Genomic DNA, 55,437 nt, shown 5'->3' with positions numbered 1-55,437 from the left:
GCTCCCGCCCGGCAGTCCACCCTGCAACTGTCGAAGGACGACCTGGGCCTGCCCCTGGCCGAAACCGTCACGGCCGGCCAGCGCCAGCGCCGCCAACGCGACAGATCGATGGCACGTCGCCTGGCCTTCGACCTGCTGCAGCGCGAACAGCGCGGGACGGACGAATACCTGCCGACGCCGTCGCTGCCAGTCAGTTGGCTGGACAAGGACCTCGCCCGCTACTGCCACAACCTCGCCGAACTCAAGGGCCTGATGCTGAACGGCGACATCGACTGGGTCACCTTGGAAACCGAGGGCTGGCGGCGCCTGGCCCAGGTACGCAACCTGGAACTGGTGCGCGGCCTCTTCCGCCGGCCGCTGGAGCTATGGTTGCTGCTCGACCGCGCGCTCTTTCTCGAAGAACGCGGCTATCAGGTACGCCTGGGCACCTTCTGCGAGCACCAACTGACGCCACGCAACCTGATGCTGCTCGCCGAGCGAGCCTAACAGTCCATCCACAGAAGCTGTGGATAAGTCTGTGAGCGCTTTCTGAAGAAACAGCTGTGAAGCCCGGCCGCCCAGGGCAGCACATCAATTGGCCGCTTCTTGATCAACAGCATAAATCCAAATAAAAACAGCCACTTATGGAAAAACAGGACAAGCCGCACAGAATGCGTGCAGCGCGCCCTAACCCCGGCTTCTTTTTGTGCATAAACATAGATCGGCTGATGCCGCAACCAGAGAAATCAAGGGGCAAAAGCCCACTGAAGACGGCCCTGAAAAGCTGCCAGTCGATCCTTAAGAAGATTAAGCTTCGACTCGGTTTACAGGACCAAGGCAATGGCTATAATGGCAGCCCTTTCGCCGGTATAGCTCAGCTGGTAGAGCAACTGACTTGTAATCAGTAGGTCCCGGGTTCGACTCCTGGTGCCGGCACCATCCAAATCAAAGGCCTGCAGCGATGCAGGCCTTTGTTTTTTCCGCGTCAATGTTTCAGCGGTTGCGCTCGCCTTGGCGCTATATAGTCGACCTTCCTCCCTCTCCCGCCTTCCGGTAATACCGGCGCCCGAACACTCGGACACCGCACCACATTACCGACGCCAAGACGATCGAGGCGGCGCTGACTAAAGTGCCATCTGCCGAGTTCGCCACACACTGCCAGAGCCGCTCATCCGCCAGAGCCTGACCGATCTGGGCAGTGTAATCGTTGTCGTGGATCTGGCAGCAGTGCGCCCACCAGCCTTCGGGGAACAGGGTGCAGTAGTCCATCATTGCCTTCCCGCACACCGGGTGTTGATCCAGCTCGGCGCCCCTGCCGCAACAACTGCGCTCCCGTTCACAGCCCCCACCTCACCCACAAATCTGCATACGGCGCAGTCCTGGACCCTTTTCACAATGCCGCCTCCAGCGCGCGAACATAATTCAGCGACCACTTCTTCCGAAGCTCTGCTCGCTGCCTGTCAGTACCGCGCGTGAATGCGCCGGGCCGCCAGTTGTGCAGGTAGTAGCGCCAGGCGCCCTCGACGTCCCCCACCTCGGGTAGCGGCGCCGGGTCGGTCCAGTACAGAAGCCGAGCCAGCGCGCAATCGAGTACGTCATGCGTCGACGGCAGGGCGTCGTAGATACCCTGCACGGTCGCCGGCACACCAAGCGTTCGGCATACCTCGAGCACATGCGGCCGGCTCTGCGGATGCTGTACTACGCCGGCCACACCGCCGTCGCGCTCAAACTGGAAAATACCGCGGGCCGGGCCGCACTTCCCGGGCCGAGCCGGGAGTTGGCACTGCTTACCGTTCGGAGCCTCCTGCAGGTGGGTAGCCAGCAGCTGAACTTCAGCCGCCGGCTTGGACATGCGCGCCGGCAGCAGCAAGAGCGCCTCGGCCAACGGCCCGAAGCGGAGTTCTCTCAATGTCATCATGTGCTCCAAATGAAAAAGCCCGCACGGGGCGGGCTTAGTCATTACTTGGATGGTCATATCGCAGGGCTCACGCACACCAGGTGGATACACCACCAGCAGTTACTCAGGCCGTTACCGGCCACCCTTCCTCAAGCATGGACGGCTCGAAGGTGCCGGCAGCTAGTGTGCCGAGCAGCTCATCTTCACGATCGAAGCAACCCTGGACATGCGCCCTGACCGCCGACGCCACCGCAATGACCTGGCTAGCTGAGAGATCAATGAAGCCGGACTGGCTCTTCCAACGCAACACATAGTCCGAATCCAGCATCGCCTCGATGGCCGCACCCGCGATCAGCGTTTTGCTGCGGTCATCGGTGGTGACGTGCAAACCGCCGACTTCGATGCCGGCCACTTCCACATCGTATCGCCGGGATGCAATCTGGCCAGGCCAGAAATCGGCCGACGGCGGGTTTACCACCCAACCGCGCACCGCGCGTCCCGCCTCCAGACGTACGTCCCCCTCGCTCAGCATTTCGCCAGGCTGCAGCGCCGGAAGCTCATCTTCGACCAAGGGGACAATCCCAAGCTCATCGACATGATGTGCTTCGATCGGGGTAGGGAACATGGTATTCGGGAACCGGGCACGAATAGCCGGCTCGTCAAGCGCCTGCATGGTCTCGACAAAAATGAACTGATTCATGGTTTTCTCTCAAAGAGTGGATGCTAGAACTTTTCGAATCGGACGAACTGTTGAAACTCTGTCGTTGAACTGAACATATACGTTGCCGTTATTCATATTCTCATGACCAAAATAGATAGAGGCGTAATAGCGTGTATCCTGTCCTCCAAAGTGCTCACCACCTGTTGAAGTTCCATAGATCGTAGTAGGCGCACTGCCAAACGCTTGAGCCCCGCCCTTTCTGAACAACTCAATGAAAGTCTGAGGAACTACTTGATCAGCGACAGGGATAGCTATCGTCGAGACCGTACGATATGTGTAGCAAAACGGCACCGGATTGAGACTCTCGAAAATCGCACCGAGCTCATGAAAAGCAGCAAAGTACCAATCACTAAAGCCCCCCCCCCGGTATGCCATACAGTAGGCGCTTGCATATCCAGTGGTAGTACCTGCAACAAGACGATTCGCCCATCCGTCGGTCATGCTACTCAGGCCAGCACTTTGATATTGGTGACGAAACAGGCCGCGCTCAGCACTCACTGGTGCGACGATAAGCGCATAGACAGTCGCTCCGCCGTCGTAAGAAACATAAGCGCCGATATAACCACCTTGGATTTCCGTACCGATTTCTTTCCGGCCCTCAGCTGACATGATGAGAAGTTTACTAAGCCGACTCATGTGCCCGCCCCTTCCCTGCCAAGCCATACTCCAGCTCCGCCATAGGTCAGTACGTATTCCCGATATTTATTGGCGGCAGGCAAGGTCACAGGTATCGACTTCAGCCAGAGAATACTACCCCACCAGTTGAGAGCGTACGCTGTAGCGCCCTGGCTGACACTTACGACAATCGAACGAGTTTCATTCGAAGCCAACTCCGGGAGGTTGACTGGGTTTAGCGTCGTGTTTCCTGCCAAGATAATATGAAATGTAGAGGCTTGAGACACATCGATGTCTACAGTACCGGTCGCGGCCTGGATAGTAGAGAGTCTTTCCTCCGCGTCCCAGACTCTTATTGCATTGCGTGCAGACTTCGCGGTGGTGCCCAAGCCAAGCTGGTTGCCGGAATGGTACACAGAAACCCACTGATCATAGACAGGACCACTGCGCACCTGCCGAGTGAACTCGGAGTTGACGACAGCAATGCCGTTCATTGGCCATGCCACCTGACGCATAGCAGCATTGCCAAAACGCATCACCAGCAACGCCCCCGGCTCGCCCGCAGTCGGAGCACCAACTGCGTTCGCACCGTATCCGTACACACCTGTGGCCAGAGACAGATCGTTCAGGTTATCAATCAGATTAGTGGAGCTGAGCTGCAGCGCCCCCAGCCCGAAGTCACCGACCTTCATCACTCTGCCGGCAGTGGTGTCGATCGCACTAGTCGTCACGTTGCGAGTGGCGGCCGTACCCAGTGGGCCAACCACTCCTTCAACGTATTGCGCAGCATCCTCGGCCCTCGTAGCCGCTGCCTCTGCAGCAGTCTTCGCCGTCCCGGCAGCGGTAGCCGAATTGGTGGCGCTGGTCGCTGCTGCAGAGGCGGTGGCGGCAGCTGTAGTAGCGGCAGCTCCTGCGGCACTGGCGGTGCCGGCGTCGTTCGCCGCACTTGCCGCGTGCGTCGCTACGGTACCGGCCTGGCCATCGACCCAGGCGGCAGTGTTATTGATCTGCTCGCGCAACCAAGGGAAGGCCCCCAGGAACAGATCCGCCTTCAGTGCGAAATCCACAGGCGCGTCGCTGCGCACTGGTGGTTCGGGCAGTTCGTTAATTATTGGTGCAGCCATGTCAGGTTAACCCCTCTACTGTGATGGTCACGCCCGATGCGGACGGACCTGCAATTGCGATGCTGAAGTCCTTGAAGAAGCCATACACGATGGTCGCCTCCATGCTCTCGTCGCCGATCCAGACAACCGGCCGAGCACGGATCGACGCCAACAGGCGCTGCACGCGCGAAACCTGAGCGGTCTCGATTAGCACGTCGTACTCGGCACGCTTGGCAAACGAGCGCTCGAGAATCGAGGCATTGCCGTACTGATCCAATTCCTTGCGGCTGTAGTCGGTAATACCCACGCTCGTGCCGTAAACCGCTTCCCCGATCTCCTCCTGCGTACCAATCGAGAGCGAGCCGATTTTCGCTATATCCGAACTGCTCACTGTCATGGCCAGGGTGGCCTGCGGGTACGACGGGAGGTCGGTCAGGGTGATGTCGGAAATCAGGCCGATCGGCTGGAAGAAATACTCGTACCAGTTGCCCACCCCGGCATCGGCCAGCGGAACGCTACGGTGATACACGTGGCCCTCGACTGGATCGGTCATGTCCACTTCGAGCGTCCGACCGGTGAGGTTCAGCGCAGCCAGCGCAGAGGTAGCCCGACCAGGTTGCAGAATTACGGCCACGCTGCCTTCACGGCTGGTGACCGTGCCGACCTTGTCGTCGAACATCCGCCAGCGATTGACCGCACCAGTGTCCAGCCACTTGGCGGGGTTGGCCTCCGTAACCGTCTCCGCTCCGGGCCGGACGCCCGCCGGCACTGCTGCCAGGGCCTCCCATACATGCAGACCATGCACCACCTGCGCACCCTTGGCGTAAGTCGCACCGGGCACCCAGGCTGGCGCATCATCGATGGGTACGTTGGAGACCAGCATGTTCTCAGCGATATCCAACGGTTTGATGATCGTCATCATGCTGTGCGTTCTCCAGGCATACCGTCCCCATCCCAGCGCTCAAGCGTCTCCACCCGGCGCGCCGTCTGTTGTGTGTGTTTGGCGATTGAGCGCAGGGCATCCGACATCCCAGCGAAGTCCGAACGCAGGGCACGAACTTCCTCGGTAGCGCCACTCGAAAGCATGGCTGCCGTCTGGGACGCGCTATAGATGCGGCTCGGTCCAGTGACCTCCAGCTCAGGGCCGTTTTCTCCAACCAGACGTAGGCCACCGGTATGCAGTCCGCCAGTGGCGAACGCCGGTACCCGGGCCCCTTCCAGGGCCTTGATGAACTCCGCATAGGTCGATTTGCCCGTCGTGAGCTGATCGACCCAGAAATGGATGCCACCGGCGTCCGGCGCGAAGCCGGCAATCGCCTTGTACATCCGGTCCACCATCTGCGCAGTGTTGTCGCCCGTCGCAGCCGGAGCTTTGTCGCCCATGAACTTCAGCGCGGCCGTGACGGAAGAACTCATGGCGTTCACCGCGTCCACCACGCTCATCACCGAGTTGTCGATTCCGTTCAGCGCATCCATCTGCCGCTGAGCCTCGTCCAGTTCGGTCTGCAGTGCCTGCATGGCCAGTTCGTATTCACGGTCCAGAGCAGCACGTGCCGCCGACTGGTAGCTGCCCGTGGAGCTTGCGGACGAGCGAGCAACCGACAGTTGGTCCTCCAAGCTCTTCAGTACGCGCTCTTCGTTGGTCAGCTGCTTGTCAGCCACGCCGCGTAGTTCGGCGACCATGTTGGCGGTGCGGCCTTGTTCCCGCTTGAAATCCTCCAGCGAAGCGAAGGTCTCGCCGTCCAGTTCTGACGCACGCTCCAGCGCCTCCTCCAGGCCCGAGAAATTGAGCACGGACTGGCCGGCTCTCACCCCTGCCAGGGCCTGCTCCAGAGTCGCCACCGCCTGAGCACGCAGCTGCTTGGTGGTTTCCTCCGACGTGTCTCGCAGGCGCTCCAGAGCGCTGTCCAACGCACCGACCAAGCTTTCTAGCGACTGCACCCGGTCGCCTGCCATGCTGGCCGACGACTGCAGGCTGTTCGCCCGAGCGGTCGCGCTGGCCTGCGCGGCCTGGGCATACGCCTGCGCCTGCGCATCCATCTCCTTGACCTTGGCCTGATACTCGGCCGTGAGCCTCCGCTGCTCGGCACTGATCGAGCGCTGCACCACGCCGAAAGCCGCCTCTGCCTCCGCCTGGTTGGCCGCCAGCGTTGCCTCGCGCTGCTGCTGTGCAGCCTGAAGGCTGGCGGCGGCGGTTTGCTCGACAAGATCAAAGTAAGCGGCGGTCTGACCAGCGAGTTGCATCAGGGTCATGAACATCTGCCGGCCGGCTTCAGTAGTCAGGTCCGCGTTATTGACCATCTCCCGGAATCCGTCCCTGGAATTCGGCAACTCAAGATCAAGCGCCTGGAACTGCTTCTTCGTGGCCTCGATCAGCGCATCGTTCTTCTCCGCCTCTGTGAAGAACTTGTCGTAGTAGGTCGCGGTGAGCGAGCCGAAGGCCGCCAGCTTGTCGGCGACGGTCGCATTCTCCAGGCCAGCCATGACCGTGGACAGCTCAAGCAGCGAATCGGCAGCGCGCAGGCCGGCATCGGTCAGCCCGAACGCCTTCAGTTTCAACGTCTCAAGCGTGGTATTGACGCCTTCGAAGCGTTGGAACAGGCCACCGATGGCAGTATTGACATCCTCGGCCGTCTTCAGGCCTCCGGTCAGCTCCTTCAGATACTCAGGCAACTGGCTGATGCCGATGGCCTTGGACATGACCTCGCCCATGACAGCGTTGAAGAACTGCTCCATGCCGAGTGCGATGTTGCCGCCCTTGGCGTACTGGCCGTGGAATGTCAGCATCTGGTCGCCGATTGTGGCGTAGAAGTCCGAGGCCAGCTTGCCGCTGGTTCTGCGCAGACGGACCCTGGCATCGGTCAGGATCTGGTCATCGATATCGAACTTTTCAAACAAGCCACCCAAAACGCGAGAAAATGTCTCATTCAAGCCATGCAAGGCAGAATCAACATCATCACCGAATTGAGCAGAGCCCTGATAATGGTTAGCAGCAGTGCCTAAACCAGTATATTCCCCGTCAGTGAACTGACCTACTGCAGAACCGACTGTGCGTTTGAATTGTTCCTTCTTGCCGAAGATGGCACCGTTGAGCGTCGTCCAAATGGCTTGGTGCAATGAAGACCCGGTAATTGTTGCAGCAAGTCTGCCGCCGACCAGCGGTTCAAAAATTGAATCTAGTGTTGCATAGAGTTTGTTAGCTGCTGCTGGATACGCTGTCCAGATATCACCAATAGCGTTGCCTCTAGTGCTGTCTCGCATCGCATCGGCATCAAGTCTGACGCCAGCGCTGTATAACTTGCCAGACATCAGCGCCCCAATGTAGGCCCACGTGGATGGGTTAGTAATATTGGCCATCATGGAACTCATCATTCCAGATAAAAAGCCAGTACCTACCCCACTTGCTGCAGCTGTCCCTGCGCCCGTAGCAGCCGCCTCAACTCCAGCACCAACACCTGCTTGAACTCCAACATCAACAGCAACTCCGGCGCCTGCCTGAACGGCTGATTGCGTTACGGATTGTCCAACTGCCTGACCGAACATGCTGGCAACTTTGGAATAGACACTTTGCAACATCGTAGAGTAGTAATTAATTCCACCCTTAAATGCGCCGGTGAGGCCATCCTTCATAAATCCAGCAACTATCTCCGAGCCAACGCCCGTAAGCGTGTCGTAGATCGAATAGATGTTCTTACCGATGTCGATGATGTTGCCAAAGCCGCTGCCAGAACCGCCGCTACCATTGCCAATGGTCTCGCCACCCCCGAACAGCGACCCCCACACGTCGGAGATTCCGCCCTTCGTGTTGGTGCCCAGCACCTGGTTGGCGAAGCTGATGATGATCGGCTTGGTAATCGCCTCATGAGCCATCTCTGCAAGCGTTTGCTTGAAGCCCTCCTTCAGCTTTTCCCACAGCTCTTCCGAGTTTTCGAAAGTACCTTTCCAGGCGTCGGCAAATACCTGGTCCACGTCGGCGACGACCTTGTTGGTGAACTGCCCCCAGAGTGTGGCCGAACGGCGATTTTCCTCATATTCAGCGTCCAGCTGTTCCAAAGCGGCACGATACTCATCAATACGCTCTGGATGCTTTTCCATCGCCAGCTTGAGTGCATCCTGCTCCTCACGGTACTTCCGTGCCGCAGCCGCCGCCGGATCAAGACGATCCATAACACCACGTACGGCATCGTCGACTTTCTTGATTGCTTCGGCGGTTTTCTTTTCCTCTTCGGCTCGCCGCGCGACTTCGGGAGCGGCATACGCCTCATTGAGCGTCTTGATACCGTTCCCTAACTCGGCCACATCCATAAGACTTTGGGAGTGAGCCGAATACAGAGTCTCGATATCCGTCGCCAAATCAGCCAGCCGCTTTTTCTCGGGCAGAGCCTTGGCCATGACGGCATCAATCGCCGCCTGCTGCTCTTTAAAGGCATCTGTACTTTCTTTTGTTGCTGCAGTCGCAGTGCTTTGCGCTTGCGCCTGGACCTTGAATTGAGCCAGCCGGTCCGAGGTCTCTTTCTCACGCGCCGCGCGCTCTTCCTCGTATTTCTTCCGGCGCGCCTCCGCAGCTGCCATCTGCTGCTCATAAGAGCCAACCGCTACATCGCGCTCCTGGATGATCGAGGCGATGCTGCCGTCGCGAACGCCATTGATGCGCGTCAGCTCGGCCTCAAGCCGAGCACCAACACCCTCCATGGTGTCGCCAGTGAAGACAGCCTTGACGCCATCCTTGAACGCCACGGCATAGGCGGAAGCCTTATCGAATCCGGCCAGCACTTCGACCGTCATCAGCTGAATGAAGGCCCGCACGTTTTCAGGGAGGTTCTTGAAGCCATCGGTGAGCGCGGCTATCTCGGACTCGCCCTGCGTGCCCATCTCCACGAACAAGGAGCTGAACAGCTCACCAACGGTCTTGAGCGTCACCTGGACATCGGCACCCCAGCCATCGAACTTGCCGGCCATTGCGCCGAGATAGCCCTCCAGTTCGCCGGAAGCGAGCATGGCATTCAGCTCGCCCAACGCCTCGATCGCCAGCACCACGGAGCCTCTCATCAGCTCGCCGGCACCAGCCTCGTTAATCAGCTGGAAAGTTTCGTCCCAGGTTTCCCCCAGGGTGGAAATGGTTTCATCCAGGGTCTGCATGCGCAGAGCCATGGCACTGGCGAACTGGTTTTCACCCAGCGCAATCAGGTACTGCTCGATCTCGGAGGCATTGTTACCGATGCGAGTGGTGACGCCCTGAAAAGTCAGGGCAACCTGATCGCCCTCCTTGGCGGCCTTGATACCAAATTCCTCCAAGCGCCCAAACTCACCTACCGAGGCATCGGCGACAGCCGCAATCATCTGATTGAGGTCTTTTCCCATCGCTGAAGCAGTATTGCCGTAGGAAAGCATCGCTTGTTCGGACGGAGTAAGACCGAGGTTCACCAGCTTGGTGAAACCTTCCACTGCCTGGCCCAGGTCATATGGCGTTTTACGGGCGAAATCCCGCAGCGCCTCGAGGGCAACAGATGCCTTCTCGCTGCTACCGACCGTAGAGATCAGGCCAGTATTCAGGCGATCGAACTCTCGCTGAACATCGATGGACTTGCTCAACGCGGCCAGCGCAGATATTTCTGCAGTGACAGGCGCAACCAGGCCACGCAGGCTGGAGACCGCTCCACGAACCGCCTGGCCGGCTGTTACGCTCATGCGATCGAACGCGCCGCCAACCTTGGCCAGGTTGCTGTCCATATTTTTGGTGCTGTTTGAGACCGCATCCTCCCCGCGCTTCAGCTCTTGCTGCAGCTTGGCCGTGGTGGCCTCGATCTCGATCAGAATGATCTGCACGTCACGGTCAGACATTCACTTATCTCCGGGCGAAAAAAAGCCGCCCTGTCGGCGGCCAACAAACCGCTGCAACCAAGTGCGCTGCAGCGACCAAGAATTAAAAATCAGGCGGGCAAGCGAAGCGTTCGCCATGAAACCAGCGAGCCGAATACCAACCCTGATCCGCCCCGAGAGAAGCAACCTGATCGGGGAGTGCGATGCGCTATACGCATCGCATGTATCGTTTCCTGCAAACGAGGCGCTGACGGTCAGAGGGGATCACTCCCCTCCCACCCCCGGCCTCGTCGCCGCCACCACCCGCAATCCCATCCGCAGATCGCGGGCCACGGCTTTCCGATCCGGCGCCTTCTGGCCACCACCGAACGGATTGGTCATGTTCGTCCATTCGACCAGCGCATCCACCGCGAGCAATAGCTCGGGGATGGTCGCGGACCAGGCTTCGGCCGGCGACCACCGCAACCAGCCGGTGGCCAGGCCGAACAGATGGTCGACGTAGCTGCCCTTCTTTACAGCGCTGCTGCCGGAAGGGCGTTTCCCTCCCCCGGCTCCTCGTCCTTGTAGCTGGGTTTCAGCAGGAAGCTAACGTAGGGGATCAACTGGAACGCAACGTCCTGGACGCCAGCCTGGAAGACCTGTTCCGCCAGCTCGTCGAGCTGCTCGGCCTTCAGCTCGGCGCCGGCCGCGACGATGCAGACCACGCCGTCGACGCTGCCCTTGCCGAGAGCCTGGAACGCCGGCACCAGGCCGCCGAGAACGGCCTCGATCTTGCGTACGGCGCCCAGAGTGGGCTTGAGGGTGAGTTCACGGTCGCCGACCTTGACCACAGTGGTGCCGCGCAGGGTATCGCTCATGTATTGATCCTCTTCTGAATAATGGAAAAGGGCCGGTTGCCCGGCCCGGGGTGAGCGGCAGCGCTTACGGTTCTACTTCGTAGATCTCGGAGTTGATGCCGATGTTGTAGTTGCGACGGATCACGTCGCTGTTCTGCAGGTTGGTCTTGCGGCTGGACATGACCTTGCCGGCCAGGTAGTCGACGGTGCCGTCCACGTACTCGATCTTGATCGGGTAGTCGAAGCGGCTGCGGTCGCGCTGGGCGACGGCCATGGCGACCTGACCGGCATCGCCGGCGTCCAGGCCGACGACGATGCTCATGACGCCGGCATCGAACGCGCCTTTCAGGTGGCGCACACGGCCATCCGAGAGACCGGTGAAGCTCACATCGGACGCTTCGTCGCCGTAGTCGCCAACGCTTTCGACTTCGCCGACTTCGACGTAGGTCAGGCCTTCCAGCAGGGTGATGGCATCGGCCTGCACGGCAGGCAGGTCGGAGGTGAGGCGCGCACCGATGGAGATGCGGGTGCCGGCTCCGGTATTGATAGACATAACGAGTCCTCCTAAGGACAGGATCAAGCCGCAGCGCGGCATTTTTGGGTGAATCATCTGAGTAACGCGGCCATGCGGCTCGCGGTTGCCTCCGCGCGGATGGCCCGCGCGGAAACGGCACGCTCGATGCCGAGAAGGCAGTGCTCACGCGGAGCGACAGCGACTCGTCATCGATGCGTCTTGGCTTCGACCTGATGCTCAGGCCGAGAAATGCGGCTGGAGCCCGTTATCGCCTCCAGCAACTCGTACAGCTCACGCCCGACAGGCAGGCGCTAGCCCGAACGGTGAAGGGCCTCAGCGTTGCGCCCGCCGGCGCTCGACGCCAGACCAGGGCGCGCGCTTCCAGTCCACCCGGAAGAACGAAGCAACGTTGCCCCGGGCTCGATACACCTGCACCATCACTACCAGCAGAATGGTCACCAGCATCGGCGACACCGGATCGACCTGACGGGCGTAGAGTGTGTACAGAGCAACCTGCAGCGAGTAGGCCCCCGTGCAGGCGGCCATGAGCCAGGCAGCCAGGGACTGCGCCAACTTGTACTGCTCGCCGTTGCGCTTCCAGCACACGATGCGCAGGCTGATCGCGCCGCAGATCGCGGCTGCCATCAGGGTCCAGAAATCGATCAGAGCGAATACGGCGTAGGCGCTAGCCATTGTTGCTGCCTCCCGAGTCGGGCCGGCCCAGCACGTGACGGGCGAAGCCGATGACGGTGCTGATCCAGCCGGGCATCTTTCCACCCTTCACCCACTCGGCCACGCTGATCAGAACCGTGACGATCAGGGCTGCCGCGAGAAGCGCAGGCAGCCCGCTGTACTGGGTGACGGCACGTCCCATCAGCTCGGCCGCGACGTAGTAGCCACCCACCCACGAGACGAACAGGTAACCCAGCCGGGCCCAGCCGGCCAGGTCGCTCGCCCAGATCACGAAGAACAGCGCGCCGGCCCAGGCTCCGATCACGGCGTTCAGGTCGACGCCCGGGATCAGCGAGGCCGCTCCGATTCCCAGCACGCTCGGTATCGCGGCCACTGCAACCGTGCTTGGCTCGGCCATGGAAAACCCTCGAAGAAGAAAATAGAGCAGCGCGAAGCGGCGCCGACATGCCGACGCTCGACTCGCTGTATCGCTGCCTGAAGAAAACGCCCCCGAGCACAGGGGCCGCGCGCTGGCGCAAATGCTGTCCAGCTCGGAGGCTGGAGTGCGTCGCCCGATAATCGAGCGACACGATGAAGCCTGTGCGAAAAGCTTTTCCATCCGCCAGAAACGACGAAACCCCAGCGTTTCCGCCAGGGCTTTCGTATCGTGCTGGTCGTTCAGACCAAGCCACGGTGCTATGAAAACAGGTACTTATCCGCGCGGAAAGCTTTTTCTCGTCACCGTGCCAATCTCTTCCGATCGGCCTTCCGGTAACGAAAAAGCCCCGGCGTTTCCACCAGGGCTTTCGTATCGTGCCGGTCATTCGGACCAAGCCACGGTGCCATGAAAACAGGTGCTTATCCGCGCGGAAAGCTTTTTCTCGTTACCGTGCCGAGCTTTTCAGATCGGCCATCCGGTGACGAAAAAGCCCCGGCGTTTCCACCAGGGCTTCCGTGTCGTGCCGGTCATTCAGACCAAGCCACGGTGCTATGAAAACAGGTACTTATCCGCGCGGAAAGCTTTTTTTCGTCATCGTGCCGATCTTTTCAGATCGCCCCTTCAGCAACGAAAAAGCCCCGGCGTTTCCACCAGGGCTTTCGTGTCGTGCCAGTCGTTCGGACCAAGCCACGGTGCTATGAAAACAGGTGCTTATCCGCGCGGAAAGCCTTTTCTATGCCGCCTTGCAGATTTTTTCCAGAGCGCCGTCCACCCACGCCACCCCGGCCCTGATCAGCTCCCGAGCCTTGGCCTCGCCGATTCCGTGATGACGGGCGATGCGCAGCGCCGGCCATTTCGCGCCGAAATACAGCCAGACGAACAGGCCCATCTGCTCGTCCCTGACCGAGAGCCTGGCGACCGCCGCATCGATGACCAGCGCAACATCGTCGACCAGCGTGTAGGCCTTGATACCGCCCCCGCAGTTGGTGTTGTCCCGCATCAGCACATAGCTCGGAGAGATGTACTTGGGCACACCCATGCCATCCATGCGCCACCAGCCCCACTGCTCCAACAGCCACTCCGTTTCCCCGAACGCCTTGTCAGTGTATGTACGTTTCTTCATGCTGCCCTCCGCTTTATTTCACGCACCAAGGCGCGATACCCGGCCTCGATTCCTGGATGCATTGCCCCACCCCGCTCAACCATCTCCCGCCTCCTTGTAGGCTTCCTCGTCCGCGCACAGCTGGCAGCAGCTCGGGCCACCACAGCGTCTGCCCGCGCCGATGCCCGACACATCCACCCCGGAGCCGCGTGCGCAGGTGTCCGGACGCGCCGCGTCACCAACGCGAAGCCCATGCGAACGTCGGTTCGGACGCAGCGCAACGGTTCCCGGCCGATTACTCATGATTCGTTCCTTGCAGCGTCCCGCGGATGTTCGCCAGCGCCGCGCGGCCGATCGACTCCGTGCGCCGGCCTACCTTTTCCGGCAGCGCCTTCGGAATCTCGGCCAGTTTTTCGCCCGCCATCACCTTGCGGCAGGCAATGGCGTAGTTGCGTGCGAAGAGACGCCGGCTGTGCTGGACCGGCATGTGGTTCAGGTCGTAGAAACCGGTCTCCTTGGCCGCATGGAAGACCGCCTCGTGACTCCATCTGGCGCGGTCGACCATCGCCGGGTGAGCGTTGGCGCAAGCCTCGCGATAGGCCTGGCCTTCGCTCGGCAGGCCGAAGGCTTCCGGCGTGCGGTTCTCGCACAGGGAACGAAACTCCGGCGCGCTCGGCGGCCACTTGCGCAACTGCTCGTCCTGGGATGTGGTCAGGGCGGCCAGGCCGGCGGCGATCTGCAGCCCGCTCAATCCGCCGAGTGCCGCGGCCCAGGCGTGGGACTGATCAGCCGACACGCCGAAACTCCCCGTCCAGCGCGTACCGTACAGCTCCGCCATCTTCAGCCAGAGCTTGTCCAGTAGCACCTGGCCGAGCTTCTCGCTCTGCGATGGCTTGCTTGACGCGGTCGACGGCCGAGACGGGTCCTGGTCGATGGGATTGCTGGCTGTTTGCATGGGTCACCTTCTCCGGGAACAGTCCCGTCCAGCCGTGGGCGATAGATTGGATAATGACGCGATCAGCGAATGGGTGGCCGGCCAGTTGCCTGGCCTGGTGTTCGCAGGTCTTGGCAGTGAGTGGTCTCTTGATCTCCGCGCGGTGCTGGCACCAGTCGGCCCAGGCTTGCGGCGAGACGTTGACCGGGCACAGGGCGAGCGGCTCGAATTTCGCGGCGGCCACCGCGCCTCCGAGGGCGGCAATCGGCTCTTGCTCTACGCTCTTGTTCTTCTCTGCATCTTCTCTAGGTAACGCCCCGCTAACGGTCGGATCGTTACCCTTGGCGTTAGCGGCCTTGTGATTCGCCACGCGCTTGGCCGTGAGAAGCCGGTTCTTCGCGGTCTTGCCATTGTGCCGTTCGAAACGCGGGAGGCTGATGACACCCGCCTCCTCGAACATCCAGCCGACCGCCTTCATGTACTCGCAGAATCCGGTAACGCCCGCCAGGCGATCGAGCAGCCGTTTGCTAACGCTCGGAGCGTTACCGTTCTCGGTCTGCTGATCGAACCAGCCCCAGACCCGCAGCAGTTTTCCAACGGCGGCGTCCGGGTCGATGTCGGCCAGGTCCGCGATCTGGCAGACCTCCGGCTTATCCAGGGTGGCGAGCTCGAACTTGATCCAGTCTCCAGCCATACCTATCTCTCTCGTGCCCGATCGGCACTCTGTGAAATCTCCCGCCCTTTCGAGCGGCTTGCCGGCCATGAGGTCGAGGCCCGCCACGCGCAATGCAGACTCAGGCAACGGCCTGGGGGAACACCGCATCCAGGTCGCACTCGGCGCCGAAGTGGTTCAGCGCGGCGACCAATTCGCGCGCCTCGCTGAGCCCCGGCGTGCGGCGACCGTTCTCGTAATGGGCGATGGCGCCTTGCGTCATGCCTACCCGTTCGGCCAGGGCCGCCTGAGTGACCCGGGCTTTCTTTCGGAACTGCTTCAGATTGCTCATGGCGCCTCTCCTTATTCATCGCCCGGATACATTACGTTTAGTAATTATTCCATGCAATAAAACATTACGCAACGTGCATTGCCGTAATAAATACAGGCTGTATTGTTTTGCTCATGAAAAACTGGAACGAACTGGCCAAGGCCAAGATGAAAACGCTGAAGATCACCCAGGAGAGCCTCGCCGAGAGGCTCGGGGTGACTCAGGGTGCGGTCGCTCACTGGTTGAGCGGACGGCGGGAGCCGGACCTGCAGACGCTGGGGCGGCTGCTGGAGGTGCTCGGGCTGCCCCCGCTGCAGATCGGCTCCGGCGATAGCGCCCGGGTCGAAGCGAACGCCGAGCTGATCGGCATGATGTCGGGCTGGGACAGCGCGACCCCGCTGGGCGACGATGAGGTGGCGATACCGTTGTACAAGGAAGTGGAGATGGCTGCAGGAGGCGGTGCGACCGAGGTGGTAGAGGTGCCTGGTCGGTTGTTGCGGTTCGCCAAGTCGACCCTGCGCGAAGCTGGTGTGCTGGAACAGAACGCCGCCTGCGCCACGGTCAGCGGGCGCAGCATGGAGCGCCTGATCATGGATGGCGCCACCATCGGCATTGACCGTGGCACCACCCATATCATCGATGGCGAGATCTATGCCTTCGACCAGGACGGCATGCTCCGGGTGAAATACCTGTACCGCATGCCCGGTGGCGGCCTGCGTATTCGCAGCGAGAACGACGACGAGTATCCGGACGAGATCCTGACCGCGGAGGAAGCCCAGTCCATCCGCATCCTGGGCTGGGTGTTCTGGTGGTCCACCGTCCGGCGCCGACGTGGATTGAGCCTGGCCAGGTAAGCCGGCACACATACAAGCCCAGCGCTGCCCCCATCATTCGTCCGACTGACACGAAGCCCTGCCCAAGCAGGGCTTTTTCATGGCTATGTCCCCGTTAGTTGTTGCGCACCTTGTGGGAGCGGATTTATGCGGCCAATCGGAATGCCGCCCAGCCGCTCCCACAAAAGCAGGATCAGTGCAGCAACACGTAACGGGGACATAGCCTTTTCCATTTCTCCTGCCCCCTCTTCCGACCCGGACTGACTCCGCTCACGACACCTCACCTCGCCGCCGCCATCCCCACGCTCAGACGAATCGACATAAAATTACGAAAAGTATTGACCATGTGAATTACATTTTGTAATCTTAAGCCAGTGACAGCACACAGCGTGCGCTCGAAAGCGAGGACAACCATGAACCACGCAATCAGCAATTACGGCTCGCTCGAGGCCGGCTACTACCGGCGCCAGACGGCCGACCACATCGCGGACCTGCGCCTGGAACGGGTCCGGTTCGCAGCTGAGCAGATCATGGATGCCTTCGATTGGCAGGACGTGCGCGATGCCCTGGAGCTGGCCTGGGAAAAGTCCCCTGAAGCCGCCGAGGCGCTTTGCGAAGCCATGTCTCACCTGGCCCACATGAACATCGGCAAGATCGAGGATCGGCAGCTCCGCGCCATCGCCGAAGCCTTCTCGAAGATCGGCCACGACTACGCCGACCACAGAGCCAGGAGAGAGGCGGCATGAGCCTCCGGAAGCACCAGGCGCGAGGTGAAGCCATGGAAAACCTGCGATTCATGACCCTGCGCTCGTTCGCCGAGGCCATGGCCCGGCTGGGGATACACACGGCCGGCGATCTGCTGGCAACGGGCAAGGCGCTCAGAGCAGTACGGCATGCCTGAACGTCCCGTTCGGATCTATCGAGTCGCGGCCGGCACAGCGAACGCCTGTCCTGGAAGGACCACCGCCGGCTCCAGTCGAGTTCAAGGGGAGTGCACGCAATGACCGACCGCTCACGAGCCAGCCGCCACAGCTATCTCTCTGGCGTTCTGTTCGTGGCCGGTCTCGCAATCCTTCTGAGCATCGTCGGCCCCAGCCTGGGCTGACCCACCATCAACCCGATAGCCGCGCGAGGGCGTGGCGAGGAGAAAGCAATGCCTGAGATACAAGACGGCGGCCCGGCGTTTCCCAACCCGCATGCCGAGGAACTGCAGGGCATGAGTCTGCGCGACTATTTTTCGGCAGGCGTCATGCAGGCGGTGATCACGTCCACGACGGTGGACCTGAAACCCGAGTACATCGCGAAGGTCAGTTACCTGGTGGCCGATGCCATGTTGGTGGCTCGCCAGAGCACACCCTAGCGATACCGGCCGGGAATCGCCCACAAGGCGCTTCCCGGTCCTTTCCCTTTCACCCGCTGCCGGACCGCTGGCGGCAAGGAGTTTTTCCATGCCATTCGAAATGGCCCTCGACCAGGGAGGCACCTTCATGGAGCCACGCCGCCCTGGGCACCCACCGACACGCAGGCCCGCCCCGGGCGGGGCCGGCATGAGCGTTCGAACCATCTGCCGCACCTGGCGCAAACCGGCCGACGAGTGCCGTTGCCTGCGCTGCATGCCGCCGGAGATGTGCCGGCCGGGCTGAGCGCATCACGACCAGCGTGACATACCGCGCGCACCTCTCCCCTGACATCTTCAAATAGAAGGCGCCGGGGATGCAGCGACGCTCCTATTGGGTAACATCGCAAGCCCGAAAAACTCCAGGAAGGAGTCACGCATGGCTGTCGCCCGCGAACCGATCCGCCGTGTGCTGCGCTGGGGCGTAGCGCTCTCTGCAATGCTTTCGTCCCATGGCGCCATGGCGAACGAGGAAGTTCTTCGGCTCCTCCAGAGAGAGGTCGCCGTCAAGACGACCTTGCTTGCGTCGGCAGAGAAGGAATGCAGGGCACGTGAGCAGGCCGCACTGCCAGCCAATCTGACTACCGAAAACCTGCAGGCTCTTGGATTGCCACGCCACGATCTGGGGTTGGCCGTGGGCTATCTGGTGCAGCGCAACCGGTACGCCTGCTCGCGCGCGGTTCTGGACGACTTGTTGCACGCCGCGCTGGCGCTGGAGCGGACACAGAAGGCGCTTGGGCAAAAGCCAGACCCGATCAGCAGCAACCTGGTGGAGTCGGTCTTTCCCGGGCCTGGTTACTATGAGATGGCCGTGGTATTCGACAAGCTGCCGGAAGAAGCCCGTATCACCCTGGAAGATCTGATCGGGCCTGAGCCTCTGGATATGCAAGCCGTCATGAAGCGACTTCCGCCAAGCTGATAGCGCATGCAGTACGTTCAGAAACCCGGGAGATCCCGGGTTTCTGCATTTCTAGCCTGCCGCTGGAGGTCTACCAGCGGGTACGCAGGGTCACGCCCAGGCTGCGGGGGTCGCCAGTCAGCACGCCGTAGTCGCCCGCGCCGAGCTGGGCGTAGACGGCGGTGATGTAGTCCTCGTCGAACAGGTTGCGCGCCCACAGCTCGGCCTCCCAGCGCCGGTCGGCGCGGCGCAGGCCCAGGAGCAGGTTGGTCAGCGCGTAGGACGGCTGGTAGCTGCCCTCGCCGCCTTCGAGGGTGCCGTAGTAGCCGCTACGAAAGCTGTAGTCGAGCGCGCCGAACAGCTCCAGGCCCTGTTCCAGCGGGTGCCGGTAGTCGACGCCGGCGGTGGCGCTCCACTCCGGCGCGTTGAACAGCCGTTCGCCCTTCAGGTCGCACGACCACTGGGCCACGGACGGGGAACAGGGCGCGTTGGGGAAGTCACGGTAGCGCGCATCGCTCCAGGCCACGCCCAGCCGCAGGTCGACGCGCTCGCTGGCGCGCAGCAGGCCGTCGAGCTCGATACCCCGCAGGCGCACCTTGCCGACGTTGATCAGGTTGTCGCGGATCGGCGGCGCGTACTCGTTGGCCGGCGCCCGGTTGGTCAGCGCCTGGTAGTCGTCGACGTCGGCCTGGTACAGGGCCAGGTCCAGCATCGCCCGATCGTTCCAGAAGCTGCTCTTGAGCCCGACCTCGACCGAGGTGACGCGCTCCGCGTCGAAGGTCGGCTGGACGTTGGGACCGATCACTTCGAGGTTGATGCCGCCGGCCTTGTAGCCCCGGGACCAGCTGGCATAGCCCAGCAGGTCGTCGGCGAAGCGGTAGCTGACCGCGAGCTGGCCGGACAGGTTGCTCTCCTCGATCGCGTCCCGCCGGTAGTACGCGCCGCCCAGGGTGGTGTCGCGCAGCAGCGGTCCGGCGATCTGCGACACCGGGTCAGGCCCCAGCGGCGCCAGACCGGACACCTGGCGCGACAGCCAGCCCTGCTTGCGCTCGCGGGTGTAGCGCAGGCCCGGCGTGATGTCGAGGCGGTCGGTGGCGTGCCAGGTGACCTGGCCGAACACCGCGCGGCTGTCCATCCGCTGCTCGCCGTCGAAGGTCTGCCGGGCGCCGTCCAGCAACGAGGGCGGGATCATCCCGGGGGTGACGCCGAGCATGGCCAGCTCCGGCCGGTCACCGAGGAAGAACGCCGCCGCGTCGTCGCCGAAGCGCACGCCCAGCTCGCGGTTCAGGCTCTGGCGCAGGTAGTACAGCCCGGCGACATAGTCGAAGTGCTCGTTGGGCGAGTCGGCCAGGCGCAGTTCCTGGCTGAACTGATGGTGGTCGAGCCGCACCGCGACGTTCTGGGCGATGGACAGCGCCGTGCCGTCGCCGTCCTGGTCGGCGTCGTACGCCCAGTCGCGGTAGCCGGTGATGCTGGTCAGCGTCGCTCCGTTGGCCAGCTGGCCCTCGAGTTCGAGGGTGAGGCCGGTCTGCAGGGTCTTGATGGTGTTCGGCTCGTCCTGCTGCACCCGCCGCGCATAGGGGTCGATGGGCAGCTGGCGGTAGCCGAGGAAGGCCGCGCGCTTGACCGTGGCCTGGCTGTAGTTGCTGGCCATGAACACGTTGGTGTGCTCGTCCTGCCAGCCGTATTCGGCGATCAGGCGCGCGCTGAAGCTGTCGCTCGGCGTCCACAGCAGTTGTCCGCGCAGGCCCTGGCGGTTCTGGTCGCGCAGCTCGCTGCCGTCGTAGACGTTGTCGATCAGCCCGTCGCGTTCGACGTCGTAGCCGGTCAGGCGCCCGGCCAGCACGCCATCGACCAGCGCCCCCGATACCGTGCCGCGATACTGGCGCAGGCCATGCTCGCCGAACGACACCTCGGCGCTGCCCTCCGGCTCGAAGGTCGGAGCCCGGCTGCTGATGTTGATCGCCCCCGCCGAGGTGTTCTTGCCGTACAGGGTGCCCTGCGGCCCACGCAGCACCTCGACGCGCTGGAGATCGACCAGATCGTAGAGCGACATGCCCTGGCGCCCCAGGTAGACCCCGTCGAGGAACACGCCGACGCTGCCGTCGATGCCGTCGTTGAACGAGCTGGAGCCGAGCCCGCGGATGCCGTAGCTGGTGTAGCGCGCGTTGGGCGCCGACACCAGCAGGCTGGGGGCGCGCTGCTGCATGTCCTCGGTCCGGTAGATACCTGCGTCGTTCAATTGCTCGCCGTCGAGCACGGTCAGGGCGATGGGCACCTGCTGGGCGCTCTCCTCGCGGTGGCGCGCGCTCACCTTCACCTCGTCGAGCACCAGGGCCGATGCGGTTTCGGCGGCGGACAGGCCTTGCGCCCCGCCCAGGCAGGACAGCAAAACGATGCCGACCGGATAACCATTGCGAACCATCCTTCCCCCATTCATCCGCACACGGTGAGCCTCCTACGAACCGACATCCACGGCGGCGCGGGAGCCGGGCGCGACCCGCTCGATGGTCGCGAGCAGTGCGGCCGTGTCGGACGGCTTGAGCAGGACGGCATCGAACTGCAGGTCGGCCGGATAGCCCGGCGGCGGCAGCGGAGGGGCGGAAGAATAAAGCAGCACCGGCAGCGCCGGCCACCGCTCGCGCACCGTGGACAGCAGCGCCCAGCCATCCATGCCGGGCATCGCCTGGTCGCTGATCAGCAGGTCGCAAGGCGCTCGCCGCAGCGCATCCAGCGCCTGCGGCGCATCCGCCACCGCGGTGACGTCGAAGCCGTAGCCGCCGAGCAGGTCGCTGAGCCATTCGCGGTTGTGCTCGACATCGTCCACCAGCAGCACGTGCCGGCCGGCACCGTCGACCCGCACGGTGTGGCTCTCCTCGAACGAGAAGTCCAGGTCCTCCTCCCGTGCCCGGGCGAACTCCACCTCGAAGCTGAAGCCGGTGCCGTGTGCCTGCGTCTCGTCCAGCACCAGCCTGCTGCCCATCTGCTGGAGCAGTTCGCTGACGGTGGACAGCCCCAGCCCGCTGCCGGACACGCGCCTGGCCCCGCGGCCACGCCAGAACGGCTGCACCAGGTGCTTGCGCTCTTCCGGGGGGATGCCGATGCCGGTGTCGCGCACCACGAAGCGCAGGCGGGCCGACTCGGCGTCGCAGGCCAGGCACTGCACCTCGAACAGCACCTGGCCGTCGCGGGTGAACTTGGCGGCGTTGGCCAGCAGGTTGATCAGTATCTGGCGCAGGCGGCGGAAGTCGGCCTGCACCAGCGTCGGCAGCCGCGAATCGAAGCGGGATTCGAAGGTATTGTTCTGCTGCGCCGCGAGGAAGCCACCCTCGTCCTCGATCTCCTGCAGGAAGCCGTAGAGATAGCCGGGCGCCAGGACCACCTCGAGCTGGTGCAGTTCGCTGCGCGAGAACTCCAGCAGTTCGTCGATCAGCTCCAGCTGGCGGCAGGCGTTGCGCTCGATCTTCCGGGGGTAGTCCTGGGGCAGGCCGGGTGGCAGCAGCCGCGCGTAATTGACGATGCTGACCAGCGGCGAGCGCAGGTCATGGCTGATCCGCGCCATCAGCAGGCTGCGCGCCTGCAGCGACTCGCGCAGCTGGCGGGTGCGCATGGCCACCGTGCTTTCCAGGCGCTCGTGCTCGGCCTTCTGCTGGTTGTCCAGGTCGGCGAGGGCACGACTCTCCCGGGCCCGCACGCGGCCCACCTCCAGGGCCAGGGTACAGGCCAGCAGGAGCAATCCCGGCAGGGTGGAAGTCACGCTCAGTATGTCGGCGGTGGTCTGCCAGGGCACGCCCGCCACGGACAGCAGGCGTATCAGCCCCTGCAGCATGATCAGCCCGTAGACCAGGTACACCAGCCAGCTGTAGGCCACTTGCCGCCGCCAACCCATCAGCAACGTGGCGGTCAGCAGCAGATAGACGGCCTTGCGCGCCCAATCGAACAGGATGCGCCCCTCGATGTTGTCGACCAGCATCCAGGCGTGGCAGAGCAGCATCATGACGATGAACAGGTCGTAGGCCCTGCCCCACGCAGGCGGCAGCTGGCGCACCTGGAACAGGACCCGGAAATAGACCAGCAGCAGGCAGTACTGGATCAGCCCCAGCGCCCACATCATCCACCACGACCATGGCAGCAGTGCGGGCAGATGCACCAGGTAGCCGTTGACCACGCTGACCAGCATCGCGTAGGCGACGAGCGTCAGGGCGTGGGCGACCAGCAGCCGCGAGCGCAGGATCCAGCCGACGACGAAGCTGAAGGGCACCATCAGCAGGGTGATGCCCAGTGTCATGCCGTCCGCCATGGCACCGTTCTGCCGGTGCTCGAGCAACCCCAGCTCCGACCAGAGCCGGGGTTCGATGATGACCACCGTGTTGCTGGCCACGCGGATCAGCAGGTTCAGCTCCCGGTCCGCCGACAGCGACAGCGGGAAGGCCGGCTGGCGGGCCTCGGCGGGCCACTGCTCCAGCGGGTGTTCGGCGCCGGCGCGCATCGTGTGCCACTGCTCGTCCTCGCGGACGAAAACCTGGATATCCGAAAGACGGGGATCGCCCACCGTGAGCCAGCGTGGGCACCCGCCCGCGAAGTCGCCCGGCAAGCGCAGGCGCAGCCAGAAGGCCGAGCGGCTGTACTGATGGGGCAGGAATTTCTGGGTGGCGGGAACGAAGGCGCTGTCGGGCAGCGCCAGCACCTGGTCGGCGGTCAGGGTGCCGCCCGGGTCCTCCAGTATCTGCGCCTGGCTGGACAGTTCGATCCGCTGCGCCGGGCACTCCGGTGATGCGCAGGCCACGCCGGCGAGCAGCATGCAGCCCACCAGCACCAGCCTCCGCCACCAGCCTCTCACGGGAGGTGGCGCCCCCACGGCTCGCGGCCACACCTGCAGAGCGCCGGCGACGGGGAGCCGGCCAGCGGATGGCTGAAACCTTCGCGACGGAACCGGCGTCCACAGCCTGACACCACCGCGAACGCCCGGAGGCAGGCGCCGAAGGCGCTCGGCAAACATATCGGGTATTCGGACGACACCAGACTCAGACCTTATGCACGAACCGTCATGACCAGGGAGTGGACAGCAAACCCGCCATCGGCCTCTCGGCCCCGGCAGCGGAGGCGAACATGAAATCGCACCACGGCAACGCTGACAACCAGGAACAGACCACCCTCACCGATAAGTGGCCCGAACGGGACGCTCCGACCGAAGCCCGCGGCCTGCCCGGCTACCCCGAGCACGGCGGGCCCGCCGGGCGCGACGTGGACCCGGAACTGGGCTTCGACCCGGACTCGCCGGACCTCGGCGACCCGCAGATCGACCCGCCGCATCCGCCGCACATTCCGGACAGCGCATCGGACCCGCGGGCGGAACGCCGCGCGCCCGACGATCGGTACCCGCCCTACGACGACAAATGACGGCGACGACGCCGAAAAAATAAATCCAACTTGCCGACGCGCTCCGTGGTCAGTCCCTCGGGACTGATCAACATCGAGGCGACCATGACGCTCATCACCGTGCTGGCAGGCGTGTTCTTCCTGATCGTCGGCTGGCTCTGCCTGGAGGCGATAGGCTCCTGAGCGGTACCGGCGGCACCCGCCCTCAGCGTCCTTGCGCGCGCTCGCCGCGCAGGGTCATCACCGCGCTGGTCACGGTGGCCACCACCTTGCCGTCCTCGCGGCGGATGTCGCACTGGTAGTGACTGATGGTGCTGCCCCGGTGCGACGCCCAGGCGCGGGCGCGCAGCCTGTCCTGCCACACCGGCCGCAGGAACGTGGCCTTCAGGTCGATGCTAGTGAAGCTCTCGCCCTCGCTCATCAGCGTCGAATGCGCCGTGCCGATGGCGGCGTCCGCCAGCTCGCAGAGCATGCCGCCGTGCACGGTGCCCTGCTGGTTGCCGTGCCGGATGGCGTCGGCGTCCAGCTCGATCTCGGCCATGGCCTCGTCGATGGCCACTAGGCGGAAGCCCAGCAGCTTGGAGATCTCGGTCGGGTACAGCATGTGCGTCTCGTCCCCGTCGCCAAGTGTGCCCTCCAGCTGGCGCTGCAGGTATTCCAGAACGGTGAGATAGCGCGTGTTTCCGGTCATTCCCGCCTCCATTCGATCTCAGGTTTCTGCCACGGCGACGGCGCCTCACTGAGTCGGTCACGCGCCATCATGCTTCCGACGATGTACCTTGCAGCCACCATTGCAGGCAAGCCATTCCGAGAAAAGTGGTGCCGATGCCAGCGTCGGAGGCGGGCCGAAGCGCGCTTCACTCACAGGCGCTAACCAAGGCGAGGAAGCCGCCCGTCGTTCCGAGCCGCGCCAGCCCTGGAATCGTATGAACTTTCCCGCCTCGCCTGGCTTCTGTCCGTCATGGGGCGTGCCTCCTATCGGGCACTGGAGAGCGACATGAACACCACATCCGTTTCCGACTTCTCTCACGCGATTCCCGGCTACAGGCTCGACTGCGCTTGCGCCCTGGATGGCATGACCACCCTGACCGTACTCAACGAGGTCACCGGCGAGCGCTTCGCCGTGGAAGGCCTGTCCGTCGAGCAGTTGGCAACGCCACAGCTGTGCAAGCAGATCGCCGAGAACCTCACCGTGCACGTGGCCGGCTTCCCCGTAGCGGGCATCATTCGCCTGCGCGACTGAGCCCGCGCCGGCATGCTGCGCATCGCCACGTTCAACATCAATGGCATCCGGCCCCGGCTCCCCGCCCTGCTCACCTGGCTCGAGCGGGAGGCGCCGGACATCGTCTGCCTGCAGGAGCTGAAGGCCGCCGACGACAAGTTCCCTGCCGCCGCGCTGGAACAGGCGGGCTATGGCGCCCTTTGGCGCGGCCAGCCGTCCTGGAACGGCGTGGCGATACTGGCGAAGGGTATGCAACCCCTGGAGATCCGCCGCGCACTGCCCGGCGACGCCTCGGACAGCCAGAGCCGCTACCTGGAGGCCGCGGCCCACGGCGTGATCGTCGGCTGCCTCTACCTGCCCAACGGCAACCCCCAGCCCGGCCCCAAGTTCGACTACAAGTTGGCCTGGTTCGAGCGCCTCATCGAGCATGCCCGGTCGCTGCTGTCGAGCGGGCATCCCGTGGTGCTGGCGGGGGACTACAACGTGGTACCCACCGACCTTGACATCTACAACCCCAGGTCGTGGCTGAAGGACGCGCTGCTGCAGCCGGAGAGCCGCGCCTGCTACCAGCGCCTGCTCGACCAGGGCTGGACCGACGCCATCAGGCACCGCTTCCCCGAGCAGCGCATCTACACCTTCTGGGACTACTTCCGCCAGCACTGGCAACGCGACTCGGGGCTGCGCATCGACCACCTGCTGCTGTCCGAAGCGCTGGCGCCGCGCCTGGTCGACGCCGGCGTGGACCGCTGGGTGCGTGGCGAAGAGCGCGCCAGCGACCACGCTCCCGCCTGGGTGCTACTCGACGTCTAACGCTGGACTTCCGCCTGCGGCGCGACCAGCTCGTTGCCCTCGTCGGGGTCCCGCCGGTCCTCCGACCGGATGTTTTCGCCCACCTCGACCGGCGTGTGGTTCGGCATGGGCACCTGTCTTTAGTGCGGCTTCTCGCGGCTGGTCATCACGTCACCTCGAACGGGCCGGCATTGGCCTCGCAAGGTTCGAGGAACACCCCGCAACGGGGTTCAACCTATCCGCCGGCCGGCCTCCGCGCCCAGGCAGGCGAGCAGGCTGCGCATCGGCGCCGACAGCGCCTGCCAGTCGCGGTAGCACAGGCAGAGCTGCCGACGCGCCCAGTCTTCCTCCAGGGCCAGCACCCGGTAGCCGTAGCGGCGCCGGTGGCGGGCGGCGACGGCCTGAGGAACGATGCCCAGGCCGATGCCGTGGGCGACCATCTCGCACAGCCCCTCGAAGGTCTTCATGCGGATGCGCAGTTGCAGCGACCGGCCCGCGGCCCGAGCGTGCTCGTCGAGGTGATCCTGCAGCGCGCTGCCGGGCGCCATGCCGACGAAGGGCTCGCCGAGCACCTCGGCCAGGCGCACGCCACCGCCCGAAGCCAGACGGTGATCCGCCGGCGCGATCAGCACCAGATGATCCTTCGCCACCGGCTCCAGCCTCAGCCCCGCCGCCTGAACCGCGTCGGACACGATGCCGGCCTCGGCCAGCCCGGCGTCGATGGCCCTGACGATCTCCGCGCTGGTGCGCTCCTTCAGCTCGATGTGCAGGTCCGGCCGCTGCGCCAGCCACGGGGCGAGCCGGCGCGGTAGGAATTCCGTCAGCGCCGAGGTGTTGGCATACAGGTGCAGGGTGCCTCGGGCGCCCACCGCGAACTCCTCCAGCTCGCCGCGCAGCAGCGCCTGCTGGCGCAGGATCAGGCGCGCGTGATGGGCCAGCGCCTCGCCGGCCTCGGTGGCCGCCACGCCCCGCGGGTGGCGCCGCAGCAGGGCGACGCCCGCGTCGGCCTCGATGTTGCGCAGCCGCTCGCTGGCGGAAGCCAGCGCGAGGTTCGCGTCGGCGGCGCCGCGGGTGATGCTGCCGGCATCCACCACGCACAGGAAGAGACAAAGGTCCGCCAGGTCGAGCCGCATGATTCCACCTCCAGCCTTCGGATGACCCGAAGGCAACGCCGGAAAAACCGCATTGTGCGCCCGGACCGGCCCGGCTCCAATAAGCCCATGAACGAATCCACTGCTTTTCTGGTCACCCTGATTTTCCTCGCTGCGGGCCTGGTCAAGGGCGTCACCGGCATGGGCCTTCCCACCGTCGCCATGGCGCTGCTGGGCAACCTGATGTCGCCCGCCGCCGCCGCGGCGATGCTGCTGGTGCCCTCCTTCGTGACCAATCTGTGGCAGTTGCTCGCCGGCCCGCAGACCCGGCGGATGCTGCGCCGCCTGTGGCCGATGATGGCGGGGATTGTGCTCGGCACCCTCGCCAGCGCGGAGCTGCTGGTCCGGGTCGACGCCCGCTGGTCGGGCCTGGCGCTGGGCAGCGCTCTGGTCGTCTACGCCGGCTACGCGCTGCTGTCGCCGGCGCTGTCGGTGCAGGCGCGGGCCGAGCCATGGCTGTCACCCGTCGTCGGTCTGCTGACCGGGGCGATCACCGGCGCCACCGGGGTCTTCGTGATCCCGGCGGTGCCCTACCTGCAGGCGCTGCGCCTGGACAAGGACGAGCTGGTGCAGGCGCTCGGCCTGTCCTTCACTGTCTCCACCCTCGCTCTCGCCGCCGGCCTCGCCGCCCGGGGCTTCATCCAGCAGGACCAGCTCGGCGCTTCCACGCTGGCCATCCTGCCCGCGCTGGCCGGCATGTGGCTCGGCCAGAAGGTCCGCGCGCGGATCAGCGCGGCACTGTTCCGCCGCGGCTTCCTGTCGTTCCTCCTGCTGCTGGGGCTGGAGCTGATGGTGCGTCCGTTCCACTGAGCCCCATAGGCGAGGCACCGGATACGCGGCATCATAGAAGGCCGACCGCGCCGACTCATCGGCGCCGCTGGCCCGTGCGCCAGCCGTGCCACGCACTCAGCGAGAACCGATATGAGCACCGCCCAGAATCCCATGACGACCTCCACCCTCGGCGACAGGAGCTGACGGCATGATCGAAGTCACCGAAACCTCCATCGCCGACCTGCGCGCCGCGCTCGAATCCGGCCGCACCACCGCCGTCGAACTGGTCCAGGCCTACCTGGCCCGGATCGACGCCTACGACGGCCCCAACACCCCCACCCGGCTCAACGCCGTGGTGGTGCGCAACCCCGAGGCGCTCGACGAGGCCAGGGCCTCCGACGCCCGCCGCGCGCGCGGCGAAACGCTCGGCCCGCTGGACGGCATCCCCTACACCGCCAAGGACAGCTACCTGGTCAAGGGCCTGACCGCCGCCTCCGGCAGCCCGGCCTTCAAGGACCTGGTCGCCCAACGCGACGCCTTCACCATCGAGCGGCTGCGCGCGGCCGGCGCGATCTGCCTGGGCAAGACCAACATGCCGCCCATGGCCAACGGCGGCATGCAGCGCGGCGTCTATGGCCGCGCGGAAAGCCCCTACAACGCCGCCTACCTCACCGCGCCCTTCGCCTCGGGCTCGTCCAATGGCGCCGGCACCGCCACCGCCGCCAGCTTCGCCGCCTTCGGCCTGGCCGAGGAAACCTGGTCGAGCGGTCGCGGGCCGGCGTCGAACAACGGCCTGTGCGCCTACACGCCGTCGCGCGGGGTGATCTCGGTGCGCGGCAACTGGCCGCTGACCCCGACCATGGACGTGGTGGTGCCCTACGCCCGCACCATGGCCGACCTGCTCGCGGTGCTCGACGTGGTGGTGGCCGACGACCCGGACACCCGCGGCGACCTGTGGCGCCTGCAGCCCTGGGTGCCGATCCCCAGGGCCTCCGAGGTGCGCCCCGCGTCCTACCCGGCGCTGGCGGCAACGGCCGAGGCGCTGGCCGGCAAGCGCTTCGGCGTGCCGCGCATGTTCATCAACCAGGACCCGGACATGGGCACCAGCGAGGCGCCGGGCATCGGCGGCCCGACCGGCCAGCGCATCCACACCCGGCCCTCGGTGATCGACCTGTGGCAAGCCGCACGCCAGGCGCTCGAAGCGGCAGGGGCGGAAGTGATCGAGGTCGACTTCCCGCTGGTCTCCAACTGCGAGGGCGACCGCCCCGGCGCGCCGACCGTGTTCAACCGCGGCATCGTCTCCCAGGAATTCCTGCACGACGAGCTGTGGGACCTGTCAGCCTGGGGCTTCGACGACTTCCTGCGCGCCAACGGCGACCCCAGGCTGAACTGCCTGGCCGACGTCGACGGACCGCAGATCTTCCCCCACGATCCGGGCACCCTGCCCAACCGCGAAGGCGACCTGGCCGCCGGCATGGACGAATACGTGCGCATGGCCGAGCGCGGCATCAAGCCCTGGGACCAGATCCCGACGCTGCCCGACGGCCTGCGCGGCCTGGAAAAGACCCGCAAGCTCGACCTGGAAGACTGGATGGACCAACTGGGCCTCGACGCGGTGATCTTCCCCACCGTGGCCGACGTGGGCCCGACGGACGCCGACGTCAACCCGGCCTCCGCCGATATCGCCTGGAGCAACGGCGTCTGGGTCGCCAACGGCAACCTGGCCATCCGCCACCTGGGCGTACCCACCGTCACCGTGCCAATGGGCGTGATGGCGGATATAGGCATGCCCGTAGGCCTCACCTTCGCCGGCCGCGCCTACGACGACTCGGCCCTGCTGCGCCTGGCCTCGGCCTATGAGGCGACTGGGTCGAGGCGGCAGGTTCCGGTGCGGACGCCGCCGCTGAACAAAGGCTAGGACCGGCGTCTACGGGAGCGGCCCGGAGCGCAATGCCCGGCTCGCTCCCGCCGCAACCCTGTGGCGGTCAGCCCTTACGCCTGCTCCAAGCCCCCAACTCCTTCATCAACACCCGCTCCTGCCCGGCGATGCCGCGCAGGCGTTCGGCGATGGGGCGGAAGTCCGGGGTTTCGCCCTTGCTGCGGCTGGCGCGGACGCAGGCGGAGGCGAACTGGCGCCAGTCGTCGCCGATGGCGGTGAGGCGGGTCGAGGCTTCGGCCAGGTCGGGGGCGCCGAGCTTTTCGCCGGCTTCCTGCAGGAAGCTGGCGTACATGAAGCGGAAGCCGGCGCCGCCGGTGCCGATTTCTTCCTGCATGCGCACGATGTGGGTGAGGTAGAGGCGGTTGTACTTGGTCTGGGTGGGGTCGAGCTTTTCCACCTGGGTGGCCAGGTGGCGGATGCCGCGGATGCCGATCCAGGGCAGTGGCATGCCGTCGAGGATGCGGGTGGTGGCCAGTACGGCCTGGCGGATGAGCTTGTCCCAGTCCTGTTCCCGAGGCACGTCGTCGAGCCAGTACATCAGGCCCTTGGCCGCCAGCGCGCCCTTGGCGAAGCGCGCCTTCTGCAGGTCGGCGCTGGCGCAGCGCACCGGCTCTTCGAACACCGGGTCGCTGATCAGGTATTCGTCGCCGTCGCGGCCGTAGGCCAGCAGGTTGTGGGCGTTGAAGTGGAAGCGCATTTCCGGCGGGAAGTACGGCAGCCAGAACACCGAGCTTTGCAGGCCGGCCAGTCGCCCCTGGTCGAGCAGCGCGTCGAGGGCGCGACGGCCCTCTTCCGGGTTGCCGAAGGTGCGGCTGTGCAGGCGCGCGCCGAGGCGCTTGCTCAGGGTCTTGATCAGGTGCCGGGGCGGCATGCGGTAGGCGATCAGAGGCATGCCGCCGAGCTTGACGATGGGCAGGTAGGCGAAGGCCAGGCCCGAGGCCAGGCCGAAGGCCATCGGCTCGCTCATCGGCAGGCCGGCGTGGGTCAGCAGGCTGGCCATCACCCCGCTTTCGCAGTGGGCGCTCTGGCGGTGCTGGAAAAGCGGTTCGAAGCTGCTCATGCCGGGGCCTTCTGGTAGCCGATCAGTTGTTCCACCGGCAGGCCGAAAGCTTCGGCGTATCGGGCGAGGATGGCGGCGTTCAGGCGCCGGTAGACGGCCGGGCGGAAGTGACGACGGATGCGCCACTGCCAGAGACCGGTGATCTGCGCCAGCGCCGGTTCGTCCAGGCGGTAGCGGTACATCAGGCATTTCAGCGGCGACGCCTCGCCGCGCCGCCAGGCCGCCTCGGCCTCGGCTTCCTGGGCTTCCAGCTCGGCCACCGCCAGCTGGGTGGCGTAGGCCTCGGTCTCCCAGCCGTCGCTCTGCGCGCGCTGGTAGTGGCCCTGTTCGTCCACCGCGTAGACCAGCTTGCTGTGGCCACCGTAGGTGGAGCTGTGGTCCTGGGGCACTTCGTCAAGCTTCATCGCCGACCACCGTCAGATGCATGAACGCGCTGGAGAAGCGGCCGCTCTCCGGCACGTAGCAGAGCAGGCGCTCGCCACGGCGCAGGCGGCCGCCGTTGAACAGTTCCTCGAGGATGATGAAGATCGAGGCCGCGCCGGTGTTGCCCTTGCTGGTCAGGTTGGTGAACCAGCGCTCCTGGGGGATCGGCAGGTCGGCCTCGGCCAGGCCCTCGGCCAGGCGCTCGCGGAAGAATTCGGAGGAGTAGTGCGGCAGGAAGTGGTCGATGTCGGCGGCGCGCAGTTCGCGCTTGCGCAGGATGCGCTTGAGCGCCTCGACCACGGTGATGCGCACGATGTTGTCGTTGAGCAGCTTGACGTCCTGCTTGATCGCCATCACCGAGCGGCGGCTGCGCTCGTCGGCGTCGAAGCGGCTCCAGCCGGTCAGCGCGCCCTCTTCCATCTCGGCGCCGGCGTACATGCACGGCGGCATCTGGTCGGCGAAGGAGAGGATGTCGATCCAGTCGATGCGCAGGCTCAGCCCGCTCGGGTTGGGTTGCCCTTGCAGCCAGACGGCGCCGGCGCCGTCGGAGAGCATCCAGCGCAGGAAGTCCTTCTCGAAGGCGATCTCCGGGTGGTTCTCCAGCTCGCCGGCGCGGCGCTCGTACTCGGCGTCGAAGTTGCGCGCCTGCATCAGGGTGGAGGCGACTTCCGAGCCGCAGGCCACGGCGTTGCGGCTCTCGCCGCTGGCCACGCTGAGCCAGGCGTATTTCAGCGCGGTCATGCCGCACAGGCAGATGCCGGCGGTGGTCACCACCTCGCCGGGCGGGCTGCCCAGCTCGCCATGTACCATCACCGCGTGGCCGGGCATGGTCTGGTCGGGGGAGGAGGTGCTGGCCACCAGGCAGTCCAGCGCGTCCAGTTCGAAGCCCGGGCCGGCCAGGCCGCGGATGGCGGCCGCGCTGATCTGTGCGTTGTTCATCGCCGGCTCGCCACTGGCCGGGTCGATCACGTAGTGCCGGTTCTGGATACCGTTGCGCTTGAGTACCAGTCGGCGCGCCCGCGATGGGCGCCCGCCGACCAGGCCGAGGCGCTCCTCCATCTGTTCGTTGTCGACCGGATCGAAGGGCAGGTAGGCGCTGATGCGATTGATGAAGACGGGATTGGCCACGTTGAATTCCTCGGGTCACTTCACTCGCCGGACGGGCCGGCGAAGTAGGCCTTTTCACGCAGAGTCCGATCCCTGGACAGCGGAGCCAGCAGTTTCTTGAGCAGGGCGCCGAGCGGCACCACGGTGATGATCAGGCAGATCAGGAAGACGATGTAGAACACCAGGCCGGCGCCACGGCGGACACTCTGCTGGGGGCCGAGGGCCGAGAGCAGGCGGCTCCACAGCTGGAAGCTGCGGTTACCGACCTTCTCGCTGCCGATCAGTTTCTCGTCGACGCGCACGGCGCCGAGGCCCTTGAGCATGGGTTCGGTGATGGGCGTCTCATCGGCACTCAGGCGCTGCGCCATGGCCTCGCCGAAGCGGCTGGCGGCAGCGATCTCGCCGTCCTCGATGCCGGCGCGCGGCACCCAGGAGTAGGGTTTTTGCCGACCGGTGAACATCCACAGCGGGGTGGCCAGGAAGCTCGCGGCGGTGCCGCAGGCGTCGGTCAGAGCGATGTTGTCCACCAGCCGCGCGCCGAGCTGGGCGAGGCGCGCCTTGACCTTTTCCTGAGCCATCAGCCACATGTTGCGGCAGCCGATCAGGGTCACCACCGGCGTATCGCGGAGCAACCGGGCCGCCTCCGGCGAGGCGAGGAAGCTGGTCACCGGCAGCGACGGCGAGAGGAACCAGACTTGGTAGGCGAGGATCACCAGGTCATAGCGCTTGTCCGCGTCCACCCGCAGCGGTTGCAACGGCTCGGGGCGCATCAGCACCGTCTCGGGAAAGATGCGGAAGAAGCCCAGGAAGGGCCATGGGAAGGGAAAGGGGCGCTCCGGTTGCAGCTCTAGGTAGTCCACCTGCACGCCGGCGGTTTTCTCCAGCGGCGCGCATACCGACCGGACCAGGCGATCCAGTTGGCCGGTTTGTGAGAAGTGGACTACCAAAACCTGACGCATCCGCTGCCGATTCCCTGCAAAATGGGTCGAATTATGCCACAGCGAATTCTTCAAACCGTAACCTGGCCGCGCCTTCTGGCCCTACTGTTCGTCAGTTCACAGGCCGTCGCCGGGGACATCCTGATCGACGTCGAGGGCCGCCAGGGCGATGCCCCCGTGCACCTGGCCCTGGTGCTCGCCGACCAGCCGGACTGGGACACCCGCGTGCTGCACCTGATCCAGGGCGGCGAGGCCGAGCTGCAGCTGCGCGACCTGCCGCCCGGGCGCTACGCCGTGCAACTGTTCCAGGATCTGGACGGCGACGGCGAGCTGGCGCTCAGCCGGCGCGGCGTGCCACGGGAGCCGGTGGGCTTCTCGACCAATCCGTCCCTGGTGAACGGCCAGCCGACGCCGCTGCGCTGCCTGTTCGAGCATGGCAGCGGCGATACGCGGATCACGGTGAAACTGCGCAGCAAGCGCTAGTCGGCGCGCCAGATCAGCTCCGAGGTGTCGTAGCCACGCGCGCGGGCCTCGGCCAGCAGACGCTCGCGCGTCTCGGACGAGACCTGCGGCGTGCGCGACAGCAACCACAGGTAGTCGCGGTCGGGATGGCCCACCAGGGCGACGCTGTAGTCGGCGTCGAGGTAGAGCACCCAGTAGTCGCCCCTGGCCAGGGTCGGGAAGAGGTTGCTGAACCAGTTGTTGAAGCGCACCCACAGTTTGTCCGTGCGCTCCGACCGTTGCAGCGTCGCCTCGCCGCGCGCCTCCTTCCATGTGCCCTCCGCGGTGCGACAGCGGTTGGTCACCGCCACCGCGCCGTCTTCGCGCAGGCGGTAGTGCGCCTCGGAGGCGACGCAGGCGCGCTGGAAAAACATCGGCAGGCGCGCCAGTTCGTACCAGGTGCCCTGGTAGCGCTGCAGGTCCACCGCGCCGGCGGTGCGCGGCGGGCCATCCGGGGCGCCGGAGCCGGCACAGCCGGCCAGGGCGAGAAACAGCAGCAGGAACAGGATGGCGCGCATGGGGTTCTCCTTCGGCGTATGCGGATTCGACCGCGGGCGCCGCCGAAGGAGCGGGAAAGTTACTTGAGCCCCTGGCCGGAGAAGATCACTACCTTGTCGGCGGCGAACTGGACGCTGATGAAGCTCTTCTCGTCGCCCCAGGTGCAGCTGGTCAGGCCGATGGCCCCCGAGCATTCGGTGGGGCTGCCGAGCAGGCTCTCCACTTCGCTCTTGGCCATGCCGGCCTTGAGCTTGGAATAGTTTTCCTGGTTGATCTTGCTGCAGGCGGCGAGCAGGACACAGGCGGCGAGTACGGCGTAGTGGCGCAGCGACATGAGGTGACTCCAGAACGGACCAGACTGCCGCCGAGCTTGCCACAGGATGCGTCCGATTGCGCCCCTCCGGCCTCCGCGGCGGTTCACAGTTCGCGCTTGCGCCGCTTCAGAAGCGCGAACCCGGTTGTTCGAGGAAGGCCAGTTCCTCGGGCGTGGACGGGCGGCCGAGGATCGCGTTGCGGTGGGGGAAGCGGCCGAAGCGGCGGATCACCTCGCGGTGGCGCTCGGCGAAGTCCAGATAGTTACCGAACAGTTCGTGCTCGCTGGCCGGCGCCTGGTTGCGCAGGGCGGTGAAGCGGGCGACGGCCTGGTCCTGCAGGGCGAGGTCCTCGGCGTGCTCCAGCACCAGGTAGGCGAACACCCGCTGGATGGGCACGAGTTCGGCGTCGAAGCCCAGGGCCAGGCCTTCATCCAGCAGCGCCCTGGCCCGCTCGTCGCCGGCGAAGGCCTGCGGGGTGCCGCGGTGGATCATGCGCGGTAGCTGGTCCAGCAGCAGGATCAGCGCCAGCCGGCCCTGCGCCTGCCCGGTCCAGTCCCGCAGGCCGCCGGCCTGCGCCTCGGAGCAGGGGTCGCCGAAGCGAAGGCGGGCTTCCTCATCCTGCTCGGGGCGGTAGCCGAACCACAGTCCGTTGCGCCGGGCCGCCACCTCGCCGGCGCTTGCGGCGTCGCCGAACCACCAGTCCAGCAGCGGCTGCCAGGCGCTCATGGTTCAGGCCTTGTGGTAGCCAGTGACGCGCTCGACTTCTTCCTTCGAGCCGAGGAATACCGCCACGCGCTGGTGCAGGGAGTCCGGCTGGATGTCGAGGATGCGCTGGTGGCCGTTGGTGGCGGCGCCGCCGGCCTGCTCGATGATGAAGGACATGGGGTTGGCCTCGTACATCAGGCGCAGCTTGCCCGGCTTCTCCGGCTCGCGGGCGTCGCGCGGGTACATGAACAGGCCGCCGCGGGTGAGGATGCGGTGCACGTCAGCCACCATGGAGGCGATCCAGCGCATGTTGTAGTTCTTGCCCAGCGGGCCTTCCTTGCCGGCCAGCAGTTCGTCCACGTATTGCTTGACCGGGGCTTCCCAGTGGCGCTGGTTGGACATGTTGATGGCGAACTCGGCGGTGCTCTCCGGCACGCGGATGTTGTCGTGGGTGAGCACGAAGCTGCCCAGTTCGCGGTCCAGGGTGAAGCCCTTGACGCCATCGCCCAGGGTCAGCAGCAGCATTGTCTGCGGGCCGTAGATGGCGTAGCCGGCGGCGACCTGTTGGGTGCCCGGCTGCAGGAAGGCCTGCTCGTTGAGGCTGTCGTTCTGGCTCAGGTGCTGGTCCGGGCAGCGCAGCACGGAGAAGATGGTGCCGACCGAGACGTTGACGTCGATGTTGCTGGAGCCGTCCAGCGGGTCGAACACCAGCAGGTAGGCGCCCTTCGGGTACTTGCCGGGAATCTGGTAGGCGTTGTCCATCTCCTCGGAAGCCATGCCGGCCAGGTGGCCGCCCCACTCGTTGGCCTCCAGCAGGATCTCGTTGGAGATCACGTCGAGCTTCTTCTGCACCTCGCCCTGGACGTTCTCGGTATCCATGCTGCCAAGCACGCCGCCGAGCGCGCCCTTGGAGACGGCGTGGCTGATTTCCTTGCAGGCACGCGCCACCACCTCGATGAGGAAGCGCAGGTCGGCCGGCGTGTTGTGACTGCGGGTCTGTTCGATGAGGTAGCGGCTGAGGGTGACGCGCGACATGGAGGGGCTCCGGAGGCGTGGAAAAATCGGCGGCAGTTTAACCCTTTGCGGGCTCGGGCGCCTCTGCCGTGCCCGACAGCAGATGAGAGGATGGCGACACGGGGGAAGTTCAAGAACGCGGCCCCGTTGCGGGGCCGCGGGATAGAGCGCTTACAGGTCCCAGGAAAGCGACAGGTTGACGCCATGCTGGTCGCTGTCGTCGGCGTCGCGGTAGGTGTAGGCGCCGCGCACCGCCAGGCCCTGCGCGATCTGGTGGCTGACGCCGAAGCTGGCGCGCCAGGTCTTGTCGTCCGGCGTGTAGCCTTCCAGGGTGTAGCCGATGGTCGGCAGGCTGCGCAGGGACATGTCCACATCGCCGGCGTCGTCCTCGTACTCGCGCTCCAGCGCCAGTTCGCCGAACAGGCGGGTCTGCTGGCTCAGGTCGAACAGGCCCTGCAGGCCGACGCCGAGGCGCTTGGAGGTGCGTTTCTGGTCGCCGAAGTTCAGCGCGGTGGCGCTCAGGCCGTCCTCGGCGTAGCCGTCCACCTCGACCCTCGCATAGTCGGCGCTGACGAACGGGCTGAGGTGCCAGGGGCTGTCGCTGCTCTGGGCGATGTCGTAGCCGACCCGGGCGCTCAGGCTCCACAGGTCGCCGTCGGTGTCAGCCTTCTCGCGACGGGTGGAGGTGCCCAGGGCGAACTGGCGGTCGAGGTCGTGGTAGTCCAGGTAGCCGACGCTGGCGGCCAGCTCGCCCCACCAGCGGTTGTGCTGGTACTGGGCGAAGGCGGTGGCGAGGTAGCTGCGCAGGTCGTAGTCGGAATCGCCGGCGCCGACCTCCAGGCCCTGCTCGTAGAGCCCCGCCGCCAGGCCGATGCGCCAGGCGTCGTCGAGGCGGTAGCTGGCGCCGAGGTTGAGGCTGTAGCCGTTGCCGTCGGCGTCGCCGCCATGGATGTCGTAGTTCTGCCGCTGGCCGCCGGCGTTGATGAAGGTGCGCACCTGGCCGACCGCCTGCCAGGCTTCCCAGTCCGCCAGCCACTGGGCGCGCAGCTGGTCCTGGTGGGAGCGCAGGGTGCCGTGGGCCATTTCCGGCAGCAGGCTGACCTCCCAGGGGGCGGCCAGCAGGGAATGGGCGTAGTCGGCGATCAGCATCTGGCCGGCGATGGTGGGGTGCACGCCATCGTTGAACAGCAGCTTGGTCGGGTCGGGGTTGGTGCCGTTCAGGCCGTAGACCGGGTTCGGCGTGGAGCAGCCGTCGAAGCAGGTGCCGATCAGGTTCTGGTCGGTCGCCAGGCCGTACTGCCCGGGGTTGGCCAGCACTTCCGAGAGCATCAGCGGCACGTTCAGCGGGATCACCTGAGCATCCACCGTCGGCAGCAGGCGGACCAGCTCGTCGTTGTAGGCCAGGCCGAGCTGGGAGACGGTGTCCGCCAGCGAGGTGGTGGAGATGGCCGGGGTCTTGCCTACGTCCGGCAGCAGCCAGACCATGATGTAGCGGGCGCCGGACTGCTGCAGGGTCTGCAGGCTGTCGACCAGGCGCCCGGCCGCGGCCTGGGCCGTCTCCGGGCTGGTCACGCGAAACTGGAGGAAGTCGTTGCCGCCGCCGGTCAGGTAGTACAGGGCATTCGGGTCGGCACGTCCGCCAACGGAGGCGAGGTAGCCGTCGGCGCTGTTGATCGAGTCGAGAATCTGGTCGGTGCGGTAGCCACCTACCGCCCAGTTGTTGCCACCGGCGTTCGCCGAGGCGAGGCCGGCGTCGTCGAGGCCCAGCCGCTCACCCAGGATCATCGGCGCGACCGGGCCGAAGGCTTCGCCCGGCAGGTAGGTCGGGCCGGTGCGGTTGGTGAAGCGCGTGGTGGCGCCGTCAGGGCCGTCGCTATCGGCGCTCCAGCCGGCATCGCTCAGGCTGTCGCCGAATACGACCAGGGAAGAATAGGGAGACGCATGCAGCGAGAGGGAAGCACCGGCCAGCAGGCATGCGGCGGCCAGGGGAGTCAGGATGCGCTTCATCGGAAAATCCTTATCGTTGTTGTTCGACCGGTTGGCACCTCCCTGACTCTAGCGTGATTTGCGTCGCAATTCACCACATACGCGCAGACCTCTAGCGATCCCCCGACTCCGGCTTGCGCAACAGGCTGAAGGCCATGCCGCCCAGCAGGGCGACGCCGGCCAGCAGCACGCCCCACAGGCCGAGGCGCTGCCAGTCGTACGCCGGCTGGCTGGCGGTCGCCCGCTCAGGGGCCGGCGCCGTGTCCGGGGCGATGGCGGTTCCCAGGCTGGCCAGGCGGCCGGGCTCGTAGCCAGGAATCAACGTTCCCAGCGGCAGCGCGGCCGAGCGCGCCGAGGCGTCGCCGACGGCCAGCCGGTACGGTTCGGAGCCCCGGGCGAGGAACACCACCTGGGTTCCGTTCAGCGCCACGCGCAGGGCCGGAGCCTCCTGGCCGAGCCCGCCGCCACGGGCATCGACCCGCAGGCGCAACTGCTGCACCGGCACGCTGGGCAACTCGATCTCGTCATGCAGCGACTCCTTGCCGTTCTCCGGCAGGCGATAGAGCAGGCCGGCCGCCAGGGGCTGCCACTCCAGCGTGCCGGCGCGCCGCGCCGCCAGGCTGACCGGGGCCAGCACGTTGCCCGCCGGCAGCTCCACGCGGATGCGTTTCAGGGGCAGCGCCAGCGGTAGTTCCCAACTGTATTCACCGGCCTTGGCCGAGGCCGGCACCAGCGGCGCGGACCAGGCCAGCGCCGGCCCCTGGTCGCGCCGCTCAACGCTCACCAGGCGCGCGTCGAGCAGCGCCGGCGCCTGTCGCGGGGCCTGCCAGAGCAGGCGCAGATAGCGGGCCTTGGCCCCCGGCAGCGGCACCTCGCGCTGTTCGACGCGCTCGTCGGCGAAGCTCAGGCGGGCGATCTGCCCGTCGTCCCATGGCCGCCAGTGCTGCAGGTCGTCGCTGGCCTCGATGGAGAAGCGCTGGAAGCCTTCCTGCTCGGTACTCCAGTCCAACCGCAGGCGGTGCAGGGGCTGGTCGAAGGCGCTGGCGTCCAGCAGCCAGCCGCGCAGCACCTGCTCGCCCTCCCCGGCCGATTCCGGCGCCACTTCCACCAAGGTGCCGGTGGTACCGCGCTGCACGCGGATGGCCGGCGCCGCCGGGGCATCGGCCGGCCCGCGCAGGGGGAACCATTTCACCGCCGCCTCGACGCGCCTCTCCTCGGGACGGGCGCTGCCCAGGGTCAGCGCGTAGGCCAGTTCCTCGCCCTCGGCGTTGAGCACCCGCAGGTCGCGCAGGTCGGCATGGCTGGCGGCCAGCTGCAGGCCGAACGGCACCTCCAGGCGATACCAAGGCCCCTCGCCCTCCAGGCGCAGCGGCACCTGGGTGGTCTGGGCGGCCTGGAGCCAGGGCGTCGCCAGCAGGGCGAGCAGGCAGAGGATGGACTTGTTCATGAGGTCACCTGTGGGGATTCGGTCTTGCGCGGCGGCAGCGGGGCGAAGTAGCCGACCACCAGCAGCAGCACGCCGACGCCGATGAAGGAGACGATGCGCTCCAGGCCGCCGCGGTTGCCCAACTCGACGAAGAACAGCTTGGCCACCACCACGGCGATCAGCGCCGCGCCCAGCAGCCACAGCTCGCGGCGGCCGCGCAGGTGGCCGAGGATCATCAGCGGCAGGGCGATCAGGGTCCAGACGATGGACAGGCCGGCCTGCACCAGCATCGAGTCGAGCAGCGCATCCAACTCATAGGGCACGCCACCCCAATGGTGGGCGGCGCGGAACACGGCGGCGGTGAGCACGGCGAACAGCGTGGCGCCGACCACGGCCTGGGCGATGCGCTCGCCGTGCGCGGCCAGCCCCAGTTGCGGCAGGCCACGGCGCAACCAGGCGTAGACCGCCAGCAGCACCAGCAGCATGCCCAGCTCCAGCGGGTTGAACAGCGGCAGGTAGGGCAGCGGTTCGGCGCTGCCGTCGCTGGCGACGTTGGCCAGCCAGATCCAGCCGAGCATCAGCGCCGCCAGCGGCGCCGCGGCCAGCACCCGGTACTCGCGTGCGTAGGCAGCCACCGGCCAGGGCCAGGCGCGCGGCGCGGCCATCGCCAGGAGGAACAGGCTCGGCAGCACGGCCCAGCCCAGCCAGCGCCAGGCGTTGTAGTGCTCAGCCAGCAGCATCAGCCCGTAGCGCAGCTCCAGCGCCAGCACGCCGAGCACCAGCCAGCAGCCGAGCACATGGGCGGCGCGGCGTGGCCCCGCCGGCAGCAGGCCGTCCAGGCGCCTTAGCGACCACAGGTGAGCGGCGAACACCAGGCCCCAGCCGAGCCAGCCGAAGCCGGCCGCCGGATGATAGGTGCGATGCGCCAGGTGCAGCAGGATGACCACCGCCGCCGGCACCAGCAGCAGGCAGAGCAGCGCCAGGGAACGCCAGCGCAGGCGCCCGGCCAGCCAGCTCCACAGCCCCGTGCTGAGCGCGGCCAGGGCGAGCAGCGCGGCGCCCTGCCACGCGGGGTCGGCGAAGCGCAGCACCTCGCTGGTCAGGGCCAGCGCCCACCAGCCGGCGCCCCAGGCCAGCAGCAGTTGAGACAGGCGTTGCAGGCTCAGGCTGCCCAGCGCCCCGGCCTGCTGGCGCAGCAGCACGTGGCGCAGACGCCAGGCGCCGACCTGGGCGGCCAGCGCCAGCACCAGCGGTGCCCAGAAGCCGGCATGGGCCAGCGGACGCAGCCCCTCGCTCGGCAACTGGCCGAGCAGCAGCGGGCTGGCGGCCAGGAAGGCGACGCCGCCGACCACCTGCAGCAGCAGGCCGAACAGGAAGCTGGCGCGCAGTTGCAGGCGCAGGCTGAGCCAGATGATCAGCAAACCGCTGCCGGCCCAGACCGCCGCAGCGCTGCGCCAGGGCAGCACGAACAGCACGGCCAGATTGACGAACAGCAGGCCGACCAGCATGACCAGCGACAGGCCGCGCATCAGCCGCACGTCCTGGCTCACCAGCCGGTCGCGCACGGCGATCAGCATGCCGGCCACCAGCGCCAGGCCGATCAGCGAACACACCAGCAGGCCGCGCCAGCCGGAATGCAGCGCGCCGGAATCACCCAGGCCGCCGCCCTGCATCTGAACGAGGAACACGCACCCGCCCAGCAGTTGCACGGCGAAGGCGGTGAACAGGAAGCTGCGCGCCTGCAGGCGCAGGCCGGCGAACAGGGTCGCCAGGCCGGCCAGCGCCCAGGCGATGGCCGTGCCCTCGGCCCCCAGGCACAGCGGCGCGATCAGATAGAGGAAGGAAAGACCCGCCACCGCCAGCCAAGGCAGGCCGGCGCGCTCCCAGTCGCGGCTGGCCTCGGCCGGCGCACAGCGCAGCTGCCACCCGGTGAACAGCAGCGCCGCGCCGAGCATCAGTGCCCCCAGCGGCGCGCCGTCCAGCAGGGTGTCGCGGCCGATGTCCAGCTGCCCGAGGAAGGCCAGCGCCGCGCCGAGCTGCAGCAGCAGCGCGAAGGCGCGGGCCAGCGGCCGGCCCTGGCGCAGGCCCAGCCAATAGATGCCGGCGCCCTCCACCGCCCAGGCGGCGGAGGTCCAGCGCGCATCGAGGCCCAGCGGGATCGCCAGGGTGCCGAACACCACGCCCAGGGCCAGGCAGGTTTCCGTCAGCAGCAACACGTTGCGCCCGCGCAGCACACGCGCCAGGCTCAGGTAGAACAGGCCGAGGGCCAGGGCGCTGAAGGCGGCGGCCAGCTCGATATGCTGGACCACCGCGTACTGCAGACCGAAGCCCACCAGCGGCGGGCCGAACAGCACGGTGCCGTCGATGTAGTCGGCGCGCCCGCGTGACCAGCGCAGCAGCTCGTCGCGTCCCTCGGGCGCGTCGGCCGCCTCGCGCAGCTTGCGCCGGGCGAACAGCAGGCCGATGGCCACGTACATCAGGAAGAACAGCACCAGGAAGGGTTCGGTGCTCCACAACAATTCCGGCGTGTAGGAGCGCAAACCCCAGGCGAAGCCGATGCCGAAGGTGCCGACGAAGCCGACCAGGTTGAGCAGGCGCCAGGCCTTGAACCAGGCGATGGCGAGGATGCCGGCGTTGAGCAGGACGAAGTAGGAGAACAGCGCCACATGGTTGCCGCTGCCGGTGGAGGTGAGGATCGGCGCGACGAAGCCGCCGAGGGCCGCCGCCACCGCCAGGCCCAGCGCGTTCTGCGCCACCGCCAGGATGGCCGAGAAGGCGGTGACCAGCACCAGCAGGCCCAGGGCCATCTTCGGGTCGAGCAGCGGGTGCAGGCGCATGGCGGCGAACACCGTCAGGTACAGCACGGCGATGCCGGTGCCCTGCAGCATCAGGCCGTAGTTCGGGTTGCGCCGGCGCAACCACCAGCCCAGGCCCAGCAGGGCGATGGCGCTCGCTGCCACGCCCGCATAGCGCAGCGCCACCGGCACTTCCATGCCCTCGGTGGCGTAGCGCAGGAGGAAGGCCAGGCCGAGGAACAGCAGCACTACGCCGATCCGCAGCACGGTGTTGCCGCCCAGCAGCCAGGCCTTGGCCAAGGCGATTCCACGCTCGATGGGCGACGGCTCGCGCGGCTTCGCGGGACGGGGTTCGGGGCGGCGCGGAGGAGTCGGCGGCGGCGTGGGAACGTGAGCGGCAGGCGGCGCGGCTTCGATGGAGGCCGGGGCTGGTGTCGCTTGCTGAAGCTCCGGCAGCTCCCAGACCAGTTCGTCCGGCATGGACTCGGGCGCGGGCGCGATCTCCGGTTCCAGCTCAGGCGGCACAGCTTCGGCCACCGGCGGCGCCTCGGGAGCCGGAGGCGCCGCCGTCGCCGGCCGGCCGCTTTCCAGCTTCACCAGCCGCTCGTACAGGGCCGTGGTGCCGTGCTCGAAACGCTCGGCGAAGCCCTTCAGCTCCCGGCGCAGCCCGGCGTTCTCCGCCGCCAGCTGCTGCAGCCGCAGCGCCTGGCCCAGCCCCAGGCCGATCAACCCGCCGAGCAGGGCCGAGGTCACCGATTCTCCGACCAGTGCGCCGAGCACCAGGCCGACCAGCATGAAAATCCATTGCATGCAGTATTTCCCGAGCCGTTGAGGCGAAATGCTTCACCGAGGAGCCACCGAGTATATCGGCGCACCGGAAGCTACCCAGTGATGACGTTGGCTAACTGGTGCATGGGCACAACGTTTCGCTTGCTTATGGTTGCACCGCGCTCAAGAAGCGTGACCTGTAGCCATCGAGAGCAAGGAGCCCAACCCGCGCAACAGCGAGTCAAAGTGAGTCGCCCGGGAGGGCGAAATCAGAAGCGTCCGAACGCTCGGTAACCGGCCAGAAACCGCATCCCCGGATTTCATCCGGGCTACGCCGGTGCGCACAGCGCACCCTACGACAGCAGGCCGTCGCGCCGGTCAGGTGCAACAAAACAGCCATAAAAAAGCCATGTACCAGTTACGTGTTGGAGGCGTAACTCTGCTCTTGTGGGAGCGGCTGGACGGCATTCCGATTGGCCGCGAAATTCGCGGATAAATCCGCTCCCACAAGGTGTGCAGCAACTCACGTGGACACAACCATAAAAAAGGCCCCGGGAGTGGGGCCGAGCGCAGGGTAACGCCAATCAGGTCAGGTGGGCGTGGGGCCCGCTGAGGTAGTCGAGCAGGCGGAACAGGCTGGCCTTGAGGGACGCGCAATGGGCGCTGCCGGCCTGGATGGTGGCGGCGTCCTGAACCGCGCCGGGGCGCTCCAGGTCCTCGGGGCAAGCGGCGATCAGCGCCTCAATGCTCGCCGGGCTGCTTTCCAGGTGGCATTGCAGCGCCACCGCCCGCTCCTCCCAGACGAAGCCCTGCAGGGCGCAGGCGGCCGAGTGGTAGAGCGGGATGGCGCCGGCCGGCAGGCTGAAGGTCTCGCCGTGCCAGTGCATGGCCATCAGTCGCTGCGGCAGCATCCGCCCCAGCGGCGAGCGGCGCGCCTCGGCGTGCTGTTCGATCAGGTGCCAGCCGATCTCCGCCGTGTCGGCCACGCGCACCTCGCAGCCCAGGGCCTCGGCCAGCAGCTGGCCGCCCAGGCAGATGCCCAGCACCCGCTTGCCGGCGTCCAGCACCTCGCGCAGCAGGCGTTTCTCGGCCACCAGCCAGGGATATTCGGCCTCGTCGTGCACGCTCATCGGCCCGCCCATGATCACCAGCAGGTCGAAGTCCTCCGGCCTCGGCAGGGCGTCGCCGGCATGCAGGTGATGCACCCGCGCCAGCAGGCCGCGCCGGTCCAGCCACTGGCCGATCTGCGCCGGCCCCTCGAATGCCACGTGCTGCAGGATGGCGATGCGCATCACACCACCTCCCTGGCCGGCCGGCAGGCGCGCTCCAGCGCCCGGTGCAGGCGCCGCAGCATTTCTTCGATGTTGCCCGGGCTCACCGTCAGCGCCGGCGAGAAGCGCAGCACGCCGGGCTGCGGCGCGTTGATCAGCAGCCCTTCGCGCAGGGCCGCGCGGGCCACCTGGGCGGCGTTGTCGGCGGCCAGGGGCAGGCCCAGCAGCAGGCCGTGCCCGCGCGGGACGCCGGCGCCGAAGCGGCGGCCGATCCGCGCCAGGCCGTCGCGCAGTTGCTGGCCCACGGTGCGTATCTGTTCCAGCATGCCGGGCTCCAGCACGGCATCCAGCACCACCAGGCCGGCGGCCGTCATCAGCGCGTTGCCGTGGTAGGTGCCGCCCTGCTCGCCCGGCTCGAAGCAGCACGCGTTGCCGCGGGCCAGCAGCGCCGCCAGCGGCACGCCGCCGCCGAGGCCCTTGCCCAGGGTGATGACGTCGGCGCGCACGCCGTAGAGTTCCTCGGCCAGCAGGCTGCCGCAGCGGCCGACGCCGGTCTGCACCTCGTCGAGGATCAGCAGGATGCCGCGCTCGCGACACAGTCGCTCGGCGCCCTGCAGGTAGTCCAGCTCCGCCGGCAGCACCCCGGCCTCGCCCTGCACCGGCTCCAGCATCAGCGCCACCACGTCGTCCGCGAGCGCCGCGTCGAGGGCCGCCAGGTCGTTGTAGGGCACCTTGCAGAAGCCCGGCACCTTGGGCTCGTACAGCGCCTGGAAGGCCGGCTTGCCGGAGGCAGACATGGCCCCGAAGGTGCGCCCGTGGAAGCTGTTGACGGCGGTGACCATGCGATAGGCGCCGCCCTTGTGCAGCTGGCCCCACTTGCGCGCCAGCTTGATCGCGCCCTCGTTGGCCTCGGCGCCGCTGTTGAGGAAGTAGGTCTGGTCGCTGCCGGTGGCCTGGCACAGGCGCCCGGCCAGCTCGAGCATGCCGCCGTTGTAGTAGGCCGGGCCCGGGTTGATCAGCAGGCGGGCCTGGCGGTGCAGCGCCTCGACCAGCGCCACCGGGCTGTGGCCCAGGCTGTTGACCGCCCAGCCCTGGGTGAAGTCCAGGTAGGAGCGGCCGTCCGCATCCCACAGCCAGGAGCCCTGACCGCGCACGAACAGTTGCTCGGGGCGCTGCACGGTGTTCATCAGGCGGTCGCGGGACCAGTCATCACGCATCGGGGTACTCCAGGTAGTGATAGTGGACGCCGAGCAGGCGGATGCCGTCCGGGCCGCACTCGACGATGCGCCGCTGCTCGCGGCGCTGCTGCACGCGCAGGGCGAAGCCCTCGGCGGCGGGGAAACGGTCGGCCAGTTCGCCGCGCACCTCGTCCAGGCGCGCGGCGCCGACCGTCAGCTCGGCCCACAGACGGCCGTCGCGGTGCAGCTGGATCAGGTAGTCGTTCATGCGCTCAGCACCGGACGCGCCGGGCCCTCCAGGCGGCTGCGCCAGTCCTCCAGCTGGCCGCTGGCGAGCCGCCGCGCCACGCTGTGGCGCCAGCGCTCGGACAGCGCCTGGCAGGCCAGCAGCTGCTGCAGGCCGCCCCGCTCCAGGGGGAACTGGAAGTAGCTGCGGATCGCCTGGGCCACGCTCAGGCCCGGGTGGCTGCGCTGCACCAGCTCCAGCGGCAGGGCCGCACCGACCCAGCCCGGGCGCAGCACGCGGAAGAACCAGCCGCACAGGCCGTTGTCCTGCATCTCCAGGGCCAAGCCGGGCAGCGCCCAGCGCTCGGCGAGACGGTAGCAGGGCGAGCGCGGCTGGCTGACCTGCAGCAGGGCGTCGCCCCAGCGGAACAGGTCGCCGATGCACACCTGGCTCTCCAGCAGGCCACGGCTGGCCAGGTTCTCGCCGAAGGCCGGGCGCTGCCAGGCCACCTGCGGGTAGCGCTCGCGCCAGTAGGCGTAGTGCTCGGCGGGGTACAGGTGCACGGCCCGCTCGGGGCCGCCGTGGTGGCGGCTGTCGCCCTGCTCGTCGCCCTCCAGCCCCAACGGGCCGAGCCAGACTTCGGCGGCCGCCGGCAGCTTGTCCAGCGCGCTGAGGTAGCCACGCCCCTCATCCACGGCTTTTCCTATGAATAACCCCGCCACTTCCGCCTTCGCCATTTGCCTTTCGCCACCCCGGTAGCGCTGTAGATGGAGCAAATGATAGGGAGCAGCCGGGTGCGACGACATTTCGATTTAGCAGCTTCATTGATAAGCTTCACTTATCGATTTTAGGAAAACCGCCATGGACTTTCGCCAGCTGCGCTACTTCGTCGCCCTCTACGAAGAAGGCCATGTCGGCCGCTCCGCCGAACGCCTGAGCCTGTCGCAGCCGGCGCTGTCGCAGCAGATCCGCCAGCTGGAGCAGAACCTGGAGGTGGCGCTGTTCCAGCGCAGTGGCAAGCGCCTGCTGCCGACCCTCGCCGCGCACACCCTGTACGGCCACGCGCTGCCCCTGCTCGACGGCCTGGAGCGCGCCCGCGACGCCCTGCGCGCCTTCCGCGGGCGGGCGCCACGCAGCCTGGCCATCGGCGTGCTGCAGACGGTCAACGCCAGCCTGGTCCCGCATCTGCTGGAGAAACTGCGCGCCGCCCAGCCGCAGCTGGTGGTGCAGATCTACGAGCTGTCCGGCCTGGACATCGAGCGGCGCCTGCTCAGCGGCAGCCTGGACATCGGCATCGGCTTCCTGCCGCCGCGCCAGCCGGGCCTGCACAGCCTGGAGCTGTACGAGGACGAGCTGCAGCTGGTGGTGCCGCCGGAGCATGCGCTGCGCGAGTTCAGGAAGGTGTCGCTGGCCCAGGCGGCGGAGCAGCCCATGCTGCTGCTCGGCGAGGAATTCCGCGTGCGGCAGATCTGGCAGGAGCAGTTGGCCCTGCTCGGCCGCCGGCCCCACGTGCAGGCCGAGCTCAACCACATGAGCGGCATCCTCGACAGCCTGCCCCACTCGGCCGGCCTGGCCACCGTGCTGCCGGGCCGCGCGCGCCAGCTGCACGCCAACCAGGGGCTGCTGTGGAAGCCGATCAGCGAGCCGCGGGTGCCGCTGCGGGTCGGCCTGGTGTTCCGCGACGCCCAGCGCCAGCAACCGACGCTGGACCTGCTGGGCGCGCTGCTGGAGGACGTGGTGAAGGGCAATGCCTGACGCGGAAAAGAAAAAACCCCGCTTGCGCGGGGTTCTGCAGACTGGTTCCTGACATCCTTGATCCGTGCGCCATCCTGGCGAACGATTCCTTCATGTCCCTGTTATTTCGGTGCGCTTCCTGCGCTAAGTCCTTGAAAGCGAGATTAATCCTGCAGCTGGCAGTCTGATAGCAGCGTTCGCCGGCACGCTTTGTAAGCCAAAGATTACAAAGCCGCCGAGCGGGAACGGCTTCACAAAGTCCGCCCGGTCGTTATCATCGCGCGCCTGCCAACGCCGCCACCGAGCCCGACATGAGACCGCAACTGATCGCCGCCGCGGATATCGATCGCATCGAAACCTGGAGCAAGTACAACAAGGACATGTGCACCAGTTGCATGTCCACCTGCTGCACCCTGCCAGTGGAAGTGCGCCTTTCCGACCTGATCCGCATCGGCGTGGTCGACGAGTTCGAGCGCGGCGAGCCGGCGAAGAGCATCGCCAGGCGCCTGCAGAAGGAGGGCCTGATCGAGCGCTTCAACCAGAAGTCGGGCATCTTCACCCTGACCCGCATGAGCAACAACGACTGCATGTACCTGGATCGCAAGAGCCGGCTCTGCACCATCTACGACAAGCGCCCGGACACCTGCCGCAACCATCCGCGCATCGGCCCGCGCCCGGGCTACTGCGCCTGGCGCCCGAAGGGCTAGCCGCAACCCGCGCGCCTGGCTCGCGGGTTGCACCCGCCCTACGGATGGGAGGCGGCCCGCTGCCGCGCCAGTTCCGCGCGCATCGCCTCGATGCGCGCCCGCCACGTCGCCCGCTCGCTCTCCGGCTTGGCCAGCCACCAGTCGCGCACCGGCGAATTGTCGTGGGGCTCGACCCAGCCGGCGTAGCGTTCCAGCTGGGCCTGGGGGAAGCCGCTGTCGCGGCCGCGCAGGTAGCGGTCGAAGAAGCCGATGACGAAAGCGTTGGGCGCGCCGATCAGCACCCCCACCGGCGCCGTGCCGGCCATCGCGTCGCGCAGCGGGCGGCGCGCCAGCAGGGCGTTGTCGGTGAAGCCCGCGTGCACCGAATCCTTGAGCACCAGGCGGTGGATGTCCGGGCGCTGGCCGGCGTGCTCGAAGCGCTCGAAGGAGAAGTCGTTGAAGGCGTGCAGGTGCCCCGTGGGCTGCGCGCCGAGCATGCGGTAGAAGCCGTGCAGGTCGGCATGGAACATCAGCAGCGGCACCGGCAGGTCGGCGTCGAACGGGGCGAAGTCGAAGTCACTGCCGTCGAGGTTGACCGCCGCCGCGCAGCGCCGGTCGACCATGCACACCGCGCCGGTGGCCGCACCGCCGAAGGACATGCCCATCTCGCCGGTGCGGCCGAACTCGCTGGCGGCCACCAGGTCGGCGACGTTGGCCGGGACCGCGCCGGCCTGCAGCGCGTCGTGCACGAACAGGCGGTCGGCCAGCCACACCGGCGCGCTGATGGCGATGCCGCGGTTGCCCGGCGGGACGATCTCGGTGGCGGTGCGCAGCTGGCCGTCGAGGCGCTGGTCCAGATCCTGTGCCGTGTAGCCGCGCACCATCGGTTCGGCGAAGCCGTTCTCCAGGGCGTGGCGGATGTGCGTCGCCAGCCCCGGGTCCATCGGCAGCACCTGGCCGTCCGGCAGCACCGCCGGCGACGAGTCGCCGCTGTGGTGGATGGAGTAGACCGCGTAGCCGTGGCTGGCCAGGGCCTCCATCAGCGCCGAGTCGGCGGCCGGGTAGGCGGTGTAGCCGTGGCTGAAGAAGATCACCGGCAGCTTGCCGGCCTCGCGCCGCAGCGGCGCATCCTCGTAGGCGTTGGTACGCACGTGGCGCAGGTGGGCCAGCAGCGGCGGGAAGCCGAACAGGGAGCCGAAGCCGCGCGCGGTGGTGGCGGCCTCGGCTTCGTCGAAGTAGTGGCGCGGCCGCGCGCCGGCCTCGGGCAGCGCCGGGTACCAGACGCGCACCAGCAGGCGGCGCGGCTGGTCCGGCGCGGCGCCGAGCAGGCCCGGGCGCGCGCGGCCGACCAGCTCGAAGTCGCGCAGGCCCACGGCGTACGGCCCGTCCGGCGGCGGCAGGTCGCTCACCGGGAACAGGTAGATCGGCGCCAGCGCCACCAGGGCCAGCAGGACGAACAGCGCGCCGGACAGCCAGGGCACGCCCGCGCGCCGGCGCCGCCACAGGGCCAGCACGCCGAGCAGGAGCAGGCCGAGCGCCAGGCCGGCGCCGGCCTGCCAGCGGTCGACCCAGACGCCGTAAGCGCCGGCCAGCACGGCCACCGCGGCGGCCAGCCACAGCAGGCGCGCGCGCCCCGGCAGGCGCGGCAGCCACCAGGCGAGCAGGAACACCGCCAGCGCGCCGAGCAGCAGTACGTCGCTGGCGATCATGCCGCGCGCTCCGCCAGGGGCGCCGCGCGGGACGGCCACAGCACGCAGAGCACCAGCAGGGCGGCGATCAGCAGGAAGGGCGCGCCGGGGTGGAGTTCGTAGACCAGGGTGCCGACCAGCGGCCCGACGATCATGCCCACGCCGTGGGCGGCGGCCAGGGTGCCGGCGGCCGAGCCCTGTTCGTCGGCCTGCACCGCGTTGGCGGTGAGCGCCGACACCGAGGGGAACACCCAGCCCATGCCGGCGGCCGCGACGAAGTAGGCGGCCCACAGCAGCGGCGCGCTATCGGCCAGGATCACCGCGGCGAAGCCCAGCGCCGAGACCAGCCCGCCGATCAGGATCAGCCGCTGCGGCGGCCAGTTCAGCCGGCGCAGCAGCAGCTGGGCGAGGATCAGCGCCACACCCACGGCGGTCAGGGCGATGCCCGCCGCCCGCGCCGCGCCGTTGGCGTCCAGGCGCAGCTGGTCGAGGGCGAAGAAACCCACCGCGACCTGGGCGATGGTGACGCTGAACATCGCGGCGAAGCCCAGCACCAGCGGCCGGCGCACGCGCGGGTCGGTCAGGCGCAGCGGCGGCGTGTTCTGCACGTGAGGCCGCTCGTCGTGGGGCAGCCAGCGCCACATCACCAGCAGCGCCGCCAGCGGCAGCAGGGCGGTGAGCACCAGCGGCAGCTCCAGCCCGTAGGCGGCGAGCAGGCCGGCCAGGCCCGGCCCGACCACCATGCCCACGGCGCTGGCCGCGCCCAGCCCCGCCATGGCCTGGGCGCGCTGCTGCGGCTCGATGTGATCGGCCACCAGCGCGGCGCCGACGGTCGGCACCGCCGCGTAGAAGCCACCGGCGATGCCGCGCAGCAGCACCACGCCGACGAAGGCCAGCCAGGGCGCCGGCAGCCAGCGCAGCGCCAGCACCACGAACAGGCACAGCAGCAGGTACGACAGCACGAAGCCGCCGAGCCCGCGCAGCAGCACCACGCGGCGCCCGCGGCGGTCGCTCGCCGCGCCCCAGAAGCGCGCCAGCAGCACCCAGGCGATGCCGCCCACCGTCACCGTGACGCCGGCCTGCCAGGGCGCCAGGCCGAGCACCCGGGCGATGGGGCCGACCAGGGCGACGAAAGACATCATCGCCAGGGTGCAGGCGAAGGTCTCGAACACCAGCGGCAGCATGTTGAAGCGCGGCGCCGCCGTGGCCTGCGCGGTCGTCGGCTCACTCACCACGCTTGCTCCGTGCCTCGGCCGGCGACAGGCGCCACCAGACCACCGCGATCAGCACCAGCGGCACGCCCAGGGTCAGCCACGACAGCAGGTCGTAGACCTCGTCGCCGACCAGCGCCGAGATCAGGCCGAACAGGCTGAGTACGCCCAGCAGCAGCGGCCAGCGGAAGATCATCCAGAGTCCGCGTCTCATGCCCTGCCCTCCACGGCCAGTCCACCGGCGTCCAGTTCCGCCAGGCGTTTCTCCAGCGGTGCCTTGCGCCGGCCCAGCCAGAGGTAGATGCCACTGCCGAGCACGACGATGGCGATGATGTCGAGCAGCGCCCAGATGATCTTCAGCGGCAGGCCGCCGTAGTCACCGAAGTGCAGCGGCTGGGAGATCAGCAGGGTCTTCACGTACATCGGCATCTCGCGCATGTCGGTCAGTTCGCCGGTCTGCGCGTCCACCAGGGCCGGCTTGAGCAGGCGCGCGGTGAGCGGCGTGTTGCCGCGCATGAACACCGCGTAGTGGTGCTGGCTGCTGAACTGGGTGCCGGGGAAGGCGACGAAGCTGACCTCCATCTCCGGCGCCGCCGCGCGGGCGGTCTCCAGCGCCTTGTGCAGCGAACCGAGCTGCTCCAGCGGCGGCAGGTCCTTGTACGGCGCGGTCATCTCGGCCAGCTGGCCGCCCTGCCACAGGCCGAGGATCGGCAGCGCCAGGGTGTTGATCACCCCGGTGGCGCCGACCACCAGCACCCAGGCCAGGGTGGCGATGCCGAGCACGTTGTGCAGGTCCAGCCACTTGAGCCGGGTGCTGCGGCCGGTGCGCACGGTGGCGAAGTCCAGCTTGCGCATGAACGGCGTGTAGACCACCACCCCCGACACCAGCGAGGCCACCAGCAGCAGGCCCATGAAGCCGAGGAACAGGTAGCCGGGCAGGCCGAGGAACAGGTCGGTGTGCAGGCGCAGCATCAGGTTCATGAAGCCGTCGTCCGGCGGCTCCGGCGGAAACAGCTTGCCGGTGCGGGTATCGAACGGCTGGGCATGCGCCTCCAGCGGCGGCGGCACCAGGGTCGGCGCGGTGAACACCGCGCCGAGCGGGTCCTCGGGGTCGAAGCCGACGAAACGCACCACCTCGCCCGGACGCGCCGCCAGGGCGCCGGCGATGACCTGGTCATAGTCGATGCGCGGTGAATCGGCGGTGATCTCGCCCAGTTCCGGGTGCGGGTCGAAGTAGTGCTCGATCTCCTCGTGGAAGATCAGCGGCAACCCCGTCAGGCACAGCAGCAGCAGGAAGATGGTGGAGATCAGGCTGGTCCACTTGTGCACCAGGTACCAGTTACGCAAGGCTCGGGCGGTCATGTTCGGCTCGTTTTATCGTTAGAGGTCCACGCTCGCCGAGAGCTGCAGGGTACGGCCGGCACCCAGGTACAGGTAGCCGGCGGTCGAGGTACCCCAGTAGTCCTCGTCGAACAGGTTGTCCAGGTTGGCGCGCAGTACCACCGGCTTGCCCAGCGACTCGAAGCGGTAGCGGGCGCCCACGTCGACCCGCACCCAGCTCGGCAGGCGCAGGGTGTTCTCCTGGTTGGCGTACTGCTCGCCAGTGTAAATGGTGCGCGCGGTCAGGGTCAGGCCGGGCACGGCGCCGAGGTCCCACTCGCCGCCGAGGTTGAGCTGCTTGCGCGGCACGCCGATGGCGTCATTGCCGTCGTGGGCGCCGCCCTGGGTCTTGGTCAGCTTGGCCTGGGTGTAGGCGGCGCCGCCGAGCAGGCGCAGCTCGGGCGTCACCTCGCCGAACAGGTCCAGCTGCAGGCCGCGGTTGCGCTGCTCGCCGCCGGCGCGGAAGAAGCCGTTCTCGGTGATGCTGCTGGGGCGCTCGATCTGGAAGGCCGCCAGGCTGGCGCCGAAGCCGTCCCACTCGCCCTTGACGCCGACTTCCTTCTGCTTGGTGACGTAGGGCGCCAGCATCTCGCCCGGGTTGTTGGCGGTGATCGGCGCGCTGTCGCCCTTGCTCAGGCCCTCGACGTAGTTGGCGTACAGCGAGATGTTCTCCCACGGCTTGACCACCAGGCCGGCCAGCGGGGTCAGCTCGCGCTCGTCGTAGCCTTCGCCGCTCGGCGTGCCGACGTTCATGGTGTAGTTCTGCGCCTCGACCCGCTGCCGGCGCACGCCGAGGGTCAGCGCGACGCGCCCGTCGAGCACCGACAGGGTGTCGGCCAAGGCGTAGCCGGTCAGGGTGGCGGTGGTGTAGCGGAGGGCGTGGGCGGCGATGCCGTCGGTGCTCGGCGTGGCGCTGTACACCGGGTGGTACAGGTTGGACTGGCGCAGCGAGGTCATGTAGGTCATGAAGTCGAAGAAGATGTCGCTGTTCTGCACCAGGCGGGTGGCGCCCAGGCTCAGGTGGTGGCTCACCGGGCCGGTGTCGAAGTTCGCCCGCAGGCCGGCCTCGGCGGAGTGGGAGTAGACGTCGTAGACCTGCCAGGCGGGCGTCGAGACGAAGTCGCCGGCCTCGTTGAGCAGGGTCGGGTTGCCGGTCATGGCGTCCATCTCGCTGGTGCGGTCGCCGTAGCCGGCGTAGGCGGTCAGCCAGTCGGTCAGGTCGTATTCGCCCTGCACCATGAGGGTACGGTCACGCATGGAGGAGTAGCCGAAGCCCGGGTAGGCGGGATCGTCGTCCGGCGCGTCGGGGATGGCGGTCAGGGTCGGGGCCACGCCGAACTGGCGGACCACGCTGTCGAAGTCCTCCAGCTGGTAGACGTAGTCGGCCGACAGGCGCAGGCGCTCGCCGGCGTAGTCCAGGCCCAGGGAGGTGAAGCGGGCCTCGACGTCCTGGCGGTCGACGATGCTGTCGCCGTCGCGGTAGGCACCGTTGAAGCGCACGCCGAACTCGTTGCCCGCGCCGAAGCGGCGGCCGAGGTCGACCTGGGTGCCCAGCACCGAGTCGGACTGGTAGTTGACCCCGACCCGGGCCAGCGGATCGGCGTCGGCGCGCTTGGTCACCAGGTTCACCGCGCCGCCGACGGCGCCGCTCGGCGACATGCCGTTGAGCATCGCGCTCGGCCCCTTGAGCACCTCGACGCGCTCGGCCATCTCCACCGGCACGCGGTAGAACGGCACCAGGCCATACATGCCGTTGAGCGCGATGTCGGCGCTGTACACCGGGAAACCGCGCAGGGAGAAGTCCTCGTTGATGCCGGTGCGGGCGGTGGCGATCTGCGCCGATGGCTCGTTGGCCAGCACGTCGGCGACGCTGCGCGCCTGCTGGTCACGGATGGTCTGGGCGGTGTAGCTGGTGATGCTGAAGGGCGCGTCCATCAGGTCGGCGTTGCCCAGCATGCCGAGGCGCCCGCCGCGCGCCACCTGGCCGCCGGCGTATTCCACCGGCAGCTCGTTGGCGCGGCTGCGCAGGCCGGTCACCTGGGAGGTGGGCAGTTCCACCGCGTCGGCGGCCTCGGCCAGGCGCACCAGGGTGTAGCTGCCGTCGTCGCGCCGCTGCAGCTGCAGGCGGTTGCCGCCGAGCAGGCGGTTGAGGCCGTCCACCGACGAATAGCTGCCGCTCAGGCCCGGGCTCTGCAGCCCCTCGGTCAGGGACGGGTCGAAGGACAGCGACACGCCCGCCTCGCTGGCGAAGGTGGCCAGGGCGCGCCCCAGCGGGCCGGAGGGAATCTCGTAGCTGCGCGCCTCGTCGGCGGCCAGCAGGGGCTGCGCCGCGCCGGCCAGGGCCAGCGACAGCACGGCATGACGCACCGCGAGGCGGAGCGAACGGGCGGAGACGTGGGGCAGGAGCGCGCGCGAAACGGACATGCGGGGTGTTCCTCTGGCACGGAGGCCTTGGCAATGGACGGATTCGTCGTCATTGCCAGCCGAGATCGGAAAAGGTCTCACCTGCGCTCGATCTTTTTCATCGGCCATGCC

General features: G+C 67.1%; 53 protein-coding genes and 1 tRNA gene (1 of these 54 only partly in view). 16 read left to right on the top strand and 38 right to left on the bottom strand.

The window, feature by feature from the left end; genetic code table 11:
* Positions 1–486, top strand: the final stretch of a protein-coding gene (locus N5D30_RS18975) for a methyltransferase (RefSeq protein ID WP_279910215.1). 720 nt of this gene lie to the left of the window's left edge; the window shows 486 of its 1,206 coding nt (coding positions 721–1,206); its start codon lies beyond the left edge, outside the window; the stop codon is at positions 484–486.
* A gap of 356 nt (positions 487–842) precedes the next feature.
* Positions 843–918 (top strand) — tRNA-Thr (locus N5D30_RS18970).
* A gap of 451 nt (positions 919–1,369) precedes the next feature.
* Here the strand turns inward: N5D30_RS18970 and N5D30_RS18965 are convergent.
* The 14 genes from N5D30_RS18965 to N5D30_RS18900 all read right to left on the bottom strand — a co-directional run bounded on the left by N5D30_RS18965 (position 1,370) and on the right by N5D30_RS18900 (position 15,636).
* A complete protein-coding gene (locus tag N5D30_RS18965) occupies positions 1,370–1,954 on the bottom strand; it encodes a hypothetical protein (protein WP_279910214.1) in 585 nt (194 codons plus the stop codon).
* A 46-nt stretch (positions 1,955–2,000) separates the two neighbouring features.
* Complete coding sequence (locus N5D30_RS18960) at positions 2,001–2,576, bottom strand: DUF4376 domain-containing protein (RefSeq protein WP_279910213.1); 576 nt, start codon at positions 2,574–2,576, stop codon at positions 2,001–2,003.
* Positions 2,577–2,585: 9 nt separating this feature from the next.
* Positions 2,586–3,233 carry a hypothetical protein gene (locus N5D30_RS18955; RefSeq protein ID WP_279910212.1) on the bottom strand — a complete coding sequence of 216 codons (648 nt, stop codon included), beginning with the start codon at positions 3,231–3,233 and terminating at the stop codon, positions 2,586–2,588.
* Positions 3,230–4,336 carry a hypothetical protein gene (locus N5D30_RS18950; protein ID WP_279910211.1) on the bottom strand — a complete coding sequence of 369 codons (1,107 nt, stop codon included), beginning with the start codon at positions 4,334–4,336 and terminating at the stop codon, positions 3,230–3,232. The genes N5D30_RS18955 and N5D30_RS18950 overlap by 4 nt, the downstream gene beginning before the upstream one ends.
* Before the next feature lies 1 nt (position 4,337).
* Positions 4,338–5,237, bottom strand: a complete 900-nt coding sequence (locus tag N5D30_RS18945) for a hypothetical protein (protein ID WP_279910210.1) — start codon at positions 5,235–5,237, stop codon at positions 4,338–4,340.
* A complete protein-coding gene (locus N5D30_RS18940; RefSeq protein ID WP_279910209.1) occupies positions 5,234–10,156 on the bottom strand; it encodes a hypothetical protein in 4,923 nt (1,640 codons plus the stop codon). The genes N5D30_RS18945 and N5D30_RS18940 overlap by 4 nt, the downstream gene beginning before the upstream one ends.
* Before the next feature lie 491 nt (positions 10,157–10,647).
* Positions 10,648–10,992 carry a hypothetical protein gene (locus N5D30_RS18935; RefSeq protein ID WP_279910208.1) on the bottom strand — a complete coding sequence of 115 codons (345 nt, stop codon included), beginning with the start codon at positions 10,990–10,992 and terminating at the stop codon, positions 10,648–10,650.
* A gap of 64 nt (positions 10,993–11,056) precedes the next feature.
* Entirely contained in the window at positions 11,057–11,524 is a 468-nt protein-coding gene (locus tag N5D30_RS18930; RefSeq protein WP_279910207.1) for a hypothetical protein, read from the bottom strand.
* Positions 11,525–11,818: 294 nt separating this feature from the next.
* On the bottom strand, positions 11,819–12,178 hold the full coding sequence (locus N5D30_RS18925) for a phage holin family protein (protein ID WP_279910206.1): 360 nt from the start codon (positions 12,176–12,178) through the stop codon (positions 11,819–11,821).
* Positions 12,171–12,575 carry a putative holin gene (locus N5D30_RS18920; RefSeq protein WP_279910205.1) on the bottom strand — a complete coding sequence of 135 codons (405 nt, stop codon included), beginning with the start codon at positions 12,573–12,575 and terminating at the stop codon, positions 12,171–12,173. Before N5D30_RS18920 ends, N5D30_RS18925 begins: the two co-directional genes overlap by 8 nt.
* Before the next feature lie 754 nt (positions 12,576–13,329).
* Positions 13,330–13,719 (bottom strand): antitermination protein Q, encoded by a 390-nt coding sequence (locus tag N5D30_RS18915; protein ID WP_279910204.1) that lies wholly within the window; start codon positions 13,717–13,719, stop codon positions 13,330–13,332.
* A 274-nt stretch (positions 13,720–13,993) separates the two neighbouring features.
* A complete protein-coding gene (locus N5D30_RS18910; protein ID WP_279910203.1) occupies positions 13,994–14,494 on the bottom strand; it encodes a replication protein P in 501 nt (166 codons plus the stop codon).
* Complete coding sequence (locus tag N5D30_RS18905) at positions 14,484–15,326, bottom strand: hypothetical protein (RefSeq protein ID WP_279910202.1); 843 nt, start codon at positions 15,324–15,326, stop codon at positions 14,484–14,486. Before N5D30_RS18905 ends, N5D30_RS18910 begins: the two co-directional genes overlap by 11 nt.
* A 100-nt stretch (positions 15,327–15,426) precedes the next feature.
* Positions 15,427–15,636, bottom strand: a complete 210-nt coding sequence (locus N5D30_RS18900; protein WP_279910201.1) for a helix-turn-helix transcriptional regulator — start codon at positions 15,634–15,636, stop codon at positions 15,427–15,429.
* Positions 15,637–15,749: 113 nt separating this feature from the next.
* On the opposite strand from N5D30_RS18900, the gene N5D30_RS18895 reads away from it, so the two are divergent.
* The 5 genes from N5D30_RS18895 (at position 15,750) to N5D30_RS18875 (ending at position 18,763) form a co-directional block, all read left to right on the top strand.
* Entirely contained in the window at positions 15,750–16,469 is a 720-nt protein-coding gene (locus tag N5D30_RS18895) for a S24 family peptidase (RefSeq protein WP_279910200.1), read from the top strand.
* A 392-nt stretch (positions 16,470–16,861) separates the two neighbouring features.
* Complete coding sequence (locus tag N5D30_RS18890) at positions 16,862–17,194, top strand: hypothetical protein (RefSeq protein WP_279910199.1); 333 nt, start codon at positions 16,862–16,864, stop codon at positions 17,192–17,194.
* Positions 17,191–17,349, top strand: coding sequence for a hypothetical protein (locus N5D30_RS18885; RefSeq protein WP_279910198.1), 159 nt, complete (start codon positions 17,191–17,193; stop codon positions 17,347–17,349). Before N5D30_RS18890 ends, N5D30_RS18885 begins: the two co-directional genes overlap by 4 nt.
* Positions 17,350–17,601: 252 nt before the next feature.
* Complete coding sequence (locus tag N5D30_RS18880; RefSeq protein ID WP_279910197.1) at positions 17,602–17,808, top strand: hypothetical protein; 207 nt, start codon at positions 17,602–17,604, stop codon at positions 17,806–17,808.
* 415 nt (positions 17,809–18,223) lie between these two features.
* Positions 18,224–18,763 carry a hypothetical protein gene (locus tag N5D30_RS18875; protein ID WP_279910196.1) on the top strand — a complete coding sequence of 180 codons (540 nt, stop codon included), beginning with the start codon at positions 18,224–18,226 and terminating at the stop codon, positions 18,761–18,763.
* A gap of 70 nt (positions 18,764–18,833) precedes the next feature.
* Here the strand turns inward: N5D30_RS18875 and N5D30_RS18870 are convergent, their stop codons facing one another.
* On the bottom strand, positions 18,834–21,167 hold the full coding sequence (locus tag N5D30_RS18870; RefSeq protein WP_279910195.1) for a TonB-dependent receptor: 2,334 nt from the start codon (positions 21,165–21,167) through the stop codon (positions 18,834–18,836).
* Positions 21,168–21,200: 33 nt separating this feature from the next.
* On the bottom strand, positions 21,201–23,543 hold the full coding sequence (locus N5D30_RS18865; RefSeq protein ID WP_279910194.1) for a hybrid sensor histidine kinase/response regulator: 2,343 nt from the start codon (positions 23,541–23,543) through the stop codon (positions 21,201–21,203).
* Positions 23,544–23,851: 308 nt separating this feature from the next.
* Between N5D30_RS18865 and N5D30_RS18860 the strand changes: the two genes are divergently transcribed.
* Positions 23,852–24,142, top strand: coding sequence for a hypothetical protein (locus tag N5D30_RS18860; RefSeq protein WP_279910193.1), 291 nt, complete (start codon positions 23,852–23,854; stop codon positions 24,140–24,142).
* A gap of 30 nt (positions 24,143–24,172) precedes the next feature.
* The gene (locus N5D30_RS18855; RefSeq protein ID WP_279910191.1) at positions 24,173–24,304 is read left to right on the top strand and encodes a hypothetical protein; all 132 of its coding nucleotides are present in this window, start codon (positions 24,173–24,175) and stop codon (positions 24,302–24,304) included.
* 22 nt (positions 24,305–24,326) lie between these two features.
* On the opposite strand, the gene N5D30_RS18850 is transcribed toward N5D30_RS18855, so the two are convergent.
* Positions 24,327–24,812 (bottom strand): PaaI family thioesterase, encoded by a 486-nt coding sequence (locus tag N5D30_RS18850; RefSeq protein ID WP_279910190.1) that lies wholly within the window; start codon positions 24,810–24,812, stop codon positions 24,327–24,329.
* 306 nt (positions 24,813–25,118) lie between these two features.
* Between N5D30_RS18850 and N5D30_RS18845 the strand changes: the two genes are divergently transcribed.
* Both N5D30_RS18845 and N5D30_RS18840 read left to right on the top strand, forming a co-directional pair.
* Positions 25,119–25,364 (top strand): hypothetical protein, encoded by a 246-nt coding sequence (locus N5D30_RS18845; RefSeq protein ID WP_279910189.1) that lies wholly within the window; start codon positions 25,119–25,121, stop codon positions 25,362–25,364.
* A 12-nt stretch (positions 25,365–25,376) separates the two neighbouring features.
* On the top strand, positions 25,377–26,153 hold the full coding sequence (locus N5D30_RS18840; RefSeq protein ID WP_279910188.1) for an exodeoxyribonuclease III: 777 nt from the start codon (positions 25,377–25,379) through the stop codon (positions 26,151–26,153).
* Between the two features lie 209 nt (positions 26,154–26,362).
* On the opposite strand, the gene N5D30_RS18835 is transcribed toward N5D30_RS18840, so the two are convergent.
* Positions 26,363–27,265 (bottom strand): LysR family transcriptional regulator, encoded by a 903-nt coding sequence (locus N5D30_RS18835; protein WP_279910186.1) that lies wholly within the window; start codon positions 27,263–27,265, stop codon positions 26,363–26,365.
* Positions 27,266–27,352: 87 nt separating this feature from the next.
* On the opposite strand from N5D30_RS18835, the gene N5D30_RS18830 reads away from it, so the two are divergent.
* Both N5D30_RS18830 and N5D30_RS18825 read left to right on the top strand, forming a co-directional pair.
* Positions 27,353–28,093 carry a sulfite exporter TauE/SafE family protein gene (locus tag N5D30_RS18830; RefSeq protein ID WP_279910185.1) on the top strand — a complete coding sequence of 247 codons (741 nt, stop codon included), beginning with the start codon at positions 27,353–27,355 and terminating at the stop codon, positions 28,091–28,093.
* 169 nt (positions 28,094–28,262) lie between these two features.
* Positions 28,263–29,972 (top strand): amidase, encoded by a 1,710-nt coding sequence (locus tag N5D30_RS18825; protein ID WP_279910184.1) that lies wholly within the window; start codon positions 28,263–28,265, stop codon positions 29,970–29,972.
* A gap of 67 nt (positions 29,973–30,039) precedes the next feature.
* Here N5D30_RS18825 and N5D30_RS18820 read toward each other — a convergent pair whose 3' ends face one another.
* The 4 genes from N5D30_RS18820 to N5D30_RS18805 are packed head-to-tail and all read right to left on the bottom strand — an operon-like array spanning position 30,040 to position 33,542.
* Positions 30,040–31,053, bottom strand: coding sequence for a BtrH N-terminal domain-containing protein (locus tag N5D30_RS18820; RefSeq protein WP_279910182.1), 1,014 nt, complete (start codon positions 31,051–31,053; stop codon positions 30,040–30,042).
* The gene (locus N5D30_RS18815) at positions 31,050–31,457 is read right to left on the bottom strand and encodes a hypothetical protein (RefSeq protein WP_279910181.1); all 408 of its coding nucleotides are present in this window, start codon (positions 31,455–31,457) and stop codon (positions 31,050–31,052) included. The genes N5D30_RS18820 and N5D30_RS18815 overlap by 4 nt, the downstream gene beginning before the upstream one ends.
* The gene (locus N5D30_RS18810) at positions 31,447–32,604 is read right to left on the bottom strand and encodes a beta-ketoacyl-ACP synthase III (RefSeq protein WP_279901643.1); all 1,158 of its coding nucleotides are present in this window, start codon (positions 32,602–32,604) and stop codon (positions 31,447–31,449) included. Before N5D30_RS18810 ends, N5D30_RS18815 begins: the two co-directional genes overlap by 11 nt.
* Before the next feature lie 20 nt (positions 32,605–32,624).
* The gene (locus N5D30_RS18805) at positions 32,625–33,542 is read right to left on the bottom strand and encodes a dialkylrecorsinol condensing enzyme (RefSeq protein ID WP_279910180.1); all 918 of its coding nucleotides are present in this window, start codon (positions 33,540–33,542) and stop codon (positions 32,625–32,627) included.
* A gap of 33 nt (positions 33,543–33,575) precedes the next feature.
* Between N5D30_RS18805 and N5D30_RS18800 the strand changes: the two genes are divergently transcribed.
* Entirely contained in the window at positions 33,576–34,004 is a 429-nt protein-coding gene (locus N5D30_RS18800) for a DUF2141 domain-containing protein (RefSeq protein ID WP_279910179.1), read from the top strand.
* Here the strand turns inward: N5D30_RS18800 and N5D30_RS18795 are convergent.
* From N5D30_RS18795 to N5D30_RS18745, 11 genes are all read right to left on the bottom strand, one after another.
* The gene (locus tag N5D30_RS18795; protein ID WP_279910178.1) at positions 34,001–34,540 is read right to left on the bottom strand and encodes a lipocalin family protein; all 540 of its coding nucleotides are present in this window, start codon (positions 34,538–34,540) and stop codon (positions 34,001–34,003) included. The genes N5D30_RS18800 and N5D30_RS18795 overlap by 4 nt on opposite strands.
* Positions 34,541–34,599: 59 nt before the next feature.
* Positions 34,600–34,854, bottom strand: a complete 255-nt coding sequence (gene bamE, locus N5D30_RS18790) for an outer membrane protein assembly factor BamE (RefSeq protein WP_220812382.1) — start codon at positions 34,852–34,854, stop codon at positions 34,600–34,602.
* Between the two features lie 106 nt (positions 34,855–34,960).
* Entirely contained in the window at positions 34,961–35,560 is a 600-nt protein-coding gene (locus N5D30_RS18785) for a DUF924 domain-containing protein (protein ID WP_279910177.1), read from the bottom strand.
* 3 nt (positions 35,561–35,563) lie between these two features.
* Positions 35,564–36,574, bottom strand: a complete 1,011-nt coding sequence (locus N5D30_RS18780; RefSeq protein WP_279901634.1) for a class 1 fructose-bisphosphatase — start codon at positions 36,572–36,574, stop codon at positions 35,564–35,566.
* Positions 36,575–36,724: 150 nt separating this feature from the next.
* Positions 36,725–38,560 carry an autotransporter domain-containing SGNH/GDSL hydrolase family protein gene (locus tag N5D30_RS18775; RefSeq protein WP_279910176.1) on the bottom strand — a complete coding sequence of 612 codons (1,836 nt, stop codon included), beginning with the start codon at positions 38,558–38,560 and terminating at the stop codon, positions 36,725–36,727.
* 91 nt (positions 38,561–38,651) lie between these two features.
* A complete protein-coding gene (locus N5D30_RS18770) occupies positions 38,652–39,986 on the bottom strand; it encodes a DUF3999 domain-containing protein (RefSeq protein ID WP_279910175.1) in 1,335 nt (444 codons plus the stop codon).
* A complete protein-coding gene (locus N5D30_RS18765) occupies positions 39,983–43,570 on the bottom strand; it encodes a DUF2339 domain-containing protein (RefSeq protein ID WP_279910174.1) in 3,588 nt (1,195 codons plus the stop codon). Before N5D30_RS18765 ends, N5D30_RS18770 begins: the two co-directional genes overlap by 4 nt.
* A gap of 542 nt (positions 43,571–44,112) precedes the next feature.
* Positions 44,113–44,820: a type 1 glutamine amidotransferase gene (locus N5D30_RS18760; protein ID WP_279910172.1), complete on the bottom strand. Its 708-nt coding sequence runs from the start codon at positions 44,818–44,820 to the stop codon at positions 44,113–44,115.
* On the bottom strand, positions 44,820–46,016 hold the full coding sequence (locus tag N5D30_RS18755; protein WP_279910171.1) for an aminotransferase class III-fold pyridoxal phosphate-dependent enzyme: 1,197 nt from the start codon (positions 46,014–46,016) through the stop codon (positions 44,820–44,822). Before N5D30_RS18755 ends, N5D30_RS18760 begins: the two co-directional genes overlap by 1 nt.
* Positions 46,009–46,245 (bottom strand): hypothetical protein, encoded by a 237-nt coding sequence (locus N5D30_RS18750; RefSeq protein WP_279910170.1) that lies wholly within the window; start codon positions 46,243–46,245, stop codon positions 46,009–46,011. Before N5D30_RS18750 ends, N5D30_RS18755 begins: the two co-directional genes overlap by 8 nt.
* Positions 46,242–46,940, bottom strand: coding sequence for an MOSC domain-containing protein (locus N5D30_RS18745; RefSeq protein WP_279910169.1), 699 nt, complete (start codon positions 46,938–46,940; stop codon positions 46,242–46,244). The genes N5D30_RS18750 and N5D30_RS18745 overlap by 4 nt, the downstream gene beginning before the upstream one ends.
* A 124-nt stretch (positions 46,941–47,064) precedes the next feature.
* On the opposite strand from N5D30_RS18745, the gene N5D30_RS18740 reads away from it, so the two are divergent.
* Both N5D30_RS18740 and N5D30_RS18735 read left to right on the top strand, forming a co-directional pair.
* Positions 47,065–47,958 (top strand): LysR substrate-binding domain-containing protein, encoded by an 894-nt coding sequence (locus N5D30_RS18740; protein WP_279910168.1) that lies wholly within the window; start codon positions 47,065–47,067, stop codon positions 47,956–47,958.
* A 290-nt stretch (positions 47,959–48,248) separates the two neighbouring features.
* On the top strand, positions 48,249–48,644 hold the full coding sequence (locus tag N5D30_RS18735; protein WP_279910167.1) for a YkgJ family cysteine cluster protein: 396 nt from the start codon (positions 48,249–48,251) through the stop codon (positions 48,642–48,644).
* A 38-nt stretch (positions 48,645–48,682) separates the two neighbouring features.
* Here the strand turns inward: N5D30_RS18735 and N5D30_RS18730 are convergent, their stop codons facing one another.
* The 5 genes from N5D30_RS18730 to N5D30_RS18710 are packed head-to-tail and all read right to left on the bottom strand — an operon-like array spanning position 48,683 to position 55,326.
* Complete coding sequence (locus N5D30_RS18730) at positions 48,683–50,332, bottom strand: hypothetical protein (protein WP_279910166.1); 1,650 nt, start codon at positions 50,330–50,332, stop codon at positions 48,683–48,685.
* Positions 50,329–51,495, bottom strand: coding sequence for an MFS transporter (locus tag N5D30_RS18725; RefSeq protein WP_279910238.1), 1,167 nt, complete (start codon positions 51,493–51,495; stop codon positions 50,329–50,331). The genes N5D30_RS18730 and N5D30_RS18725 overlap by 4 nt, the downstream gene beginning before the upstream one ends.
* A gap of 40 nt (positions 51,496–51,535) precedes the next feature.
* On the bottom strand, positions 51,536–51,736 hold the full coding sequence (locus N5D30_RS18720) for a hypothetical protein (RefSeq protein ID WP_220812321.1): 201 nt from the start codon (positions 51,734–51,736) through the stop codon (positions 51,536–51,538).
* Positions 51,733–52,884: a PepSY domain-containing protein gene (locus N5D30_RS18715; RefSeq protein ID WP_279910165.1), complete on the bottom strand. Its 1,152-nt coding sequence runs from the start codon at positions 52,882–52,884 to the stop codon at positions 51,733–51,735. Before N5D30_RS18715 ends, N5D30_RS18720 begins: the two co-directional genes overlap by 4 nt.
* An 18-nt stretch (positions 52,885–52,902) precedes the next feature.
* A complete protein-coding gene (locus tag N5D30_RS18710) occupies positions 52,903–55,326 on the bottom strand; it encodes a TonB-dependent receptor (protein WP_279910164.1) in 2,424 nt (807 codons plus the stop codon).
* Between the last annotated feature and the right edge of the window lie 111 nt (positions 55,327–55,437).

It is taken from the genome of Pseudomonas sp. GD03875 (genome assembly GCF_029840585.1).
GTDB lineage: Bacteria > Pseudomonadota > Gammaproteobacteria > Pseudomonadales > Pseudomonadaceae > Aquipseudomonas > Aquipseudomonas paralcaligenes.
Note: the sequence above shows the minus strand (reverse complement) of the source record. Positions and strands in the feature narration are given on the sequence as shown.

Coding starts and splice junctions, on each gene's coding strand:
- N5D30_RS18950 (WP_279910211.1), bottom strand. CDS start 4,336: ATGGCTGCACCAATAATTAACGAACTGCCCGAACCACCAGTGCGCAGC.
- N5D30_RS18720 (WP_220812321.1), bottom strand. CDS start 51,736: ATGAGACGCGGACTCTGGATGATCTTCCGCTGGCCGCTGCTGCTGGGC.
- N5D30_RS18840 (WP_279910188.1), top strand. CDS start 25,377: ATGCTGCGCATCGCCACGTTCAACATCAATGGCATCCGGCCCCGGCTC.
- N5D30_RS18945 (WP_279910210.1), bottom strand. CDS start 5,237: ATGATGACGATCATCAAACCGTTGGATATCGCTGAGAACATGCTGGTC.
- N5D30_RS18715 (WP_279910165.1), bottom strand. CDS start 52,884: ATGACCGCCCGAGCCTTGCGTAACTGGTACCTGGTGCACAAGTGGACC.
- N5D30_RS18880 (WP_279910197.1), top strand. CDS start 17,602: ATGCCTGAGATACAAGACGGCGGCCCGGCGTTTCCCAACCCGCATGCC.
- N5D30_RS18745 (WP_279910169.1), bottom strand. CDS start 46,940: ATGGCGAAGGCGGAAGTGGCGGGGTTATTCATAGGAAAAGCCGTGGAT.
- N5D30_RS18795 (WP_279910178.1), bottom strand. CDS start 34,540: ATGCGCGCCATCCTGTTCCTGCTGCTGTTTCTCGCCCTGGCCGGCTGT.
- N5D30_RS18935 (WP_279910208.1), bottom strand. CDS start 10,992: ATGAGCGATACCCTGCGCGGCACCACTGTGGTCAAGGTCGGCGACCGT.
- N5D30_RS18765 (WP_279910174.1), bottom strand. CDS start 43,570: ATGCAATGGATTTTCATGCTGGTCGGCCTGGTGCTCGGCGCACTGGTC.
- N5D30_RS18915 (WP_279910204.1), bottom strand. CDS start 13,719: ATGAAGAAACGTACATACACTGACAAGGCGTTCGGGGAAACGGAGTGG.
- N5D30_RS18775 (WP_279910176.1), bottom strand. CDS start 38,560: ATGAAGCGCATCCTGACTCCCCTGGCCGCCGCATGCCTGCTGGCCGGT.
- N5D30_RS18825 (WP_279910184.1), top strand. CDS start 28,263: ATGATCGAAGTCACCGAAACCTCCATCGCCGACCTGCGCGCCGCGCTC.
- N5D30_RS18860 (WP_279910193.1), top strand. CDS start 23,852: ATGAAATCGCACCACGGCAACGCTGACAACCAGGAACAGACCACCCTC.
- N5D30_RS18845 (WP_279910189.1), top strand. CDS start 25,119: ATGAACACCACATCCGTTTCCGACTTCTCTCACGCGATTCCCGGCTAC.
- N5D30_RS18830 (WP_279910185.1), top strand. CDS start 27,353: ATGAACGAATCCACTGCTTTTCTGGTCACCCTGATTTTCCTCGCTGCG.
- N5D30_RS18755 (WP_279910171.1), bottom strand. CDS start 46,016: ATGCGTGATGACTGGTCCCGCGACCGCCTGATGAACACCGTGCAGCGC.
- N5D30_RS18815 (WP_279910181.1), bottom strand. CDS start 31,457: ATGAAGCTTGACGAAGTGCCCCAGGACCACAGCTCCACCTACGGTGGC.
- N5D30_RS18885 (WP_279910198.1), top strand. CDS start 17,191: ATGAGCCTCCGGAAGCACCAGGCGCGAGGTGAAGCCATGGAAAACCTG.
- N5D30_RS18940 (WP_279910209.1), bottom strand. CDS start 10,156: ATGTCTGACCGTGACGTGCAGATCATTCTGATCGAGATCGAGGCCACC.
- N5D30_RS18820 (WP_279910182.1), bottom strand. CDS start 31,053: ATGAGCAGCTTCGAACCGCTTTTCCAGCACCGCCAGAGCGCCCACTGC.
- N5D30_RS18965 (WP_279910214.1), bottom strand. CDS start 1,954: ATGACCATCCAAGTAATGACTAAGCCCGCCCCGTGCGGGCTTTTTCAT.
- N5D30_RS18805 (WP_279910180.1), bottom strand. CDS start 33,542: ATGCGTCAGGTTTTGGTAGTCCACTTCTCACAAACCGGCCAACTGGAT.
- N5D30_RS18875 (WP_279910196.1), top strand. CDS start 18,224: ATGGCTGTCGCCCGCGAACCGATCCGCCGTGTGCTGCGCTGGGGCGTA.
- N5D30_RS18925 (WP_279910206.1), bottom strand. CDS start 12,178: ATGGCTAGCGCCTACGCCGTATTCGCTCTGATCGATTTCTGGACCCTG.
- N5D30_RS18870 (WP_279910195.1), bottom strand. CDS start 21,167: ATGGTTCGCAATGGTTATCCGGTCGGCATCGTTTTGCTGTCCTGCCTG.
- N5D30_RS18850 (WP_279910190.1), bottom strand. CDS start 24,812: ATGACCGGAAACACGCGCTATCTCACCGTTCTGGAATACCTGCAGCGC.
- N5D30_RS18785 (WP_279910177.1), bottom strand. CDS start 35,560: ATGAGCGCCTGGCAGCCGCTGCTGGACTGGTGGTTCGGCGACGCCGCA.
- N5D30_RS18920 (WP_279910205.1), bottom strand. CDS start 12,575: ATGGCCGAGCCAAGCACGGTTGCAGTGGCCGCGATACCGAGCGTGCTG.
- N5D30_RS18905 (WP_279910202.1), bottom strand. CDS start 15,326: ATGGCTGGAGACTGGATCAAGTTCGAGCTCGCCACCCTGGATAAGCCG.
- N5D30_RS18960 (WP_279910213.1), bottom strand. CDS start 2,576: ATGAATCAGTTCATTTTTGTCGAGACCATGCAGGCGCTTGACGAGCCG.
- N5D30_RS18900 (WP_279910201.1), bottom strand. CDS start 15,636: ATGAGCAATCTGAAGCAGTTCCGAAAGAAAGCCCGGGTCACTCAGGCG.
- N5D30_RS18835 (WP_279910186.1), bottom strand. CDS start 27,265: ATGCGGCTCGACCTGGCGGACCTTTGTCTCTTCCTGTGCGTGGTGGAT.
- N5D30_RS18760 (WP_279910172.1), bottom strand. CDS start 44,820: ATGCGCATCGCCATCCTGCAGCACGTGGCATTCGAGGGGCCGGCGCAG.
- N5D30_RS18740 (WP_279910168.1), top strand. CDS start 47,065: ATGGACTTTCGCCAGCTGCGCTACTTCGTCGCCCTCTACGAAGAAGGC.
- N5D30_RS18930 (WP_279910207.1), bottom strand. CDS start 11,524: ATGTCTATCAATACCGGAGCCGGCACCCGCATCTCCATCGGTGCGCGC.
- N5D30_RS18750 (WP_279910170.1), bottom strand. CDS start 46,245: ATGAACGACTACCTGATCCAGCTGCACCGCGACGGCCGTCTGTGGGCC.
- N5D30_RS18865 (WP_279910194.1), bottom strand. CDS start 23,543: ATGCTGCTCGCCGGCGTGGCCTGCGCATCACCGGAGTGCCCGGCGCAG.
- N5D30_RS18730 (WP_279910166.1), bottom strand. CDS start 50,332: ATGATCGCCAGCGACGTACTGCTGCTCGGCGCGCTGGCGGTGTTCCTG.
- N5D30_RS18710 (WP_279910164.1), bottom strand. CDS start 55,326: ATGTCCGTTTCGCGCGCGCTCCTGCCCCACGTCTCCGCCCGTTCGCTC.
- N5D30_RS18770 (WP_279910175.1), bottom strand. CDS start 39,986: ATGAACAAGTCCATCCTCTGCCTGCTCGCCCTGCTGGCGACGCCCTGG.
- N5D30_RS18955 (WP_279910212.1), bottom strand. CDS start 3,233: ATGAGTCGGCTTAGTAAACTTCTCATCATGTCAGCTGAGGGCCGGAAA.
- N5D30_RS18735 (WP_279910167.1), top strand. CDS start 48,249: ATGAGACCGCAACTGATCGCCGCCGCGGATATCGATCGCATCGAAACC.
- N5D30_RS18780 (WP_279901634.1), bottom strand. CDS start 36,574: ATGTCGCGCGTCACCCTCAGCCGCTACCTCATCGAACAGACCCGCAGT.
- N5D30_RS18725 (WP_279910238.1), bottom strand. CDS start 51,495: ATGCTGCCGCTGGTGTTCGAGACCTTCGCCTGCACCCTGGCGATGATG.
- bamE (WP_220812382.1), bottom strand. CDS start 34,854: ATGTCGCTGCGCCACTACGCCGTACTCGCCGCCTGTGTCCTGCTCGCC.
- N5D30_RS18800 (WP_279910179.1), top strand. CDS start 33,576: ATGCCACAGCGAATTCTTCAAACCGTAACCTGGCCGCGCCTTCTGGCC.
- N5D30_RS18895 (WP_279910200.1), top strand. CDS start 15,750: ATGAAAAACTGGAACGAACTGGCCAAGGCCAAGATGAAAACGCTGAAG.
- N5D30_RS18890 (WP_279910199.1), top strand. CDS start 16,862: ATGAACCACGCAATCAGCAATTACGGCTCGCTCGAGGCCGGCTACTAC.